The organism is Mycolicibacterium houstonense, from assembly GCF_900078665.2.
GTDB lineage: Bacteria > Actinomycetota > Actinomycetes > Mycobacteriales > Mycobacteriaceae > Mycobacterium > Mycobacterium houstonense.
Genome location: NZ_LT546207.1, coordinates 5,020,520 through 5,076,725 on the forward strand (window position 1 = coordinate 5,020,520; position 56,206 = coordinate 5,076,725).

Here is a 56,206-nt window from a genome sequence, read left to right on the forward strand (position 1 = left end):
CGGTTGTGTCGCCGGACGTGTCTTTGTTCTCGTTCGACGAACAGCCGGACAGGCCTGCGACGACGATCGCGGCGCCGCCGACGGCTACCAGGAACTCACGCTTCACCACTGCTCTCCTCACGGTTGTGCAGCCCACCGAGTGGTGGACTGTCAGCCAGAAGTATGGGGTTCGCGCAGGTCGTGGGTACGGGATTGGGCGAATTGCCGGATGTGATCTGGCGGGCCGCTGCGCGGGACGAAACGGGCGCGCCGGAGTGGTAGCCGTGGCCGACATCCCGGCCGCTCCGAATGAGCTTGGCCGTCAACCCTTTACGGCGTTCAGCGGGCCCGGAAGTAGACGAACGACCGGCATCGGGACGGGTGGATCCGCCTGATGCCGGTCGTTAGCTGTGATTGCCTGGGCAATGACCCCGGGTGGGCTATGGGCAGGTGACGGCGATGTCGAACGGCATGTCCACGGGAGTGCCCGGCTCGTTCGGATCGATGCCCATGCCGGTGCCGGTGATGGTGTAACCCTTGCCGTCGCGTGCGGCGACGACCGGAGCGCCCGACAGGCCGGACAGGTAGGTCAGCGAGGCGCCCTCGCCGTTCACGTCGCCGATGTTCACGGCCTGCACCGCCGGGGCCTCGCCCTCGGTCAGCACGACCGACGTAGGCATGTTGCCTTCGACGTTGATGGTGGTCAGCCCGTCCTTGGTCTCGCAGCTGACGCTGGTGACCGGACCGGCGTCGTTGGGGCCGAAGGTGACCCGGCCCTCGCCGGACTTCCCTGACGAATCCGATTCCTGCGAGGAGCATCCGGCGACTGCGGCCAGAAACACTGCACATCCGGTGGCGACGACGATTCCGCGGCTCATGACCAAATTCACGTCCGCAGTATGGTCGTGTCCGGCCCCATGACGGAAATCGGACGGGCATCCGGTTGAATACCGGGTGTGGACCAGCCGTATTTCACCGTGGAGGCCGAGTTGCCGGGCCGACTCGGCCGGGTCGGCACCATCCACACCCCGCACGGTGACATCCACACGCCCGCGTTCATCGCCGTCGGCACCGCGGCCACCGTGAAATCGGTGTTGCCCGAGACCATGAAACAGCTTGGTGCTCAAGCGATCCTCGCCAACGCCTATCACCTCTACTTGCAGCCCGGGCCCGACATCGTGGCCGAGGCCGGTGCGCTCGGCGCGTTCATGAACTGGCCGGGGCCCACCTTCACCGACAGCGGCGGCTTCCAGGTGATGTCGCTGGGTGTCGGATTCAAGAAGGTCCTGGCGATGGACACCACCCGGCTGCAGGCCGACGACATCATCGCCAAGGGCAAGGAGCGGCTGGCCGTCGTCGACGACGACGGCGTCACGTTCCGCTCGCACCTGGACGGTTCGAAGCACCGGTTCACCCCCGAGGTGTCGATCGGCATCCAGAACAAGCTCGGCGCCGACATCATCTTCGCGTTCGACGAGCTCACCACCCTGGTCAACACCCGCGGCTACCAAGAACAGTCGGTGCAGCGCACCCACGACTGGGCGGTGCGATGCGTTGCCGAGCATCACCGGCTGCAGGGCCTGGCCCCGGAACGGCCGCGGCAGGCACTGTTCGGGGTGGTGCAGGGCGCCCAGTACGAGGATCTGCGCCGTCGGGCCGCACGCGGGCTGGCCACGATCGGTGAGCAGGACGGGCCCGCGGAGGGGCTGAGCTTCGACGGCTACGGCATCGGCGGTGCCTTGGAGAAGCAGAACCTGGCCACCATCGTCGGCTGGGTCAGCAGTGAACTGCCCGCCGACAAGCCCCGGCATCTGCTGGGGATCAGCGAACCCGACGACCTGTTCGACGCGATCGCCGCAGGTGCCGACACCTTCGACTGCGTATCCCCGTCGCGGGTGGCGCGCAACGCGGCGGTGTACACGGCGACCGGGCGGTTCAACATCACCGGCGCCAAGTACAAGCGGGACTTCACCCCGATCGACGCCGAATGCGACTGCTACACGTGCGCCAACTACTCGCGGGCCTACATCCGGCACTTGTTCAAGGCCAAGGAGATGCTGTCGGCGACGCTGTGCACGATCCACAACGAGCGGTTCGTGATCCGGTTGGTCGATCAGATCCGCGCGTCGATCGTCGCCGGTGAGTTCGACGAGCTGCGGGCGCACGTGTTGGGGCGGTACTACGGGGTATCTCTGCGCTGAGCTGCCGCTTCTTTTACGCGTGCACAATAAATAGATGGCGACCGTCACCGACCATCAGGCGCATCAGGAGCTGGTGTTGCAGTTGCTGGATCCGGCCGGCCGGGCCGATCCGTACCCGGCGTACAACCGGATCCGCGAGTTCGGACCGCTGCACCTGCCCGAGAACAACCTCACGGTGTTCTCGTCGTTCGCCGATTGCGATGAGGTGCTACGCCATCCGGCGTCCCGCAGCGACCGGTCCAACTCCACCATCGCCCGGCGCCAGCTCGAGGCCGAGCCGCCCGAGCGTCCCCGCGGGCCGGCCAACTTTCTGTTCCTCGACCCTCCCGATCACACCCGGCTGCGCAAGCTGGTCAGTAAGGCGTTCGTGCCGAAGGTGATCAAGGCGCTGGAGCCGGACATCACCGCGCTCGTCGATGGGCTGCTCGACGACGTCGAACGCCGCGGCAGCCTGGACGTCATCGCCGATCTGGCCTACCCGCTGCCGGTCGCGGTGATCTGCCGGCTGCTCGGGGTGCCCGTCGAGGACGAGCCGAAGTTCAGCGACGCCTCCGCATTGCTGGCCGCGGCGCTCGACCCGTTTCTGACCTTGACCGGGCATGCCTCCGACCGGTTCGACGAGCAGATGGCGGCCGGGATCTGGATCAACGACTATCTGCGAGAACTCATCGACGCCCGCCGCAGCGTCCCAGGCGAGGATCTGATGTCGGGGCTGATCGCGGTCGAGGAGTCCGGGGATCAGCTCACCGAGGACGAGATCGTCGCGACGTGCAACCTGCTGTTGATCGCCGGCCACGAGACGACGGTGAACCTGATCGCCAATGCGACGCTGGCGATGCTGCGCCATCCCGACCAGTGGGCGGCGCTGGCCACCGACGCTTCCCGGGTGTCGTCGGTCATCGAGGAGACCATGCGGTACGACCCGCCGGTGCAGTTGGTCGGGCGAATTGCCGGTGAGGACATGAGGATTGGGGAGTTAACCGTCCCCGAAGGTGACTCCATGCTGCTTTTGCTGGCCGCGGCACACCGTGACCCGGCAGCCAACGAGCAGCCTGAGGAGTTCGACCCGGACCGCGACGCCATCCGCCACATCGGCTTCGGCAAGGGCCCGCACTTCTGCCTCGGCGCACCGCTGGCGCGGTTGGAGGCGTCGGTGGCGTTGTCGGCGCTCACCGCGCGGTTTCCCCATGCCCGGTTGGCCGAGGAGCCGGTGTACAAGCCGAACATGACATTGCGCGGGATGTCGACGCTGTCGGTCGCGATCTGACCGGCGGTGTACAAAAGCGGACGCTCGCGGAAGAGTGACGCCATGCCGCAAGAGCTGACCGCCGAAGAGGCCGCCGCGCGCCTGGACCCCGCCGACACGCTCGGGATCCCGCTGGGCCCGGGCCAGCCGCCCGCGTTCCTGCGGGCGCTCGGCGAGCGCGAGGACTGGACGGAGCTGCGCGTCTACGGCGCCCTGCTCGGTGTCGGCACCGAACTGTTCACCCGCCCGAACGTCCACTATCTGTCCGGTTTCTACGGCCCGTTCGAACGCGGGCTGCGGGAGATGGGCGCAAACGTCGAATTCGCGCCCGCGGACTTCCGCCGCTTCGCCCCGCTGCTCGAGCGTCAGGCACCCCGGGTAATGACGACGGTCGCGACACCGCCCGACGCCGACGGCTGGTGCTCGCTGTCGCTGCACGCGGGCGCCACGGTCGGCGAGTTGCGCCGGGCGGGTGCCGATCCGCAGCGGTTGCTCGTGGTCGAGGTATCGGACGCCTATCCGCGCACGCTCGGGCTCGGCGATTTTCGGCACGCGCTGCACGTCGACGAGATCGATGTCCTCGTGCACTCGAGCGACGCTCCGCTGGCGCTGCCCGGAGCGGCGCCCACCGACGTCGACCGGGAGATCGCGCGCCACGCCGTCGAGTACATCCCGTCGGGTGCCACGCTGCAGACCGGAATCGGCTCGATTCCCAGCCAGATCGCGACACTGCTGGCCGAGGGAGACGGCGGTGACTACGGGCTGCACAGCGAGATGTTCACCGACGGCTGCATGCAGTTGCACCGCGCCGGCAAGGTCACCAATGCTCGCAAAGGCCTGTACGACGGGGTGAGCGTGACCACGTTCGCGTTCGGCTCGACCGAGCTCTACGCATGGCTGGACGGCAACGAGGACGTGTCGTTCCTGCCCGTCGAGATCGTCAACGCGCCCGAGGTGATCGGCGCCAACAACGACATGGTCACCATCAACGGTGCGCTCGGGGTCGATATCCAAGGCCAGGTGGTCGCCGACACGATCGCCGGCGACCAGTTCAGCGGTATCGGCGGCGCCGAGGATTTCGTCGCGGGCGCCGGGCTGGAATTGTCGGACCGCTCGTTGATCTGCCTGCCCTCCACCTTCGACAAGGACGGCGTGCGTCAGTCGCGGATCGTGCCCTGGTTCGGTCCGGGTGCGGTGATCACCACGCCGCGCCATCAGGTCGACGTGATCGTGACCGAGTACGGCGCAGCCGAATTGGAGGGCAAGACCATTCGTGAGCGCGGGGAGGCACTGGCCGCTATCGCTCATCCGCAGTTCCGCGACGAGCTGTTGGCAGCGGCCCAGCGGGCGGCGAAGGGGTGCTCGCCGTTCGCGTGATCACCAGGGCCACCGCGATCACCCCGGCGGTGATCGCCGCCGTCGCGGGCCAGCCGAACCAACCCACCGCGGCCGCGCCGAATGCGGTGCCCAGACTGCCGCCGATGAAGTAGACCACCATGTAGGCGCTGTTGAACTGCGCCGGCGCACCGGGGTTGATCGCCAGCACCGTGCTCTGGTTGGCGACCTGCGCGGCGAACAGCCCGGCGTCGAACAGCCCGAGGCACACCAGCGTGACGGCGGTGCTGGACAGCGACCATCCCAGCGTGGCGGCGGCGGCAGCGGCGACGACAAGACCGATCAGGATGACCCGTCGCGCCCCGACACGGTCGACCCAGCTGCCCGCGATGCGGGTTGCGGCGATGCCGAGCAGGCCCGCGACGGCGTACAAACCGATGCGTTCGGGAGAGTACGAGAACGGCGGTTGAGCCAGCGCGACAGCGATACCCGACCAGATCGCGCAGAAGCCGAAGAACCAGAGGGTGCCGCGACCGGCGGCCACACGTAGGGCCGGGAACCGCACATAGAGCCCGGGCAATCCGCGCAGGGTGGCCAGATAACCCGAGGTGGTGCTGCGGCGCGCGCTGGGGATGACCACGAAGGCGATGGCGGCCATCGCCAGACAGGTTCCGGCGAAGACCAGAAGCGTGCCACGCCAACCGACCACTGAGGTCAGCCAGCCACCGACGATCCGGCCGCCGAGGATGCCTGCGGAGATCCCGGCCGTCACGATGCCCAGCATGGTGGCGCGTTCCCCGGCCGCCGCGAACCGTCCGGCCACCGAACTCAGTTGCGCGCCCACCGTCGATCCGATGCCGATGAGGCCGACGGCGAACCCCAGCATCCACGGCGTGGTCGCGGCCGCGTTCAGGGCGAACGCCGCGGCGAGGGCAGCGAACTGCAGTGCCAGAACAATTTTCGGAGAAAGTAGATCGACCAGCGGCACCAGTAATGCGAGGCCCAGCAGGTAGCCGACGGGCCCGCAGGCCAGGGCCGTGCCGATCGCCGTCACCGATGCCCCGACAGAGCCGGCCACCTCGGCGATCGCCGGTTGCAGGGGATAGATGGCGGCGGTGCCGACCGCGGCGGCGACGGCCATGAACCAGACCACGGACCGTCTGAGCCCGGCCCCGGATTCCGTTGAGAGAACGTCAGTTTCCACGCCGACGACGCTACGGACCACCCCGACCGATGGCTGGCGGGTAAACGACATCGCAGTGATGCCGTGAGATCTAGAGCGGGTTGAGGATCCGCTGCAGGAACTGGCGGGTGCGCTCTTCTTTCGGATCGCCGATCACCGCGGCGGGCGGCCCCTGCTCCAGGATCACCCCGCGATCGGTGAACAGCACCTGATCGGAAACCTGCCGGGCGAACTGGATTTCGTGCGTCACGATCACCAAGGTCCAGCCCTCGACGGCCAGGTCGCGGATCACCGCGAGCACCTCGCCGACCAGCTCGGGATCCAGCGCCGAGGTCGGCTCGTCGAACAGCACCACCTTGGGCCGCAGTGCCAGCGCCCTGGCGATGCCGACGCGCTGCTGCTGGCCGCCGGAAAGCTGATACGGATACTGGTCCTGCTTGTCGGCCAGCCCCACCTGGCCCAACAGCTCGCGCGCCTCGGCCAGCACCTCGTCGCGGGGCCGCTTCTGCACCACAAGGGGGCCCTCGGTGACGTTCTGCAGCACGGTCTTGTGTGGAAACAGGTTGTGGGACTGGAACACAAAGCCGCTCTGGGCGCGGTAGCGGCGCAGCTGGTCGCCCCGCACCGGCTTGGAGAAGTCCAGTTCGACCTCCCCGACCTTGACCACGCCCGCGTCCGGCACATCGAGTGCGTTCAGCGCGCGCAGCAGCGTCGTCTTGCCCGAACCCGACGGGCCGATCACGGTGGTCGCCGAGCCGCGCGGCACGGTGAACGACACGCCTTTCAGCACTTGGAAGTCACCGAAGGCCTTGTGGACGTCGGTGGCGACGATCCGGTCTTCGCGTTCTGTGGTCATCGCGCAACGTGCCTTTCCAGTCGGCGTTCCAGACGGCTCTGGCCGAATGACAGCACCAGGCAGATCACCCAGTAGTAGATCGCGGCCGTGCCGTACAGGGCGAAGAATTCGAACCTCGGCGCGGCGATGATCTGAGCCTGCCGGAGCAGTTCGGTCACCAGGATCGTCGACGCCAAAGATGTGTCCTTCACCAGCGAGATCAGGGTGTTCGACAACGGCGGTACCGCCACCCGCGCGGCCTGCGGCAAGATGATGCGCCGCAACGTGCCCGCGTAGTTCAGCCCGATCGTCTCGGCGGCTTCCCACTGCCCCTTCGGAATGCTCTGGATCGCCGAGCGGATGATCTCGGCCGCATAGCCGCCGACGTTGAGGCTGAACGCGATCACCGCTGCCGGGAACGGGTCGATCTTCACCCCGAACTCGGGCAGCGCGTAGAACACGATGAACAGCTGCACCAGCAGCGGGGTGCCGCGGATGATCGAGATGTAGAACCGCGCAACGGTACTCAGCACCCGATTGGAGGACAGCCGCGCCAGCGCGACGCCCAGCGCGATCACCAGGCCGATGATGAAGCTGATGATGGTCAGCGGGATCGTCATGGTGATCGCCGCCTTGGCCAACGGGCCCAGGCTGCCCAGGACCAGATCCCAGGTCGTCTTGGGGGTTTCGGCCGCAGCCGGTGCACCGGAGGCATCGGCCTTGAGGTAGCGCTGCGAGATGGCGGCCAGCGTGCCGTCGGCTCGCAGTTCGTCGAGAGCCCGGTTGAGATCGGGCAGCAGCCCGCTGTTCTTGCGGGCGGCGAAGCCCTGCTCGCTCTTCTCCCCGATCTTCCCGGCGATCTTGACGGTCTGGTCGCCGGTCTCGGCCAGGTAGGCGTACACGGCGATGCTGTCGTTGACCACCACATCGACCCGGCCCTGGTTGAGCAGCTTGATCGCCTGGGTGAAGCCCTCGACGGCCTCCACGCGCGCCCCGGCCTTGCGGGCGATCTCCGACCAGTTGCTGGTGGCGTTTTCCGCGGCGACCTTGCCCTTCAGATCGTCCAGCGTGGTGATCGAGTTGTCGTCGGCTCGGGTGACGATCACCCCCTCGCCGACCGAATACGGTTCGGACAGGTCGTATTTCGCCTTGCGTTCGTCGTTGATCGTCACCTCGTTGGCGACCACGTCGAAACGGTTGGCCTCCAGGGCGGCGAAGATCGAATCCCACGGGGTCTCAACGAATTCGACCCTGACGCCGAGTTTGTCGGCGACCGCTCTGGCCACGTCGACGTCATAGCCGGTCAACTCACCGGTGGTGGCGTCGTGATAGCTGAACGGGGCGTATACGCCCTCGGTGCCGACCCGCAGCACGCCGGTGGACGCCGCCGGGTTCTCGTCGCCTGATGCGCCGCATCCCGCGGTGAACAGTGCGGCGAGCACCACGATCACCGGCAGGGCTCGTCGTAGGTAAGACCTCACCGGCGCAACCTAACAATGGGACGCGGGTGTGCGAAGGGTTCTGCTCAACCGGGCCGGTATACCCAGGGGCGTCGCGGCAACCCCGCCGGGTCGAATCGCCGCAGCATGCCGTCGGGATCAAGGGCCGGCCACCCGAGCGATCGGCAGATCTGTTCCAGCGCGCGCTCGACACCGATCTCGGCCAGGGTCACGGCCCCGTCGCGTTTGGCCAACCGGGCGCCGTCCTCGTTGAGCACCAGTGGCACATGCGCGTAGATCGGCTCCGGATAGTCCAGCAGCCGGGCCAGATAGGCCTGGCGCGGCGAGGACGGCAGCAGGTCGTCACCGCGCACCACCTGGTCGACCCTGGATTCCGCGTCATCGACGACGACGGCGAGGTTGTAGGCGGGCACGCCGTCGCCGCGGCGCACCACGAAGTCGTCGACGATGCCGGTGTATGTGCCGTGCACGAGGTCGGTGACGGTGCCGACGAACGTGTCGGTGCGCAGCCGCAGCGCGGGCGGGCGGCCGGTCTCGGCCCGGCGGGTCGCTCGTTCGGGCTCGGTGAGGTCACGGCAGGTGCCGGGGTAGGCCCCCTCCGGCGCGTGGGGTGCCTGCGGGGCCTGGGCGATATCTCTTCTGCTGCAATAGCATTCGTAGAGCAGGTGCTCGGCCTGCAATCGTTCGATCACTGCGTCGTAGCGTGCACGGTGGGTGGTCTGCCACTGCGGCGGCTCGTCCCAGGTCAGCCCGATCGCGGCCAGATCCTCGATCTGCCTGGTGCCGATCTCGCTGAAGGTGCGGTCGTCGAGGTCTTCGACCCGCAGCAGGAACCGCCGCCCGGTGGATCGGGCGAACAACCAGGCCAGCACCGCGGTACGCAGATTCCCGATGTGCAGATCGGCAGACGGGCTCGGCGCAAACCGTCCAGCTGGGGCGAGGCTCACGCCCGCAATCTAGCTAATCGCGGTCCCAGGGCGCCCTCTCGCCCATCTTCTCGTAGTACTTCGCCAGGTGGCTCTTCACCCGGCCGATGTCGTCCTTCGGCAGATCGACACCACCCCGCGCACCTTCCATGATCCCGCCGGCGGCCATCACGCCCCGCGGCACGGCTTCCAGCTTGCCGCCGATCACGTCGGCGATCAGCAGCTTGTACGCGCTGAAGTTGTCCTTTTCGTTCTTGTCGTACCAGACGTGTGCGTCGCGGTATTTCTCGTTGGGTTCGTCCTGCGCGTCGGCCCACTTCCGGACGCGTTTCTCGGCGGCGTCGCCGTCCCACTCACGGTCCCGATCAGCCAGCGGCAGGTCCTGAAATGCTGTAACTGACATGTCGTTGGCATGCCCGGTCGCACGCGCGGGTAAACGCCGGATCAGCCGGGTGCCATGCCCGGGTTGACGGGTAGGCCCGGCAGCGGCGCCGATGACTTGCCGGTGGGCGGCGGCGCATCCTTCTCGATGTCGATCGTGCCGGTGTACTCACCGTTCACGTACTGATCGCTGTGCCAGCCGCCGTCGATGTCCTTGTACTCACAGCTGGAATACCGCTGCCCGCCGGACGTCGAGGTGTTGTAGGTACCGCCGGCGTCCTTGCATTCAGCCTTGATCGTGCCCTCCGGGATGGCGCTTGCCGCCGGTGCGGTCAGCAGGATCGCGCCGAATGCCACCGGCACCGCGGCCCATCGGAACCTAGTTTGCTTGATCGGGCAAGAAGTACGCTGTCCGGACATCATGGCCGCCTCTCGGCTTGGTTATTGAACTGCGCAAACAGATCGCCATCCGGCGCTCCGGCGCGGGATAACCAACTATCGCACCGAATTTGCTCCGTGTTACCGGGATAGGCCGGGAAGAATCTCGCCGAGGCTGAACGTGACCGGGCTTTCGAGCTGATCGAAGGTGCACGAGCGGGGATCCCGGTCCGGCCGCCAGCGGTTGAACTGGGCGGTGTGGCGGAAGCGTTGCCCCTCCATGTGGTCGTAGCGGACCTCGACCACGCGCTCGGGGCGCAGGGGCACGAACGACAGGTCCTTCCCCGCGTTCCACCGCGAGCCGCCGTATTTTCGCTGGGCTTGTTGCAGCGCCTCGGGGGTCTCGAACTGCGCGGCCCAGTTCCACGGGTGGCCATCGAACTCGGTGACCAGCGGTTGCAATTCGGCGACCAGTGCCCGCCGGGTCGCCATCGGGAAGGCACCGATCACCCCGACCGACGCGAGGCTGCCGTCGTCGGCGTAGAGGCCGAGCAGCAGGGAGCCGACGGCGTCTTCACCGGACTTGTGCAACCGGTACCCGGCCACCACGCAGTCGGCGGTGCGCTGATGTTTGACCTTGAACATGGCCCGCTTGTCCGGCTGGTAGGTCAGGTCCAGCGGCTTGGCGATGACACCGTCCAGGCCGGCGCCCTCGAAGTCGGTGAACCAGCGTTGGGCCGTGGGCAGATCGGTGGTGGCGGGGGTGAGGTGGAACGACGGTCCCGCCGCGGCCAGCGCGTCTGCGAGGGCGGCTCGCCGCTCGGCGAACGGGCGGCCGGTGTAGTCCACGTCGTCCAGGGCAAGCAGGTCGAAGGCGACGAAGGCGGCCGGGGTCTGTTCGGCCAGCATGCGCACGCGTGAGGTGGCCGGGTGCAGGCGCAGCTGCAGCGCCTCGAAGTCCAGACCGTCACCGAGCGGAAGCACGATCTCGCCGTCGATCACGCACCGTGCCGGCAGCTCCGCCGTCGCCGCCGCCACCAACTCGGGAAAGTACCGCGTCAACGGGCGTTCGTTGCGGCTGCCCAGCTCGACCTCGTCGCCGTCGCGAAAACAGATCGACCGGAAGCCGTCCCATTTCGGTTCGTACGACATGCCGGCGGGGATCTGCGCCACCGGCTTGGACAGCATCGGCGGCACCGGCGGCATCACGGGCAGGCGCATGGGCTCATGGGCCTCAGTAGTCTGCGGGATCCGGGCGTTCGATGCTGCGGGGCGTCAGGCCCAGCCCGCGCACGTGCGCGGCGATGGCGCCCAGACTGGTCACCCAGACATCGTCAAATCCGCACACGTAGTCGATCAGGTCGTCGAGCGCCTTGGCCCGCGACGGGCGGCCGGACACGAACGGATGATTGGTCAGCACCCACGCCGCCCCGGCCTCCCGGATCGCGTCGAACTCCAGGCGCCACACCTCGGTGGCCTTGACCGGGCTGTCGATCACTCCGGTGTCGTAGAAACCGGGAACGAAGCAGTACTGCTGGACATCGTCGAGGCCCCAGCCGATCGGGATCTCGACCAGTGAGCCGCCGCCTTCGACCGCGAGTTCGTACGGATGATCGGTATCCATCAAACTACTGTCGTACAGAAAACCTCTGTCCCGCAGTAGTTTCGGGGACTGCCAATTGAGTTCCCACATCGGGGCGCGATAGCCGACGGGCCGCACGCCGGTGATCTGCTCCAAGGTGTCGGACGCGCGGTCGAGGATCGCGGCCTCTTCGGTTTGGCTGAGGCCGCTCAACGGTTCGTGGAGGTAGCCGTGGTGGGCGATCTCATGGCCGGCGTCGACGATCGCGCGGGCCACGTCCGGGTAGCGGAACGCGGTGTAACCGGGCACGAAGAACGTCGAGGTGATGTTGTGCCGGGCAAGCATTTTCAGCAACCGCGGCATCGCGGTCAGTGGGCCGTAGGCCTGATGGCTGATCGCCGACATGCGATCAGCGTGCGCGTGCGAGATGCCCAGCATCGCGGCCTCGGCGTCGACATCGAATGTGAACGAGGCGGCGCACCGGGCGTCATCGGGCCACGGAACGGGCGCTGCTGGGGTGGTCATGGCGGCACCCTACCGGCGAGGCCGAACACCCGCGTCCTTGGTAGGGTTTCGGCAAAAATCGGACGCGGTGGTACTGATGTGATTACGGGCACAGGCCCACACTTGCGGGGCCGCGTCAGCGAATGTGCGGCCCTCCGGCGGCTCGTTTCGGGTGCCGGCGCGGGCGGCAGTGCGGTATTGGTGATACGTGGCGAAGCCGGCGTCGGCAAGACGGCGCTGCTCGGCTATGCCGTCGGGCAGGCGTCCGGATTCCAGGTGACCCAGGTGGCCGGGGTCGAGTCGGACATGGAACTGGCCTTCGCGGGCCTGCATCAACTGTGCGCACCGCTGCTCGGCCATCTCGACAAGCTGCCCGAGCCGCAGCGTGAGGCGCTGTCGGTGGCGTTCGGCCGTGGGGCGGGCCCCGCGCCGGACCGGTTCCTGGTCGGCTTGGCGGTGCTGAGCCTGCTNTGGTGGCCTGCCCGGATCGCCGCCGGTCCGGCACGCGGCGGCACTGCTGCTGGATGCCGCCAAGCGGCTGGAGAGTCTCGACGACGAGTTGGCCCGGGAGACCTACATCGAGGCGCTGGCTGCGGCGATGTACGCCTCACGAAGCGAACCCGAGGCGATGGTCCGGGCGGCCGAGGCAGCACTCGAAGCGGTCGAGGGAATCGTGGACCCGACGCGGCCCATCGATTTTCTGCTCATCGGGATGGCACGGCTGGTCACCGACGGGCTGCCCGCCGCGATCGATCACCTGCGCACCGCGCTGGAATTGTGGTGCGAGCATGCCCGGCACCACGACGGCAGAGCGCTGCACTGGTTGACGCTGGCGTTCCCGATCATGCAGGAGTCCGTCGCAGGAGAGATGTGGGACGACGGGTTGATCGACCGGGTGGCCACGGACATGATCGGCTACGCCCGTGCCACCGGGGCCCTGGCGATTTTGGCGCCGGCTATCGCCTACAAGGCCGGCGTGCACGTGCAAGAAGGTGAATTCATCACGGCCGCAAGGCTTATGGAAGAGGCGGATGCGATCTCGGCGGCGATCGGCCATCACCCGCTGAAGTACCACAAAGTGGAACTCGCGGCCTGGCGCGGCGACGCGAGTGAGGCGGGCGGTCTGATCGAGGCGGGCATGGCCGAGGGCACGGCCAAGGGTGAGGGGCGCTTGCTCGGGATCAGCGGATATGCCGCCGCGGTGCTCTACAACGGCCTGGGCCGGTACGACGAGGCATTGGCTGCGGCGCAGACGGCCTGTGAATACCACGACATGGGCTTCTACGGCTGGTGCCTGCTCGAGCTCGTCGAGGCCGCCGTGCGTACCGGCCGGCGCGACGCCGCCCAAGACGCCGTGCACCGCCTGGAGGCGGGGGCAGGTGCCAGCGGAACCGATTGGGGGCTGGGCACTTTGGCCAGTGCACGCGCCCTGCTTGCTGTCGATGACGATGCCGACGCGCTGTTCAAGGAGGCCATCGAACGGCTGGGACGGTGCGGTGTGGGGGTGCAATTGGCGCGTACCCATCTGCGCTACGGCGAATGGTTACGCCGACGCAAGCAACGCACCCCCGCGCGTGAACACCTCACTACCGCGTACGAGATGTTCACCACGATGGGGGCCCAGGCTTTCGCCGAACGTGCCCGCCGCGAGCTGACCGCGACCGGTGAGAAGGTGCGCAGGCAACCGTTGGCGTCAGGGGACGAGTTGACCGCGCAGGAGGCGCAGATCGCGCAACTGGCCCGCGACGGGCTGACCAATCAGGAGATCGGCGCGCAGCTGTTCATCAGCACCCACACCGTTGAATGGCACCTGCGCAAGGTATTCGTCAAACTGGGTGTGAAATCGCGCAGGCAACTGCGATCCGTGTCGTGGGGCAGCCGATAGGCCACGACTTTCGACCACGCGGTTTCAAGGGTCCCAAGTATGCCGGCCGCGGACAGTCTGAGTGCCATGGCGACCATCCTGTTGCAGACCACGATCCCGGCGAACCCCGACGACTGGGATGTCGATCGATTCTCGATGCTGGCGGCGGAGCTACGCGCGGCCGGTCACGAGGTGCTGACCCGCAATCGGACCGCACACAGTGAACAGGATCCGGTGCTCAGCCACATCGACGAGCTCGGATTCGACCAGCTGTGGTTGATGGCCGTCGAGGTGGGCAATGGCCTGACGTCCGAGGAGTGCGCGGCGATCAGAAGGTTCCGGGAGCTCGGCGGCGGGGTCCTGACCGCGCGAGACCACCAAGACCTGGGCAGCTGCCTGATGGGGCTGGGCTCGCTGGGCCAGGTCAACGAGTTCCACGACCCCGCACTCGACGCGGCCTCGCGTTGCGACGACCAGGACAACCCGCACATCGCGTGGCCCAACTACCACTCCGGGGCCAATGGCGACTACCAGCCGGTGTTGGCCCCGGAGCCGGTGCACGAACTGTTGCGCACCGCCAGGACCGCCAGTGGCCGCATCGAGTGGTTCCCGGCCCACCCGCACGAGGGCTCCGTCTCGGCCGCGGTTCCGTGCGCCACGGTGGTGGCCCGGGGCCGCAGCGCCGCGACCGGTCGGCGGTTCAACCTCGCGGTGGCACTCGACGGGGAATGCACCCCGGCCGGCAGGCCCATGGGCCGGGCGGTGGCGGAGTCGACGTTTCACCACTTCGCCGATTACAACTGGGAACTGGACTGCGGCGCACCGTCATTCGTCACCGATCGGCCCGGCGGTCAGATGAAAGACGATCCGTCGCACCTGGCGGTGTTCATGGATTACATCCGCAATCTGGCCTCCTGGCTGCAGCCGGAAGACCACCATTAGGCGGGGTGTGAATTCGGATGTTTCTGGCTACTCGATAACCGCCACGAGGTCCGGCCGAGTCGCGAGGCAAGAGCGGGAGCACCGGGTTTCAGGCGGCCCAATGGGTATGCGTCAAGCAGAGCGTGGCTGGTCCCACCCGCCGCCGGACCGATCCAGCCGAACCGCCGGAGAAATCGGCCGCCAGGAGGTGTATGACCGATGCCCAAGCAGGAAGGCCCCGGTGTTCCGCCGCCGTCGAAGGTGCAGGAGTTCACCCTGCCCGACATCGTCTCGCTCGAGGAATGGCAGGTGGCCCGCGCCGAACTGCTGGCCGAAGAGAAGGCGTTGATGAAGGCGCGGGACAGGCTGGCCGCCAAGCGTCGGTCGCTGCCGATGACGCCGGTGCGCACCGACTACCGCTTCGTCGGACCCGACGGCGAAGTCGATCTGATGGGCCTGTTCGGCGGGCGGCGCCAGCTCATTGTGTATCGCTTCTTCTATGCCCCCGACGTCGAGAACTGGCCGGATGGAGCCTGTTCCGGCTGCTCGATGGTGGCCGACACCGTGGTCCATCCGGCGCACCTGGCCGCTCGCGACACCACCCTGGTTTTCGTGTCGGCCGCCCCGCAGGATCGCATCGCACCGCTCAAGAGCCGGATGGGATGGGAGCACATTCCGTTCTTCACCCTGATCGGCGACGACTTCTCCCGCGACTTCGGCGTCGAAGAGTACTTCGGACTCAACGTGTTCGTCAGCGACGGAGAAGGTGTCTATCGCTCCTACTTCGTCAACGGGCGCGGCATCGAGGAGATCGGCCCGGTGTGGTCGTTTCTCGACATCACGCCGCTCGGCCGCCAGGAGTCCTGGCAGGAGGTTCCGCCCGGGCGGCCGCAAGGACCTGCGTATGACTGGTGGCGGCTTCACGATGGCTACGGCGACATCGTCCGATGAATCGGCGGCGGCGCGGCGGTCTAGATCCATGAGAACCGATGAACCAGGATGGTGATTGTGGACCTACCCGTACTGCCGCCGCTGGAACCGATGCTCGCCAAGGCGCAGGTGAAGGTGCCTGACGAAGCGGGCGTCTGGTCCTACGAGCCGAAATGGGACGGCTTCCGGGCGCTCGTGTTCCGCGACGGCGACGAGGTGGTGCTGCAGTCCCGCAGCGGCAAGGAGTTGGGCCGCTACTTTCCCGAGTTGCTCGTCGCATTGCGCGACGAACTCGCCGATCGCTGTGTGCTCGACGGTGAAGTCGTGGTGCCGCGCCCGATCGGCGGCCGGGTCCGCCTGGACTGGGAGTCGTTGTCGCAGCGCATCCATCCGGCCGAATCCCGGATCCGCATGCTGTCCGAGCAGACGCCCGCGCACTTCATCGGATTCGACGCCCTGGCCGCCGGTGACCGCTCGCTGCTCGCCGAGCCCTTCCGGGCGCGGCGCGAGGCACTGATCGAGGCGGTCAAGGCCAAGGAGTGGTGCCATGTCACCCGGACCACCACCGACCCCGAACTCGGCACGCAGTGGCTCAAGACGTTCGAGGGTGCCGGCCTGGACGGGGTGATCGCCAAGAAACTCGACGGCCCCTATCTGCCGGGCAAGCGGGAGATGGTGAAGGTCAAGCACCACCGCGACGCGGACTGTGTGGCCATCGGCTACCGCATCCACAAGAGCGGTGAAGGCATCGGATCGATCCTGCTCGGTCTTTACCGCGACGACGGCGAACTCCAGATGGTCGGCGGCGCAGCATCGTTCACCGCCAAGGACCGGCTCAAGCTGCTGGCGGATCTGGAACCGCTACGCGAGGGCGACGAGGTGCGCGAAGGTGACCCGAGTCGGTGGAACTCGGCGGCCGACAAGCGCTGGATTCCGGTGCGCCCCGAGCGGGTGTGTGAGGTGGCGTATGACCAGATGGAAGGTAATACCGTGCACGGGAGACGTTTCCGTCATGCCGTGAAGTTCCTGCGTTGGCGCCCGGACCGGGAGCCGACCAGCTGCACGTTCGGCCAGCTCGATGTGCCACTGAACTACGACCTGCACGACGTGCTCGCGGGGGAGGACTGAGATGGCTGAAAAAGCTGGAGGAGCAACCGAACTCGACGTCGACGGGATCAAGGTCCGGTTCACCAGCCCGGACAAGGTCTACTACCCGAAGCTGGGCAAGGGCGGCACCAAGGGCAAGCTGATGGAGTATTACCTCAGCGTCGCCGACCGGATGGTGGCCCTGCTGAAGGACCGGCCCACCCATCTGCAGCGGTTCCCCGACGGCATCGAAGGGGAGGAGATCTACCAGAAGCGGGTGCCGCAGAAGCATCCCGACTATCTGGAGACCTGCGTCGTGACGTTCCCGTCGGGGCGTACCGCCGATGCGCTCAAGGTGACCCACCCCGCGTCGATCGCATGGGCCGCGCAGATGGGCACCATCACGTTGCACCCGTGGCAGGTCCGGTGCCCGGACACCGAGCATCCCGACGAGCTGCGGATCGACCTGGATCCGCAGCCGGGCACCGGTTTCAAAGAGGCCAGGACGATCGCCTGCGATGTGCTCAAGCCACTGCTCGACGAGCTCGGCCTGGTCGGCTACCCGAAGACCTCCGGCGGTCGCGGCGTGCACATCTTCCTGCGGATCAAGACCGACTGGGATTTCATCGAGGTCCGCCGGGCCGGGATCGCTCTGGCCCGCGAGATCGAGCGCCGTGCCCCCGACGCGGTGACCACGTCGTGGTGGAAGGAGGAGCGGGGCGAGCGGCTGTTCATCGACTACAACCAGAATGCCCGCGACCGCACGTTCGCCTCGGCCTATTCGGCCCGCAAGACGCCGATCGCCACCGTCTCGACCCCGCTCAGCTGGGATGAGTTGCGTGATGCCGACCCGGACGACTACACGATCGCGACGGTGCCGGATTTCCTTGCCGGACGCGAGGATCCGTGGGCTGATATCGACTCGAAGCAGCAGTCGCTGAAGCCATTGCTCGATATGGTGGCCGCCGACGAAGACCGCGGCCTCGGTGATCTGCCGTACCCGCCGAGCTATCCGAAGATGCCGGGTGAGCCGCCGCGCGTGCAGCCGAGCAAGAAGGTCGCCGAGAACTGGGACGAGGACGGCAACCGCCGCCAGGATTGACCGCCGCTGCTCACCGGAACTGCCCGAGGGTGACCGTTGCCGACCCGAATGCCGGACCCTGCGTCGTTGTCGTCATTCTGCGGCTCCCAACGGGTCGATCTGCTCTGCGGTGGCGTCATCGGCCGCGGTGGAAAGGCTGAGGGCCTCCCATTTCTCGTCCTCGGCGAGCAGATCGCGTCCCGCAGCGGTGGCGTAGCGGTAGGCATCGGGGCCGACGAGCAACCGCTGTGGCGGATCGGACATCTCGGCGATGGTGAGGACGAGTCCGGCCACCTTGGCGGGATCACTGGCTCCGAGGTTCTCCGGAGTGCTCTGGGCGATCGATGTGCCGACGGTGTCGGCGTATTCCTCGCGGACTGTGGCGACGCGCATCGACGATCCGGCCCAATCAGTGCGCATCCCACCGGGTTCCAGGACCGTGACCTTGATGCCGAGAGGAGCGACTTCCTGTGAGAGGACGCCGGAAAATCCGGTGACCGCCCACTTCGCGGACTGGTAGGCGCCCAGTCCGGCCCGTACGAGTCGTCCGCCTACCGAGGAGATCTGGACGATGTGGCCGGCCCGCTGGGCTCGCATCACGGGTAGTGCGGCTTGGGTGAGCCGGACGACGCCGAAGAAGTTGGCGTCGATCTGGGTCCGGAAGTCGTCGAAGTCGAAGTCTTCGATGGCGGCCATGTTCGCGTAGCCGGCGTTGTTCACCAAGACGTCGAGTCGGCCGAATCGTTGGACCGCGGTGGCCACCGCTGCGCGCACCTGGTCGTCGTCGGTCACGTCGAGTTCGACTACGGCGAGGCGATCCGGCTCCCGGCCGGCGAGGTCGGCCAACGCGTCGGGGGAGCGGACGCCGGCGACGACGCGGTGTCCGGCGTGCAGCGCGGCCTCGACGATCGCGCGGCCCAGACCGCGGGATGCGCCAGAGACCAGATAGACGGATGACCGTGCCGATACCTCAGTGCTCATCACTCACTCCTTTGTCTACGTCTGTATACCTACGACAGGTATACAGACGTAGACTTGCGGCGGGATATTCCCTAGCGTGGGCGGCATGGGTTCTTCACGGCCACGCAACGCGGCCGCCACCCGCGAGGCGATCCTGCGATCGGCGATCCGCCACTTTGCGCTGTCCGGATATGACGGCGCAGGCGTTCGGGAGATCGCACAGGACGCCGGGGTCACCGCGATGTTGGTGAACCGCTACTTCGGGTCCAAGGAGCAGCTGTTCGTCGAGGCGGTCGAGACGTCGTTCGCGCCACCGACAATCGTCGCCGAGAAACCGGACGCCCTCGCCCGCGATGCCGCGACTGCACTGGTCGAACGCTCCGACCCGGACGCCGACCCGCTGGAGCCGTTCCTGATCATGCTTCGCTCGGTGTCGAACCCGGCCGCGGTGGACATCGTGCGCGACGCGATCGCCCGCCACGTCGGCCGGCGGTTGGCCCGCCAGCTCCCCGAGTCCGGACGGCAGCTGCGCACCGATGCCATGTTGTCCGTGATGAGCGGTGTCCTGCTGATGCGCCGGGTGATGCGGAGCCCGGGTTTGACCGACTGCGACACCGGCCAGTTGACCGACCTGTTCGAGCGCCTGTTCTCCGCGATCATCGACGCCGACCTCGGCTGAGTCTCGGCCCGCTCAGGAGCCCAGCATCAGGTCGAGGAAGCGTTCGTAGCGGTCCGCGGTGGTGAGCGCCTCGGCCGAGTCCATGAGGTGCAGCGCTCCGATGCCGGTCGCGAAGGTGGCCTGACCGCGCAGGGCGGCATCGTCAGGGCTGAATCCGTAATCGAGGTAGGCCTTGGTGACGGCGACCAGCACGCGGTGATCGGCCGCCCGCACGTTGGCCGCGGCGATGTCGTCGGATCTGGCCCACTCGCGCATCGCCCGTTCCAGCGTCCAGTGCCGGGGGCTGAGCAGTTGTTGCATCATGCCCGAGAGACGTTCGCGCGGTGGCAGACCCTCAAGCTCGGCCAATGACCGGCGGTCCTGTTCCAGGAACGCATTCCACGATGCGACCAGCGCGGCGCGGTAGCCCTTCATATCGGTGAAGTGCCAGTAGAAGCTGCCCCGGGTCGCGCCGATCTGCTGGCAGAGTCGCTCGATCTTGAGGGCCCGCACCCCGTCGGAGGCCAACAGCGCGTAGCCGGCCTGGATCCAGTCGTCGGCGGTCAAGCTGCCGGGCGTGCCCTTACGTTCGCCTGCCATCCGAACAGGGTAAGACGGACGCTCCTTATCCAGCGGCCGGCAGGTGCATGCCGAACGGCACCGCGCTCAGCAGGGTGACCGGCACGGCAGCCCCGCTGGGCACCGGGTAGTGCCGCTGCTCGCCGGGGCGGGCGCCGACGATGGCCTCGCCCAACGGCGACTGCACGGAATACACCTCCAGGTCGCCGTACTCGGCGCCGCGGATGCCGAGCAGGAACGTCTCGATCTCACCGGTCTCGTCGAATCGCACGGTCAGCACCATGCCGGGCTCGGCCACTCCGTCGTCCGGCGGGTCCTCGCCCACCACGGCGTTGAGTAGCAGATCGTGGATCTGCTGGATGCGGGCCTGGCGGGCCCGCTGAACGGCCACCTGGTTCTCGTCGGAATCTTCGGCCGCTTCGGTGGAGATCAGCTCGCGCAGCGTCGACAACTCGGTCTGGAGCCGTTCGTAGGCTTGTGGGGACAACCAAACACGTTGGCTTACAGTCATTTCGATGTCCTTCCGATGATGCGGAAATGCCGTCAGGGGCGGGTCTTGCGCGCCGCCCCTGACGGCTTTGTCGGCCCGTCAGGGCAACGTCATGAATCGTCAGCGCAGCGGGTTGAATTCCCGCAGCACCTCGGGTTGCTTTCCGGTGGTGATGTATTCGGTCAGCAGCCGTCCGGTGACCGGACCATGGGCCAGGCCCCACATGCCGTGACCGCCCGCGACGTAGATGCCTTGGGCCACTTCACCGATCAGCGGCCGGCCGTCCGGGGTGACCGGCCGTGGACCCACCCACACGTCGGTGCGGTCATCCCAGTCCACCCCGTCGAGCAGCGGCGCGGCCGAGGCGACGATCGCGTCGACCCGGGGCGGCTGCAGCGGATCGTCGGGCGAGCGGAACTCCATGGTTCCGGCCACCCGCAACCGACCTTGGTAGGGCGTGCAGGCGACGCGCGCGTCGGGCAGGTAGATCGGGCCGAGGAGCGGGCGTCGCACCGGCACGGTGAACGAGTACCCGCGTCCGGCCCGCACCGGTGTGCGGACCCATGGCTTGGCCAGCCGGGACAGCCACGCGCCGGTGGCGATCACCGCGGCGTCGGCGTTGAGGGAACGGTCGGGCAGGTCGACGGCGACGCCGGCGCCCGCGGGCCGGATTCCGGTGACCTCGCCGGTGATCAGCTGCGCACCCCTGGCGGCGACGGCATCGCCGAGTGCGTGGACGAACCGGCCCGGGTCGACGAAGCGCTGGCCCTCGACGCTGATGCCCGCGGTGATCGCCGGCGATGCCAGCGGGACGTGCTCGCGCAGCATCGCGCCGGACAGGCCGGTCACCGTCACGGTCTGGCCGGCCGCGGCCATCCGGCGCAGCTCGGTCATCAGATGTTCGGCCTGGCGTTCGGTCTCGAACAGCGCTGTGATCGGTCCGTCAGTGGTCGGCACCGCGACCCCGTTCGAGGTCAGCACGTCGTAGGCCTCGAGGCACTCCTCGTTGAGCGGCACGTTGGCCTTGGCGACCCGGGTCCACGACGAGAGCCGGCAGTTCATGGCGAAGCGGGCCAGGAACGCCCACAGCCCGGGGTCCGAGGAGAACGGGATGTGCAGCGGCGCGGCCGGATCGAAGAGTGAGCGCAGGCCGTAGCGCAGCACGCCGGGGTCGTTGAGCGGGATGGTCAGTGTCGGTGAGATCCAGCCGGCGTTACCCCAGGTCGCACCCGCGGCGACGCCGGTGCGGTCTACGACGGTGACCTCGACCCCGCGTTCCTGCAGAAACCATGCGGTGGACAGGCCGACGATGCCTGCACCCACGACGACCGCTGACCGCGGTCCGCCATCAATGCGTTCGACACCCATGGGTCCATGGTGAGCGCGATTCGATCGGCGAGGTTTGTAGCGCACCGACAAACGAGCAGGTGGTGATTGTCGTTCTACGACAGTTCTTCGGTCGCGGCGAGTTCGATCATCATCGCCAGTCGTTTACGCGCATCGTCCAGGCTGAGCTGCGTCAGCTCGGACATCTTGCGCAGCCGGTAGCGCACGGTGTTCTCGTGCACGCCCAGCTCCTGTCCGGCGGCGGTGAGATCTCCTTGCGCTTCCAGCCAGGCGCGCAGCGTGGCCGCGTACTGGGTCCCGTGTGCCTGATCGTGGGCCCGCAGCTCGGCGACCGGTCCGCGCTGTGGGGCGCGGCCGGAGCTGGCCGCGATCCGCAGCCGCTGCAACAAGATGTCGTCCCAGGCCTCGTCGTATNACTCGGCGCCGCGGATGCCGAGCAGGAACGTCTCGATCTCACCGGTCTCGTCGAATCGCACGGTCAGCACCATGCCGGGCTCGGCCACTCCGTCGTCCGGCGGGTCCTCGCCCACCACGGCGTTGAGTAGCAGATCGTGGATCTGCTGGATGCGGGCCTGGCGGGCCCGCTGAACGGCCACCTGGTTCTCGTCGGAATCTTCGGCCGCTTCGGTGGAGATCAGCTCGCGCAGCGTCGACAACTCGGTCTGGAGCCGTTCGTAGGCTTGTGGGGACAACCAAACACGTTGGCTTACAGTCATTTCGATGTCCTTCCGATGATGCGGAAATGCCGTCAGGGGCGGGTCTTGCGCGCCGCCCCTGACGGCTTTGTCGGCCCGTCAGGGCAACGTCATGAATCGTCAGCGCAGCGGGTTGAATTCCCGCAGCACCTCGGGTTGCTTTCCGGTGGTGATGTATTCGGTCAGCAGCCGTCCGGTGACCGGACCATGGGCCAGGCCCCACATGCCGTGACCGCCCGCGACGTAGATGCCTTGGGCCACTTCACCGATCAGCGGCCGGCCGTCCGGGGTGACCGGCCGTGGACCCACCCACACGTCGGTGCGGTCATCCCAGTCCACCCCGTCGAGCAGCGGCGCGGCCGAGGCGACGATCGCGTCGACCCGGGGCGGCTGCAGCGGATCGTCGGGCGAGCGGAACTCCATGGTTCCGGCCACCCGCAACCGACCTTGGTAGGGCGTGCAGGCGACGCGCGCGTCGGGCAGGTAGATCGGGCCGAGGAGCGGGCGTCGCACCGGCACGGNGCGGGCCTCGAACAAGGCCCGTAGTCGCTGCGGTGCTCGCCGGCTCAGGATCGTCTCGGCCCGGGCCGGATCGGCGTGCTGTTGCAGCCGGGAGTAGGCCAGCACCGCACTGCGCCGGTCCTCGATGGTGACCGCGCCGCCGACCGTGTCGGCAAGACTGTCGGCGAGCGCGAACAAATCGGTTGGGCCACGGCCGGATTCGGTCTCCCGGCCCTCCAGCACCACGCCGTAGACCACGGCGGCGAGCTCGCTCCAGGAGACCTCGGGCTCGACCGCCATCACCGCGATGCGGACGCCGGCCATCGACTCGTCGTCGGGCCCCTCGGCGCCGCGAACCAGCACCACCACGGCACGCGCCGCCGTCGCCCACCGCACCGCCTCGGCGACGGATTCGGCGCCGACCGCCAGCAGGACGTCTCCGATGACCCGGCCGGGCTCGTGCATGACCACGCTGCGCAGCTCGGTCGACCGTGGGGCCGGGCAATGGCGCAGCCGCACCCCGTAGCCGCCCAGCACGTTGATCAGGCGGTCGAGCGTGACCACGGACTACGGCCCAGCGGCCAGCGTGGCCTTGCCGTTGTGCTGCTGGCCGGCCCGGTCGATCCAGGTCAGTCCGACGACGTCGCCGGGGTAGTGCCGATCGAGAACCAGTGTCAGGGTGCGCGCCGAGTCGAGCGAGGTGCCGTCGATGGAGGTGAGCAGATCGCCCGGGATCAGGCCGGCCGCCTCGGCCGGGCCGCCGGGCACCACGTCCTGCACGATCACACCGCCGTTCTGCTGCTGCGCGGTACGTACACCGACGCCGAGCATGGTCGGCGGCCCGATATGGACCGAAGGCGACGGGGTGCGCGAGCGGATCTGCCCGGCGATACCCATCGCGTCATTGATCGGGATCGCGAACCCCTTGCCGCCGGGCCCCATCCGAAAGTTCACCGACGCAGCGGTGGTCATGCCGACGACCTGGCCGGCCGAGTTGACCACGGGACCGCCGGAGTCGCCCGCACGGACGGGCGCGGCGAACTCGAACAGGCCGTTGATCTCGTCGGTGGCTCCGGTCAGTTCGTCTTCGGCGTTGACGGTGCGGCCGAATGCGCTGACGGTGCCGACCTCGCGGGTCAGCGGCGAGCCGGTGCCCCCGGCATTGCCGAGCGCGACGACGAGATGGCCCGGCGCGAGTGCGGTCGAATCACCGATCGGCGCCGGCAGCAGGCCGGTCGCGCCGTGCAGCTGCAGCACCGCGATGTCGTGTTGACGGTCGTAGCCGACCAGGTCGGCCGGGAACTTCTGGCCGCCGACCGTGGCGTTGATCGTGTTGGCGCCCTGGACGACGTGGTAGTTGGTCAGGACTTCCCCGCCCGGGGACAGCACGATGCCGGTGCCGATGCCGTACGCCTGCTGATAGTCGACCACGGTGTCGATGCGGGCCACCGACGGTTCAACCTGCGCCGCCACCGCCTCGGGGTCACCGGGCGCGGCGCCGGCGGGTGCTAGTGGGGCGACGATGGCTGCTGCGGCGGTCAGTGCCACCGCGAGGATCGTCCGGAACGAAGGTGAGCCCAGTTTGCTCATATATCCATCTTGGCTGCGCGAGCGTCGGCTGTCGACGCGATAGGTGCGGGTCAGTCCTCGACGGAGACTTCGCCGCGCTTCCGCCACCCGCGCCGCGACGTGCCGCTCTTGCTGGAAGGCCGCCGGTTACGCAGGGCCTTGCTGTCGTCGGAGGGAGCCTCGTCGGTGGTTTCCTCGGCCGTTTCCTCGGCCTCGTCTACCTCTTTGGACTCGTCGACCTCTTCGGTCTCGTCGACCGCTTGCGTCTCGTCGGTCGCGTCGGCCTTTTCTGCCTCGTCAGCCGCTTCGGTCTCTTCCGCCTCGGCGTCGGCCTTCTTGCGGCCGCGTCGCTCGGCCTTCTCGCGGGTCTTGACGGGTTTGGGCGGCGGGGGTGGCAGTTCGGCGACGAACGCCAGGTAGAAGCCGAAGACTCCGAGCAGCGCGATGGCGGCGGCGGCGCCGTAGATGCCGAAGAGCCACGGGCCGAAGCTGTCCAGCGACATCCAGATCTCGGCGATCGCGGTGCCGACGATCAGCACGGCCGCCACCACATGCAGGGCAATCGAGGCGGTCCGCAGCTGCAGGGCCATCTGCGGCGTCGACAGCTCGGGGCGCTTGGTCCGCTGCAAGGTGAACACCACCGGCAGGGCGGCCAGGCCGATCAGCACGCCGGTCACGATGCGCAGGATCAGGCCGAGTGTCGGGGAGGTCTGGCCCGTGAGCTCGGGCCAGCGGGGGAGGACGAAAAAGAAATAGAGGCCGGCGGCCACGATCGAAAACGATGCGTGCCAGATCACCGCGACGGTGCGGCCCATACTCCTCCTCGGGTACGTAATGGGCCGGGGTGCGAGCCGCTGATCAGGGTTGAATCAGCAGGTCGCACCCCGGACCCGAGCGCGGAGGATAGGGGATTTGAACCCCTGAGGGCTGTTAACCCAACCCGCGTTCCAGGCGAGCGCCATAGGCCACTAGGCGAATCCTCCGTCGGCAATCCTAACTGACGCGTGAACCGCTCCCGTAAACGCCGGGGGGAGGGCCGGGTATTACACTCACAGTGGACCCCGCGCGGCGTCCATCCTGTGAACTCCCCCAGGGCCGGAAGGCAGCAAGGGTCAACGGGCTCTGGCGGGTGCGCGGGGTCCCCTTATGTTCAGCATCTGTGAAAGGCGCGCGGTGTCGTTCCAGTCCCTCGGCCGCGACGATCTGCTCGCGCAGCACGAAATCCAGCAGCGCAACTATGCCGAGCTGCAGGCCAAGAAGCTGAATCTCGATCTGACCCGCGGCAAGCCGGCTCCCGAGCAGCTGAATCTGTCCAACGCGCTGCTCTCCCTGCCCGGCGAGGATTATCGGGACCGGGAGGGCACCGACACCCGCAACTACGGCGGTCTGCACGGCCTGCCCGAGCTGCGGGAGATCTTCGGTGAGCTGCTGGGCATCCCGGTGCAGAACCTGATCGCGGGCAACAACGCCAGCCTGGAGATGATGCACGACGTCATCGTGTACTCGCTGCTGTACGGCGGGGTGGATTCGGTGCGTCCCTGGGTGCAGGAACCGGTCGTGAAGTTCCTCTGTCCCTCGCCCGGATATGACCGTCACTTCGCGATCACCGAGTCCTTCGGCATCGAGATGATCCCGGTGCCGATGCGCGAGGACGGGCCGGACGTCGATCTCATCGAGGAACTCGTCGCCGCAGATCCGGCGATCAAGGGCATGTGGTGCGTCCCGGTGTACGGCAACCCGACCGGGGTCACCTACTCGTGGGAGTCCGTCCGTCGCTTGGTCCAGATGCGCACGGCGGCAAATGATTTCCGGTTGATGTGGGACAACGCCTACGCCGTCCACACGCTCACCGACGAGTTCGTCCGCCAGGTCGACGTGCTGGGCCTGGCCGAGGCGGCCGGCAACCCGAACCGGCCGCTGGTGTTCGCCTCCACCTCCAAGATCACCTTCGCCGGCGCCGGCGTGAGCTTCCTGGGCGGCTCGCTGGGCAACATCGCCTGGTATCTGCAGCACGCGGGCAAGAAGTCGATCGGGCCGGACAAGGTCAACCAGTTGCGCCACAGCCGTTTCTTCGGCGACGCCGACGGCGTCCGGCTGCAGATGCAGCGCCACCGTGAGCTGATCGCCCCCAAGTTCGCGTTGGTCGCCGAGATCCTCGAGGACCGGCTGGGCGAGTCGAAGATCGCGTCGTGGACCGACCCCAAGGGCGGGTACTTCGTCAGCCTCGACGTGTGGCCCGGCACCGCCAAGCGCACCGTCGCCCTGGCCAAGGACGCCGGTATCGCGGTGACCGAGGCGGGCTCGGCGTTCCCGTACCGCAAGGACCCCGAGGACAAGAACATCCGCATCGCGCCGACGTTCCCCTCGCTGGCCGACGTCCGTGAGGCGATCGACGGCCTGGCCACCTGCGCGCTCCTGGCTGCGACCGAGTTTCTTTTGCGTTGACTTTGAACTGACGCCGCATTTGTGCGAGTAGCGGTGTGCGTGGGTTCAAAGTCAACAGCCGAGTTCCAGTGGCGGACCGGCCAGCGGCGGCCGGCGCGGCGTGATCCCGAGCTGTGGCCGCCAAAGTCGGTCCCACTCGCGCTGCACCCGGGCGATGATGGCGGGCCGTCGGTGTCCCGCGGCCACTCTCACGTGGGTCCAGCCGACTCGTGCGATGTAGTCGGCACGGGTGATGTCATAGCCGAGCTGATCGGCGTGCTGCGCCCCCTCGTATTCGACCGCCAGCGTCAGTTCCTCCCAGCCCATGTCGAGGAAATACATCGGGTAGCCGTCGGGCCCGAGCACGGGTATCTGTGTCTGCGGCCGTGGAAAACCTGCGTCGACGAGCATCAGCCGCAGCCAGGTTTCTTTCGGGGACTGGCCGCCGGGGTCGTATAGATCCAGCGCCCGTTCGAGTTGCCGCAGGCCACGGGCGTGGCGGTGGTGTGCGGCGAGTGCCAGCACGTCGTCCGCCTTCACTCCGGTGGCGCGAGCAAGTGCGTCGAGCCGTGCGACGGCCGCGCCGATCGACCCGCGGCGCCCAAGGTCAAAAGCAGTGCGCTCGACGCTCGTCACCGACAGGCCGTCGATGCGCGTGACCTCCCCGTCGAGGATCAGGTCCTGTCGCGTGATCACCTTCTCGGGTGGCTTGGTCTTGGTGCTGATCAACTCGATCGGAACGTCGTCGGCCACCCATTTCGCGCCGTGAAGTGCCGATGCGGCCGCTCCTGCGATCACCGCGTTACGGCCCGACCACAACCATGCCGCCGTGCTGCGTTGCCGCAGCGAGACCGCAGTTCGCTTGTCCACGTAGATGTTCGGCAGGATCGCGCGGTGGTAGCGGCTGAGCTGGTAGCGGTTGACGACGCCTGCCGCCACGGCTTCGGTGCCGATGAAGGGCTCACTCATTGGGCGATTCGCCGGTGGCGGGGACACAGCTGGTGGTGCGCCGGCTTCGGCATCGCCACCTGTGGATGAATCGCGCCCTGTGCAGAACCCCCTGTTGACTTGGAACTGACGCCGTATTTGTGCGGGTAGCGGTGTGCGTGCGTTCAAAGTCAACGGGCATGGGCGGGGCGTCAGCCACAGTCGGTAGCCTTCTTCCGTGGCTCTCTACCGCAAATACCGGCCGGCAAGCTTCGCGGAAGTCGTTGGCCAGGAACATGTCACCGAGCCGCTATCGACTGCGCTGACCGCGGGCCGGATCAACCACGCGTACCTGTTCTCCGGGCCGCGCGGCTGCGGTAAGACGTCCTCGGCGCGCATCCTGGCCCGCTCGCTCAACTGCGAGCAGGGGCCCACGCCCACACCGTGCGGGGAGTGCGCTTCGTGCGTCGCGCTGGCCCCCAACGGCCCGGGCAACCTGGACGTCACCGAACTGGACGCGGCCAGCCACGGCGGGGTGGACGACACGCGTGAACTGCGCGATCGTGCGTTCTTCACGCCAGCGCAGTCGCGGTACCGGATCTTCATCATCGACGAGGCGCACATGGTCACCACGGCCGGCTTCAACGCGCTGCTCAAGATCGTCGAGGAGCCGCCCGAGCATCTGATCTTCGTCTTCGCCACCACCGAACCGGAGAAGGTGCTGCCGACCATCCGGTCGCGCACGCACCACTACCCGTTCCGGCTGCTGGCCCCGCGCACCATGCGCCCGCTGCTCGAGCGCATCTGCGCCGAGGAGAACGTCAACGTCGATGACGCGGTGTATCCGCTGGTCATCCGGGCCGGCGGCGGTTCGCCCCGCGACACGCTCTCGGTCCTCGATCAGCTGCTGGCCGGCTCCGAGCAGGGGGCCGGCGGCAACCACATCACCTATCAGCGGGCGCTGGCCCTGCTGGGCGCCACCGACATGGCGCTGATCGACGACGCCGTCGAAGCCCTGGCGGCGGGCGATGCGGCCGCGCTGTTCGGTGCCGTCGAGGCCGTGATCGACGCCGGCCACGATCCGCGGCNGCGAACGCAGCCGCACCACCGAGGTCATGCTGTCCGGGGCGATCGTGCGGGCGGTCGAGAACAAAACCCTTGTGCTGTCGCATGACTCACCGCCACTGGCCAAGCGGCTGACCGAGTCGCGCAATGCCGACGTGATCCGGGACGCGCTGAAGGATGCGCTCGGGGTCGATTGGCAGATCCGCTGTGAGGTCGGCACCGCCGAGGCGGCCCCGCCGCCCCCACCGAAGGCTGCGAAGCCTCCGCCACGGGTGCCCGCCCGTCCGGGCCGGGTCATTCCCGAGCCGGAACCGGAGCCGGAACCCGAGCCGATGTCCCCAGAGGACGAGGAAGAGCAGATGCTCGCCGAAGCCGGGCAGAGCGAGGCCGGACCGCGTCGCGACCCGGAAGAGGTTGCGCTCGAGCTGCTCCAGAACGAACTGGGCGCGCGCAAGATCGAGAGCTGACGCCGGGTCAGCTCTCGTCTAGGGCGTCCACCACGGCCGCAGCGGCAGTCCGCCGTCGCGGCCGTGCTCGTCCAGCTTGACGGCCAGAACCTGGTGCAGCTGAATCACATTCGTCTCGAATCCCAGCCGCGACCCGGCCATGTACAGGCCCCACACCTTGGCGGTGGGCAGCCCGACCTCGGCCACCGCCTCGTCCCAGTGCTCGACCAGGTTGGCGCACCAGTCGCGCAGCGTCATCGCGTAGTGGTTGCGCAGGTTCTCCTCGTGCATGACCTCAAGGCCGATGTCCTGTATCTCGGCGATGATCCGGCCGGAGCCGGTCAGCTCCCCGTCGGGGAACACATAGCGGTCGATGAATCCGCCAGCGGCCGCGCCGGATCGGTTGTCGTGGCGGGTGATGCAGTGGTTGAGCAGCAGTGCGCCGGGACGCATCTTCGACTTGAGGAATCCGAAGTAGGCCGGGTAGTTGTGCACACCGATGTGCTCGGTGAGCCCGATCGAGGACACCGCGTCGAAGCCGGTCTCGGTGATGTCGCGGTAGTCGCCGTGGCGCACCTCGGCCAGGTCGCTGAGCCCCTCGTCGGCGATGGCCTGCCGCGCCCAGCGGGCCTGCTCGCGCGACAGCGTCACCCCGAGTGCGTTGACGCCGTGGCGCGCGGCGTAGCGCACCATGCCGCCCCAGCCGCAACCGACGTCGAGCAGCCGGTCGCCGGGCTGCAGCCGCAGCTTCTCGAACACCAGCCGGTACTTGTTGTCCTGCGCTTCTTCGAGGCTGGCATCGGCGTCCGGGTAGCACGCGCAGGTGTAGGTCATCGACGGCCCGAGCACCCACTCGTAGAAGGTGTTCGAGACGTCGTAGTGGTGGTGGATCGCGTCGGCGTCACGGGACCGGCTGTGCCGTAGGCCCTCCATCATCCGGCGCCACCGCGGCAGTGCCTCCTGGGGAGGCGGAGCGATGGGCTTGAGATGTTCGATGCCGATCGAGCGCACGATGTTGGCCAGCACCCGTGCCGGTGGGCGCTTGAACGCCATCTTCTCGGCCAGCGCGCACAGCAGCGGGTAAGGGTCGCCGGGATGCACCCCGTGCGGTTCCAGGTCCCCGGACACGTAGGCGCGGGCCAGTCCGAGATCGCCAGGGGCGGTGGCCAGGTACGTGGTGCCGCGTGGGGTCTTGAGGTCCAGGCCGAGCGTGGCTCCCTCGGGGCCTGCTGAACTGCCGTCGTAGGCAGTGAATTTCAGCGGCAAGGAGCCGGAGGCGAAGATCTCCAGGATCTCGGCGAGGGTGAGCTTGCGGTCTCCTGCGTGCGTCGAGTGTTCTTTGAAGGTGGTCATCGCTGTTCTCCATTCATCGGCGCAAGACGGCTTTCGAATACAGGTCAAACAGACGTGAATCGGGGTCGTACGACTTCTTGACGGTCTTGTAGGCCTCGCCGCCGTAGAGCTCGTCGAAATCCTCACGCGAGTAGTAGGAATCGGAATACAGGGACTTGTGCCCGTCGAGCTCGCTGACCTTGGTTTCGATCAGTTTGTTGGTGTGGCCCTCCTCGGGGCCGACGGGTACCGAGGACCAGAACCCGACGTTGACGTAGGTGTGTTGGGTACGCAGTGGATAGAGGGGCCAGCCCGCACCGTCGCGGTGGTCTTCACGTAACCGTAAGGGGCAGAGCCAGACCGGTTCGATCGGAATGTTCTCCAGGAACCACTGCAGGAACTGTTCGCACCGTTCGATCGGCACCTCGATGTCCTGTACCACCCGCTCGCGAGGTGGGCGTCCGTGGCGCTTCTCGATCCGGTCGGCGATGTTGAACCGCTGGTCGTAGCCGACCAGTTTCCAGTAGAAGCTGCTGCGGCGCAGTCGGCGTGGCCAGAAGCGCCGGATCGTCGGGTTCTGGGCGCCGAATGCCCGTGAGCACCAGAACCAGTCGGTGTCCCACCGCCACAGGTAGTCATGCACGGTCAGCCGGTCGTGCTTTTCGCCGTGCGCGTGCTGGATCGAGCGGTAGTAGATGTCCTGACCGGTGTAGTCGCTGACCGGGCCCGGCGTCGTCGTCTTGAACCCGACGCACAGGTAGCTCTCGTCGGCGCTGAACACCACTCCGTCGAGGTAATCGACCGGTGTGCCGTCCAGCCCGCCGGTCTCGATGATCCGGTCCATGGCGGCGATCAGCTCGGCCAGTGAGTGAAACCGCAGGTGGCGCAACTCGACAAAGGGTGTGACGGGTTCCAGCTCGATCCGCAGCCGGGTCGAATATCCGAGCGTCCCATAGGAATTGGGGAAGGCATGGAAGAGGTCCGAGCACTGCTCGCGGCTCGCCGTGACGATCTCGCCTGTGCCGGTGAGGATGTCCATCTCCAGTACCGATTCGTGCGGCAGGCCGTTGCGGAACGAGGTCGACTCGATACCCAGCCCGGTGACCGCGCCGCCCAGCGTGATGGTCTTGAGTTGTGGCACCACCAGCGGTGCGAGGCCGTGCGGCAGCGTCGCGGCCACCAGATCCTCGTAGGTGCACATGCCGGCCACGTCGGCGGTGCGGGCGTCGGCGTCGACGCCGATCACGTTGGTCAGGCCCGAGACGTCGAGGCCCTTGACTTTGTTGCGATCTCGCGCACGGAAGAGGTTCGACGTGGGCTTGGCAAGCCGCACCGTCGCGTTGGGAGGTATGGCGCGGTAACTGTCCAGGAGGCGCTGCACGCCCTGGGCATGGACAGCTTGTGCGTCAGTCGAAACAACAGACACACATATACGCTAGTCGGAGGTTGCCATCGATGCGACCGCAGACACGAGTTAAGGAGTTTGACTGATGGGACAGGTCAGCGCGGTCAGCACGGTTCTGATCAACGCAGAACCGGCCGCTGTGTTCGCCGCGATCGCCGATTACCAGACCGTGCGCCCGAAGATCCTTTCCTCGCATTACCGCGATTACCAGGTGCTCGAGGGCGGTCAGGGCGCCGGAACCGTGGCGACCTGGAAGCTGCAGGCCACCGAGTCCCGCGTCCGCGACGTCAAGGCGTCGGTGGATGTGGCCGGGCACACCGTGATCGAGAAGGACGCGAACTCCAGCCTGGTGATCAACTGGACCGTCGCCCCGGCGGGGACCGGTTCGTCGGTGAACCTCAAGACCACCTGGACCGGCGCCGGCGGCGTCAAGGGCTTCTTCGAGAAGACCTTCGCTCCGCTGGGCCTGCGCAAGATCCAGGACGAGGTGCTGGCGAACCTGAAGAAGGAAGTCGAAGGCAGCTAGCGCGCCTGCGTACCGAGGTAGGCCGCGATACCCCGGACGATCGCCTCGGCGTACTTCTGCCGGCCGTCCGGGGATTTCATCAGTGCCGAGTCGACCGGGTTCTTCATGTTGCCGCATTCGACGAGGATCGACGGGAACTGCGCCAGGTTGAGCCCGGCGATGTCCGAGCGCGGGTTCAGGCCACCGGACCCGATGTAGGTGGCCGGCGGGATCCCGGACGCCGACAGCTGATCGCGCATGGTCTGGGCGAACTGCACCGACGGGCCGGCCTGCGCGTTGTTCAGCGGCGGCGACGAGTACAGCACGTGGAATCCGCGGCCGTTGGGCGGCCCGCCGTCGGCGTGGATGGACACGATCGCGTTGGGCCGCAACGCATTGGCCATCGCGGCGCGTTCGTCGACGCACGGCCCCAGCGCATTGTCGTTGCCCCGTGACATTGCGGTGCGCACGCCCATCTGGTTGAGCGCGGCGCGCACCCGCAGCGTGGTGTCCCAGGCGAAGGTGTGCTCGGGGAAGCCGTCGTCGGTGGAGGTGCCGCTGGCCTGGCAGTCCTTGGTGCCGCCGCGGCCGGTGGGCACCTGCCGACTGATCGAGGCGTCGTTGGCGCCGTTGTGGCCGGGATCGAGGAACACGATCATCCCGGCGATGTTGGAGGGAGCGGCGCTGGCGGGGGGCGCGTCGACGATCGCCGGGGCAGCCGCAGCGACGACGACGCTGCTGACTATCGCGGTGCCGACACGCACGCAGGCTGGGACTCGCACGGGCGCCACGCTAGCCCGCACGCCGACTAGGCTGGAAGTCCGAATCGCCGCCGACAGGCGAGAGCAACCAAGTCGAGACCAAGACGCAACCAACACGGCAAGGGGACCCAGTCATGCAACCCGGAGGCACGCCCGATATGTCGGCCCTGCTGGCGCAGGCGCAGCAGGTGCAGCAGCAGCTCATGGAGGCGCAGGAGGCCCTGGCCAACGCCGAGGTGCACGGCCAGGCCGGCGGCGGGCTGGTGCAGGTCACGGTCAAGGGCAGCGGCGAGGTGGTCGCGGTCGCCATCGATCCCAAGGTGATCGATCCGGCCGACCCCGAAACCCTGCAGGATCTGATCGTCGGCGCCCTGGCCGATGCGTCCAACCAGGTGACCAGCCTGGCGCAGAGCCGCCTCGGCCCGCTGGCCAGCGGCATGGGTGGCTTCGGTATCCCGGGGCTCTGAGTTGAACCGCAATGTTTGAGGGTCCGGTCCAGGATCTGATCGACGAGCTGGGCAAGCTGCCCGGTATCGGGCCCAAGAGTGCCCAGCGCATCGCCTTTCACCTGCTGAGTGTCGAGCCGCCGGACATCGACCGGTTGACCGCGGTGCTCGGCCGGATCCGGGACGGCGTCACGTTCTGCGCGGTCTGCGGCAATGTCTCCGACGCGGAGCGCTGCCGCATCTGCAGTGACCCGCGCCGCGACGCCTCACTGGTGTGCGTGGTGGAGGAGCCCAAGGATGTGCAGGCCGTCGAGCGCACCCGCGAATTCCGTGGCCGCTATCACGTGCTGGGCGGTGCACTGGACCCGCTGTCGGGCGTCGGGCCCGATCAGTTGCGCATCCGCGAACTGCTCAACCGCATCGGTGAGCGGGTCGACGGCGTCGATGTCGCCGAGGTGATCATCGCCACCGATCCCAACACCGAAGGCGAGGCCACGGCCACCTATCTGGTCCGCATGCTGCGCGACATCCCCGGCCTGACCGTCACGCGCATCGCCTCGGGCCTGCCGATGGGCGGTGACCTCGAGTTCGCCGACGAGCTCACTCTCGGCCGGGCACTGGCCGGGCGCCGGGCCATGGCCTGATCAACCGCACGTTCGCAAAAATGCGCTGTGAGCGAAGTCAAGACCTGAACCGGCTGGGCCGTCGGTAGCGTCGAAGCATGCCCGACCTACTCGAGATGACGGATTCGCTGTACCGGCTGCGGATTCCCGGCGGCCAGGCTCATCTGCTCAACAGCTATCTGTGGATCGAGCCCGACGGTGTGACCTTGATCGACACCGGCTGGCCGGACAGCGCCGAGCTGATCGCCGACGCGCTCACCGATCTGGGTCTGCGGCGCATTCACGTCAAGCGCATCGTGCTCACCCACTTCCACGAGGACCACAGTGGTGCGGCCGCCGAGATCGCCGATTGGTCCGACGTCGAGGTCATCGCGGGAAAGGGTGACGCCGATTTCGTCCGCGGTGACGAATCGGGACCGCTGCCCGTGTTGACCGACGCGGAGCGGACGCTGCACTCCGACTTCGACGCCGCACCGCACGGGCCGGCATGCCGGGTGGACCGGAGCGTGGGGGACGGTGACGTGCTGGACTTCGCGGGCGGGGCGCGGGTGATCGGCGTGCCCGGCCACACGCCCGGCAGCATCGCGTTGTATCTGCCGGCGGCGGATGCGCTGCTCACCGGTGACGTGGTCGCCGAGTTCAACGGTCAGGTGATCCTCGGGGTGTTCAACACCGACCGGTCCGAGCTCGCCGACTCGGTGTCGAAACTCGCGGCGACGGGTGCTCAGCGCGCCGGATTCGGCCATGGTGAGGCGATTCTCACCGATGCGGCCGCCCGCATCGCGGCGGCCGGCGACCCGTTCGCCGACGACGCCTGAGAGAGGCGTCAGTCCGTGCGCCCGGCGTGCGGGTCCGAGGACCGGAGCACGATGAAAGTCTTGGTGCCCAAGACCTTTCCGGAAGTCCGGATGGCGTTGACCACCCGCTGCAGGTGGTCGACGCTGTCGACGCGGAACCGGATCAGAGCGTCCGGATCACCCGAGATCGTATAAACCTCTTTGATTTCCGGCATGGTCCGAGCAATGGCCTCGATCTCGCTGGTGTCGATACTGCCGATCATCCGCACCTCGCTGAACGCGTCGATCGCGCCGACGGCCGGTTCGTCGACGACGGCCACGTATCCCTTGATCACTCCCGTGCGTTCCAACCGGGCGATCCGCCGCGACACCGGACCGGTGGAAAGTCCGACCCGGTGGGCGATTTGGCTGACCGGGGTGCGGGCATTCTGCCGGAGAATTTCGATGATCTCCCGGTCGACGGGGTCGAGCGACATGATGGTTCCGGTTCCAATCGATGCTCTGAATGAGTGATCGTTGCGCAATCTGGCTCCGGCCGGCGAGCGTTCCGCGCCACTCTGTCTGGGTATTTGCGTTGCCGTTGCCGTTGCCGTCGTTGGCGCAGCAGGCTCTCGTTCATCACCGTTCACGCCTCCCAGGGCACGCAAACAACATCTGACCGAAGGAGATCTATGGCTACCAGTGGTGCGCAATCCGGCACACTTCGGATCGAGCGGCTCGACGTACCCGGGTACGAGGACGTCAGAACCTGTGAGGACGCGGCCACCGGTCTTCGCGCGATCATCGCCGTCCATGACACGCGGTTGGGTCCGGCACTCGGGGGTACCCGTTTCTACCCATATCCCGACGATGCCGCCGCGCTGACCGATGTGCGTCGCTTGAGCGCGGGTATGACCTACAAGGCAGCCGCGGCCGACCTTCCACTCGGCGGCGGCAAGGCCGTGATCATTGGTGATCCGACGGCGATCAAAACACCTGCGCTCCTTCGATCCTATGGAACATTTGTCGATTCCTTCGACGGCCGGTACGTGACCGCCGCCGACGTCGGTACCACCTCGGCCGACCTCGATATCGTCGGTGAGACCACCCGGCACGTGGCAGGTCTGACCGAGGCGGCCGGCGGTTTTGGCGACAGCAGCATGTCGACCGCGCTCGGGGTGCTCGCCGCAATCCGGGCGGCCGCCTTGTCGACCCTCAACCGCACCCTTGCCGGGATCCGGGTGGGTGTCGAAGGCGTCGGGAAGGTCGGGTCCTGCCTCGTCGACCTTCTGCTGGATGCCGGCGCCGGTGTGGTGGTCAGCGAGCGCTACGCCCCCGCCCGGGCAAAACTTCAACAGACGCACCCGGAGCTGTCGGTCGTAGAAGACCTCTTCGATGCGCCCATTGACGTGTACGCACCGTGTGCGCTCGGAGCCACCCTGACTCAGGAATCGGTTGCCGTTCTGCGAGCCTCGATCGTCTGCGGGGCGGCAAACAACCAGCTTTCCAACGATGACGTGGAAGGACAGCTGTTCGCCAGGCAGATCGTCTGGGTGCCCGACTACGTGGCGAACGCGGGCGGGCTCATCCAGGCCGCGGCCGAGCGTGACGGCCGGACTCTGGTCGAGGCCCGCGACCAGATCAGGCAACTGGAGAACGTCGTCCTCGACATCCTGCGGCGCGCCGAGCATCAGCGCGGCACACCGGCCCGCGCCGCGAAGGAGATTGCCGACGAGCGGTTGGGGCTCCGCCGATGAACCTGGGATGTGCGCGAACGTCGGATCGCGGCTAGTACAACGGCTGAGGGTGCCACTACCACGTTCGTCGGTAAGGACGAACGTGGTAGTGGCGCGTGATGCCGCCGCGGCCACCTTCCTAGGATGAACTAACGATCTCATCACAGTTGGACGCCGTTGGGACACCGTTGAACCGATCGGCTACCCAAGCCATGCTGCGTTCGCCGTCAACGAATGGTGTGAGGAGCGCATTCGTATTGAGCTTGTTGAACAGCGGCGGCTGTTCGTTGGTCCATAACGTTACGTCAGCCCCCATCGAGCACCAGTCTTTTGCGGTGGCGACTACGGCCGCATAGGGTCCGAAGGAGTCCCAGCGATTGTGTGAAAGATACACCGGCCCAGTAGGTTTGACGTTACCGATGCGTTGGGACGCGAGGATGCTCTTGAATGGCTCGTTCTGTGACATCGTCTGCAGGTCGTCTTTGAACCACGGCTGAAGATGGCGAAACATATAGTTTATGCCGGTTTGCAGCATGCATTGGCGACTTGTGTTGGCCAGCATCTCCTGACCGCGAGGGGTCATCGAGTCCCAAATTGCTTCACGGGTGGCCGGATATGCCTCCTGGATACCCCTGAGCATCCATCCGATGGCGCCCGCCAGGTAGTTGCCGTCGATACTGGGCATGGTTGCCGCCAGATCGGTCGGCGTGGCGTTGGCGTAGGTGCCGACGACGTGCAGTTCGGGTGCGTATGCTCCGGCGAGCTCAGCGGCAGACAATGCGGCGTGCCCTCCCGAAAGCCAGCCCCAGAACGCGACCGGACCCTGCGGATCAAGGGAAGTGTCAGGAAGTTTCATTGCCGCGCGTGCTGCGTCTAGCAGCGCGGTTCCGGCTGCGACTCGGTTCATGAACTGCGGAGCCATCAGGCCGTGCACGCCCATGCCGACTCCATCCGTGAGGACGATCGCGAAGCCGCGGGCCAAAAGTGTTGCGACGAAGCCTTCCTCGAGGTTGAACATCAGGTCGAACCCGGTGTCGAGTGAAGCATGGATGCCCTGATTGAAGAGTTTCGACGGCGCACACTGCTCACCCATGCCGTAGGCGGACGCGGCGTACGCGAGCAGCGGGCGTGGCCCATTGCCGGGCCAAGGGACGTCCGGCTCGATGTACGTGCCGGTTACCGCAACCGGTATCCCGTTTGCGTCGCTGCTGCGGTACATGATCCGCGTCCCGGTTCCGACAAAAGAGCCGAGCTGACCTGAGGGCTCGAGGACCAGGCGCGACGGCTCCGTACGGATGAGGTCGCCGGGATGTCCAGCGGGCAAGGGATCTGGCGGCGTGTAGAACTCCCAATAGTGGGTATCGTCGGCGTAGGCCATCGAGATCGTCGAGAACGCAGGTATGAGGCCCAAACTGAACGAGGCGGCGCCCAGGACGAGTGTGGTCAAGATCGTTAAAGCCCTTGGGGGAGTGCGATTGCCGAAGGTTGTGAACCGCTGACGGCGCAGCCGGCATGGTCGGCCGTGATCACTCTTCAGGAGGCCGACCAACTTCTGGTACGATCGTGCAGGTACTTGCGGCATCGGGTTTTCCCTTTCGGTGTATCAATTGATGTGTGTTTCTGTGCGAATGTGCGCAACGGTTGAGATTGCGACGAGAATCGAACTCCCGTAACGAGTTCGGAATCCGCAGGTAGCGGCGCACACGGTGGCGATGGTGTGTTGGCTAGCGGTTACCCGCCGCGTACCCCAATGAGCGCACGGCGTAGGCGATTTCATGTGGTGCGGCCGAAATCGACGTGCACAGTCAGCCTGATTCGAGGGTTCTCTCGTGCCGTATTCGCTGCGTCGCCATATTTGCTCCATTCGACTGAAGAGAACTACTGAGAGGTATGCCGGGGCTGAAGGCGCAAGAGCTGCGCCTGATCGGCTACCCCGCCGGGAGTGAGTCCCCGGGAAGTCCCATCAAAGATGGCTGCGGTAGCGCTCGGTGTCTTCGGTACGGTGCCCAATTTCTCGGTCCGTGACCTGTGCGTCGTGGCCGAAGTGAAGTTGTGGCAGTTGTGGATAGGTTGCCTGACATCGAAGAGTCATGTCGGGAGACAAGTCCGGTGTTACCGCCCGCATCAGGGCGACGATCCACGTCGACGGCAGCGCCGTGGTCTCGGCGTACTGGACACCGTCGATAACAACCATTTCACGTTCAAGCGAGAGGAATGCACACGTGGACCCTGTCTCCGAATGTCGGAGTCGGCTCGGAGCGATGCTCGGTAGTACCACGCCGCCTGAGCAGATCGCCAAGTTCGCTGCGACAACTGAAGCTGCTGGATACGGAGAGCTGTGGATACCGGAGGATTACTTCTTCCTGGGCGGAATCGCGGGGGCGGCGGTGGCGCTTGCGGCGACGAACCGGATCTCCGTGGGGATCGGGGTGATGTCCTCCGTCGTCCGGCATCCGGCGATGCTCGCGATGGAGATCGCCACCCTGGCTCGTGCCCATCCTGGCCGGTTGGTTCCCGGCATCGGTCATGGTGTGCCCGCGTGGACCACCCAGATGGGCCTGACCCAGCGATCGCCGATGAGCGCACTGCGCGAGACTCTGGGCGGAGTCAAGGCTCTACTCAGCGGTCAGACCGTCGATGAGACCGGCAAGTTCGCCACATTCCGTGAGGTCGCACTCACCCACCCTGTTCCTGAACCGGTGCCGCTGTTTACCGGGGTGCTGGGGGACAAGGGAATCGAGATGACCGGCCAGCTTGCCGACGGCCTGCTGATCAGTGCGCTGGCACCCGTGGAGTACGTCCGCGCCGCACGCCAGAAGCTGGATTCGGCAGCGGCGGCGGTAGGCCGCGACGATCACGTCACGATCAGCGTGTTGATCGCCGCAAACATCACTCGGGACCGACACAGCGTCGAGGCCACCCGCGACGGACTCAAGACCATGCTGGCCTTCTATTTGGCCGCCACCGGCCCGACACCGCTTTTCGGCGCCATCGGTGCCAACGAACAACTCGCCGACATGCTTTCGCGTGGCGGGGCCGAGACAGTCGCTGCTGAGATGCCCGACGAGTGGGTGGACGTGCTGGCGGTGGCCGGCGATCAAGACACCGCGCGCGACCGCATCACGGAATACCTCGACGCCGGCGCCGACAACGTCGTCGTCGCCACCTTGGTCCCGGACGGGATGGACGAGACATTGGCCGCAGTCGGCGAGCTCACGGGCGAATTCACCTACGAACAGCACAAATACGCAGAACAGTTGACCCAGAGGAGGGCAAAATGACCAGCGACCACGAGCAGATTCTGGCGGTTCACCGCGGGTGGTACGAGTCGAACGTCGGTCTTGACGCCGAGAAGATGCTGCGGTTCTTCCCGTCCGGTGACGGTTACCACCAGTTCAACCTCAACGGCTGGACCTACTCCGGTGTGTTGGACAAGCACGAGTTGTGGATCAACCTCAACAAATTGGGTTTCGACATCACCATGCAGCGTGATGTGGTCGGACCCGACGTGCAGATCTTCGGAGACGTCGCGTTGGTCACCGCGGAAGGGTTGGTCGAGCTCGTCCCTCCAGCCGAGGGCGGCGGACTGGAGCCCCCGACCACCGTACCTTTCCGGATAACGGAGTTCCTGCGCCGGGATGACGGTTTGGGCAATCCAGTGTGGACCATCTGGCATATGCACGTCAGTGGTGCGGAGAAGACAATGCCGAAGCACGGAACCCGATGACAGTCCAGATGGAACGGCAGTTCGTCGATGGGCCTGGCGGCCGGCTGGGAGTGCTTCGCACCGATGAGTCGCGGCGCGAGCCGCTCGTACTCCTCCATCCCATCAACGCCGCGGCAGTGGTGTGGTCTGATGTCGCCGAACGCCTGGATCGTGCGGTGGTCGCGATTGATCTTCGGGGACACGGTAATTCAACGGCGAACGGACCATTCACTGTCGAGCAAGGATACGTCCCGGATGTCGTTGCCGTGCTCGACGCACTTGGCCTCGATCGCGTTCACCTGTGCGGCGGCTCGCTGGGCGGCACGATCTCGGTGGCGCTTGCGGCGCTGTATCCGAAGCGGGTGCTCAGCGTGACGACATTCGGTTCGACTCTCGGTACTGGCGTAGCGTCCGAGGCCATTGACGCCATGGTGCAAGAACTGGTGGAGAAAGGCACCGTTCGCTACTTCGCCGATCTCGTACCGCAGATCGTAGGAGCCGCACATCGGCGGTCGACGCGAATCCAGAAGCTGATGGCTGTTGCCGCAGGCGAACGCAAGGAGGCGGTGGTCGCCGAGATCATGCGCGGGGCATTCGGTGCAGACATTCGGCATCTTGCCGACAATCTCGCCGGATCCGGGATCCCGGTGCACGCGGTCGTCGGCTCGGCGGATCCGACCTGTCCACCAGCGATGTCGCAGGAAATCGCGCGGGTCACGGGCGGTAGCCTCACAATTCTGGACGGAGTGGGCCACCTGCCGATGCTCGAGGTGCCCATGCAGGTGGCCGAGATCCTGAGAACCGTGCCGGGAGAGTCGTCGTGACGTACTCGATCGTGGCGCGGGACCCTGCCACCGGCCATCTCGGGGTCGGCGCGCAAACTCATTTCTTCGGTGTCGGCACACTCCTGCCCTGGGCGGAAGCCGGAGTCGGAGCCGTCGCCACCCAGGCATTCGTCAACGTCGATCACGGGCCGCGCGGATTGGATCTCCTGCGCACCGGAATGTCGGCGACCTCGGCGTTGGAGACGCTGGTTGCCGATGATCCCGACTCGGAATACCGTCAGCTCGGAATCATCGACACGGCGGGCGAATTCGGTACTCACACCGGCACACACTGCGCCCCGGCCGCAGCGAGTGCATCCGGCCACCAGGTGACGGTCCAAGGCAACATGCTCGCCGGCACCCAGGTGGTCGAAGCTGCCCTCGCTGCCTACGAAGCGGCCGAAGGTGAGCTCGCCGACCGGATCCTGGCTGGTTTGCTGGCTGCAGACGCTGCCGGTGGTGACGTGCGTGGGGCGCAATCGGCCGCGCTTCGCGTTGTGTCCGGTCGCCGCACCACCACTCCATGGAACGAGGTGGTGGTGGATCTGCGTGTCGACGACCACCCACAGCCACTCACCGAGCTGTCACGCCTATTGCCCCGGTCCCGCGCGTTTGCGGCAGTGGGCGCCGTCATGTTCCGGCGCGGGCTGACGCTAGGGCCCTTCACCGGTGTCGATCCGGGAGAAATGGCAGCACACCTCGACGCCCTGGTATCTGCCGCCGCCACCATCGGCCCGGACAATCGGGAGGCGGACTTCTGGCGAGCGATCTTGCTCGCGCGTTCCGGCCGCCACGGCGAGGCCGGCGAAGTGTTTGCTGACGTGGCCGGTTTCCGGCCGGCGTTACTGAGGCTTCTCGAAGGACTTGGCCCGCTTGGCTTCCTGGACGATGAGGCTCTCGGAGCGATCACCTCACGGATCGGCGCAGCATCATGACCGGCGCTGCCGCCATGGCCGGGGTGAACACCGACCGAGTGGTCAGGTTGGCCTCCGAGCTGATCGGTTGTGACACCCGAAATCCACCGGGCGGCGAACAATCGGTGGTCGAGCCGTTACAGGACATGCTGGGTGCTCTCGGAGCCCGTGTCGAAATCGTGGAACCCGAGGCCGGCCGACCGTCGGTGCTTGCCACAATCGGGGCCGGCAACGGGCCCACCCTGATGATCAACGGTCACATCGATGTCGTGCCCGTCGTCGAGTCCGAGTGGTCGAGCCCGCCTTTTCGACCGGAGGTGCGCAACGGTCGGCTGTACGGGCGCGGCGCCTGCGATATGAAGGGCGGTATCGCGGCCGCATTGGAAGGGGTGTGGGCGTGCCGGGACGCAGGTGTGGACATCCCGGCCACTCTGGTCTTCCACCTGGTGGCCGACGAAGAGACGGGAGGTCGGTTCGGCACCGAGGCGCTGATGAACGCCGGGCTGGTCCATGCCGATGCGGCAGTGGTCCCCGAACCCAGTGAACTGCAGGTGTGCGTAGCCGAACGGGGTGCGCTGTTGGTCGAGGTGGTTGTCCGCGGCCGCGCAGCCCACGGCAGCGAGCCTGCGGTCGGCCGGTCCGCGGTGGCTGACGCCGCGAAGATCACGTCCGCGCTGCATCTCGCTGATTTCGGGGTGGCTGCCCACCCGCTCTTGGGCTCGCCCACCTGCAACGTCGGGACCATCCACGGTGGTACTTCAGCCAACATCGTCGCCTCGGAATGCCGGCTTCGCGTGGACCGACGTGTGTTGCCCGGTCAGACGCAGAACGACGCATTGCGATCTTTGCGCGAGTTGATAGACGGAGCCGGCGAATTCGATTACACCATCGAGATTCTCGCCTTTGTCGAGGGGTCGGAACTGGATGCCGGCCACCCATTCGTAGCAGACGTCCAGCGCGCCGCGAGTGGAGCAACGATCCGGGGTCTGTCCCTCGCTACTGACGCGCGTTTCCTGCGAAACCAGCTCCGCATCCCGACCGTGGTCTACGGCCCCGGCTCGATGTCAGTCGCGCACGCCGCCGACGAATACGTCGCCATTGGCGAATTGGCGAGTGCCGCAAGGACATTCGCTGCGCTATTTGCCTCGTTTACCGGTTGCTCGCGGTGATTCGGCGCGCGCAACGCGGCGCCCGGATACAGTTCTCAGATGGAGCAGGTGTCGGAGAGTAGCGTCGACGACCTGATGCGTGGCGCTGTTCATTTCGGCAGTGGCGGCGGGGGCGACCCCTATCTTGGGCGCCAAATGTTGATTGCGGCCATTCGAGAATACGGTCCGATACCTTTGGTGAAACCAGGTGAACTAGACGCCCACGGTCTGGTGCTGCCCATCGTCTATGTCGGTGCGCCGTATGCCTTGCTGGAGAAGGCACACGACACCGACCAGGTCAAGACTTTGCGTGCCGCCGTCGAGGCACGAGCCGGCCGCGAGTGTGTCGCTGTCCTGCCGGTGCAACGTGCCGGCTTCAACGTGGCGGTGGCACTCACGGTGGCGGCCCAGCTGGGCCTGCCGTGTCTGGACGCCGATCTGATGACCAGGTGTTTTCCCTCGATTGACATGACGCTGCTGCAACTGGCGGGCCGCCCGGTGCGGCCGATGACGGTGGTCGGGAGCGCCGGAGTGGTGACGGAATTCCACAGTGGCGCCGACGCCGTGCTGGGCGAACTGTTGCGGTCGATCATGCCGGCTCTCGGTCTCGTCGCGCTCATCAGCGCGTTCGAGGTGACCGTGGCTGATTGTGCGCATCTGGGCATCGACGGATCCATCAGCGAGTGTTGGCGCATCGGTGCGGCGTTGAGGTCGGTGGCCCCAGGGGGTACCGCTGCCGAGTACGCGAAATTGTTCACGATCTGTGGCGGCCGGGTGCTGTGTACGGGCACGGTGGTCGAGGTCATGCAGGACTCCACCGATGTCTTTCCGCGCGGCGTGCTGTCTCTTCAAACACGGCAGGATTTCGTTCGCGTCGATTTCCAGAACGAGAATCTTGTTGTCAGCCGTGAGGGTGAAGTCCTGGCTACGGTCCCGGATCTCATCAGTCTGGTCGACGTCGACACCAGCGCGCTGGTGCAGACCGTTGATCTCGTCGTAGGGCAGGAGGTGCATGTCATCGTGAGTCCGGTGGATCACCGTTGGCGAACTCCGGCAGGGCTGGCGATGGTCGGCCCGAGTGCCTTCGGCTACCCAGTCGACCCCGTATTGTGTGGCGACGCGCCGCAAACAACTGGGTGATGCGACGATGACATCGCGACCGGACAAGCTGCGAATCGGGGTGGACTTCGTCGGTTCCAGTGCAGTGGCACTCGACAGTCGCAACCGCATCGTTGCGGTCTGTCGGCGCCCTCAGACCAGCGACTCACCCGTCGAATTTCTTGACGCAGTGCTCCAGACGGTAAGCGGCACTGCCGAAATTGACCGTGTCATCCTGATTCTGCCGAACCTGGGTATCCGGGAATCGTCCTTGCCGGGCCGGGTTGGTGTGTTGCGGATCGGCCCACCGACGACCGCGGTGCCGCCCCTGGCTGGTTGGCCGGTCGAGCCCGCGGCTGCCGCCGGACCAGTGTGGGTGGTGCGAGGCGGTCACGAGTACAACGGAAACGTCTCGGAGCCATTGGACGCGGCGGCCGTGACGCGTTTCGCCAGGGCGTGTGTCGGGCAGGTGGACTCCATCGCGCTGTCGGGGGTCAATGCGTTGGAAAATCCCGCGCATGAGGAGTTCGCCGCAAATATCATCTCCGATGAGCTCGGACCGGATATCGCCGTGATACGCGGTTCCGACACCGAGACGGTCGGATTGTTGGAGCGCGAGAACACCGCGGTGCTCGACGCCGCCCTGGCCGGCGCGGCACGCCGCCGCCTGTACCAGTTCACCGCACTGGTCGAGGCCCACGTCCGCAACGCCGCAGTCTTCGTCCTACGGGGCGACGGCACCGTGATGCCCGCGACATACGCCGGCTACCGCACCACCGCTTCGATGGGTTCTCGGAAGGCTGCGCTGATCAACGGCTCAGCTCATCTGGCGGAGGTCTCTTCCGCAGTGGTTGTTCACGTGACTGCCGAGGGAGCGACAGTCGGAACCACCATCGCCGGACTGATACCGGATTCGGGCCGATTGTGGGAGATCGACGGCATCCGGACCGGTATTCGCGCGCCACGCATCGCCCAAATTTCCAGGAACGGCGGCGGTTTCACCGAGCGGGTGCACGCAGCGATAGCACGTGCTCGATGGGGTCACGAGTCGCTACCAGTCGTGGTCGACGGCGATCGTGCCGTCGACGTGCCAGACGCAGCCTCCGTCACCGTGATCAGGCCTGACAGAACAGAGTTCGCCGCTGCTATCGGTGCCGCCATAGCTGAAGCGGCAGGATCCGTCGATCGGATCTTCTGGCAGGGCGCGGGTGGGCGGCAGGTCTCGGTGGCCCGCGCCCGAGGTCTGGCAATGGATGCCGCGATTCGCGCCGGAGCCGACCCCCGGACACTGCGGGAGACACCGGTGCGGGAGGCGCTGATGACCTACGTTCCGGTGCCTGCCGCTCGGCTCCAGGTGACAGTGATCGGGCCGTTGATGGAATCGGCGGCAACGGCAGCGGTGCAGGCATGCTGACCGCCGCACCGGTCACGATGAAGCAGTTGTTGACCCTGGATCTGATCGGAGACTACGAAGTCCTCGCCGGCGAGGACGGTCTGCATCGGCCGGTGAGGGCATTGGTTGTCGGCTCCACTGTTCACGAGATCTCCGAACTCGTGGCAGGCAGTGTTGTGGTGTTCAGCCGCGAAACCCTTGCCGTGGACAGTCTTGCTTTGGATCTTGCCATCCGCTTGGCAGGCGGTGCGGGCCTGTCGGGCATCGTCGTCGCGCGTACCTCGCGGCAGGTTCCCTTGGTCACGCGCCGCATCGCTGACCGGCTCGCCCTGCCCCTCATCGGTATCGACGACATGCCCCCTGCCGCAGTGGTCACCGCGCTGGACCCCTACGTCCGTGCCCCCGAGATCGCCGGCCTACGGGTTCTGGCCGAAGCTGCTCGGCGTTTTCAGCACCCACCCGGGTCGGCGAACGCACTGACCACAACTCTTGCGGCGATAATCGGGGAACCCGTCAACCTTATCGACTCGGAAAATCGTTTGGCTGCAGGCGATCACGGTCTTCATGAGTTACTCGACAACGCGATTCCGGCGGAGTGTCTCGGCGACCCGCGACCGGCTCCACAGACAGTCAGAGCCGGCGATCACGACGTGCTCCTACAACCCGTGCTCGTCGACCCGGCGGGGCCCGCCGTCTACTGGATCGCGATACGTCTCCCGGACGTCCTGTCCGGGGCACTTCTAGATCCCGTCCGCCGCGCCGTCGGAATCGCGGCGCTTTCGTTCGCCGTCAGGGTGGCAAGCGACTCGGTCCGAGCCGAACGCGAGACCCAACGGCGGTCTCTGCTGCTCAACGAGATCCTCGAGCAGCCGGACGATCCGGGTCGCCGGACTCTGGAGCGGGCAGCGGCACTGGGGTGGCGGCTCGCGGGTCGGCACACCGCGGTCCTGACACTCGTGGTGTCCTCCTCGGCCGCGTTCCGACCCGCAGGGCTCGCCGCAGAACTCGAAGAGCAACTCGCTGATCGGGGCGTGACAGCGACCCTGATCGAACGCGGCGAAGGCTGGCTGTTCTGGACCACCGATACTGACGACACCTCAGATGCCCGGTCGTTGACGACATGCGTGCGTGCCGCGCTCCGCGCCGTCGAAATAGCGCATCCCGGGCTGCGGCTGTGCGCCGGTGTCGGAGACGCGCACAGTGGCGCGAAGGGGCTTCGCCGATCCTCGGAAGAGGCCCGTCGAGCGGCTCTGCTGGCGCAGACCACGCACCGCTCCGCTGCTGTCGAGCATGTCGACGTCACCGGCGCGCGCCGGGTACTCGCACACTGGTACGGATCGGTTCCGATGCGCGAGGCCGCAGCTGAGCTGCTCGCACCCCTTGCCGAAGCAGATCCGTCGGGAGACCTGATCCGCACGCTGCGCGCCTACCTCGACAGTCAGCAGTCAGCCAAGGCCACCGGGGCACGTCTCGGGGTCCATCGCAACACCGTCATGCAACGTATGGATCGGATCGGACAGCTGCTCACCGTCGATCTCGAAGATCCCGACGACCGGTTGGCGGTACACCTGGCCGCCCGTGCGATCGACATCGCCTGGGACCCTCGGGTCTGAGGACACGGTCCTCGGGAGCTGTGCTCGAAGCACTTCCCGGAATCCTCGGTGTGCTCTGCGCCCACAGACGGCAGCAGACGTCGTTCTTAGGCTACGCAGATGTACGAGAAACAGCCTGCGGTGCATTGTTAGGTGGGCGCTGGATGACGATCGCCGATACACACCTGAATGACACGTTCTCGCTCGAAGCGACAACGCCGACAGTCCGGCAGTTGCGCCTGCGCGATCTTCTTGTGGCCCGGCCGGGTTGGCTCACCGTGGTCACTCCGGTGGCGAATATGGACAGGCCGCTGAGCGGTGCGACGCGCTGGGAATCGGCCAGGCCACCGATTCGGGAGCATCTGTTACTCGTCACTGCGCACGGGCTGACCGCCGGTGACATCGCTGACGCTCTCACCCGCGGCAATCAGGCGGGCGTCAGTGCGGTGATCGTACGAACCGGATGCCTGCCGCCCGACATGGAGACAACCGCAGCCGTACCAATCCTGGCATTGGCCCACCACGTCAGCTGGGATGAGCTGATGGGCCTGATAGGCGCGCTGACGGGTGCCCTTCGCCTCGGTGCGGCCCGCGTTACCACCACCGCGGGAGGCCTGTTCGATCTCGCCGACAGTGCGGCGCTGGCTCTCGACGGCACGGTGGTCTTCGTCGACGACGAGTCGCGGGTGCTCGCCTACGCCTGCGCGTCGACGGTCGATGCGGATACCGCCCACACGATCCTCACCCGCAATGCGCTGCCGGCCGTACAGAGCCGACGTGTCCCCGCGTGGCGGCGTCGGGGTGCCACGTGGGTTGACGCGCCGGGAGTCGAGCAACGCCGTCTCATCGCCCCGATCATCGTCGGGGATAGGGTGGCCGGACATGTGATGCTCAGTCCCGGTGCGGAAACGTCAGATTTCGCGGCGAGAATGCTCGACGACGTTGCTGCCGTTGCCGCCGCCTGGTTCATCGACGAGCGGATCCCCGCCGACGACGAAGACGCGCTCAGGACAGAGTTGTTACGGGGCCTGTTGACCGAATCGACTGCGCTGGAGGTGATCACCGGTCGCCTCGGACGACCCACAACCGGTCAATGGCGCATGTTGTGCTTGGCGGTGCACGGGGAATCGGCTGCCGGCGCCTCGCCCCAGACGATGGGCTCAGCTGCGGTGGAACGTGTGCTGGCCCGTTCCATGCGGATGCTCAATCCACACTCGGCCACCACGATGATCGGCGAGGTGATCTGTGCTCTGATCCCGCACACCCCGGGCCAGGGCTTGTGGAAGTTTGCCGAGGGATTCCGTCAGCGAGCTGCGGCGACCGTCGGTGCGAAGTTGGTCGCGTGTCTGTCCCAGCCCCTGTCGACCGGCGACGAGATCCGCAACGAATACCAATCGCTCCGGCAGGCCGTCAGTCTGCTGGCAACCCGCTCGAAGCCCACCACAGCGGATCTGTCGGAGCTTCGGCCGCACGTGCTGATAGCGCAATTGGCAAGTGTTGCCGCGGCGCATCCTGCGCTTCTCAGCGGAGCTCTCGACCTTCTTCGTCGAGACGAATCAAACCGCGGCGCCGAGTATCTCGACACTCTGCTGAGTTGGTTCGATGCCGGGTGTGATGCCAGCCGGGCAGCGGCCGCTCTGCAGGTGCACCGGAACACCTTTCGGTACCGTCTGGACCGCATCGAGAAACTTTGCGCCGTAAGCCTCAATGACCCGGTGCAACGGTTCACCCTGGAAATGCAGGTCCGCATCTTGGCGCTCAACGGCGGTTGGTGAGAAGCGGGCGCCAAGCGACCGTCCGCCACCAACACTTGCTGGATCGGTGTGTCCTTGTGGCATAACCTATTACAGGCAAGGATGCTGATCCCGCTACCCCGCACTCGGCGATGGCGTGGAACGGCCCCAACCCGCGTCACGTGTGATCTGCTCTAAAAGCGGAACGACTCGCATCCGTAGCGGGTTCGTCAATGAGAGTGTTGTGCTGGTGTGGACCACCCCGGGTACCGCGACGATCTGCTCAATCAGACCTTGCAGATCGGCTTTGGTCGCCGTCGCGACCCGAGCGAGCAGATCTTCCCGTCCGGTCGTCGCGTGAATTTCGAGCACGGACGCGATCGCAGCCAGTTGATCGACGACCGTGGTCAATCGGCCCTGCTCGATCTCGATCGCGATGAACGCGTGAACCGCAAACCCTGCCTTTTCGAGGTCGAGTACTGGCTGATAGCCCACCACCAGTTGCGTCTCTTCCAGTCGTCTCAATCTCGCCTGAACAGTGTTGCGTGACACCCCGAGTTCTGACGACAACTCCACCACTCCGGCGCGGGCATCGCGCATCAGGATCCGCAGAAGTTGGCTGTCAAGCTTGTCCATACTGCGCATTCCTCGCACCTCATCCCTACGGCTTCGTGCCCAGCTGACCGATCCGCATAGTTCGTTGGATATTGATTGACCTGAAAGTTGGTGCTTGCCAGTCTATTAGAGACACTCCGATCGCTTCACCCTGTCGGCAAAAGCAGGGTTCTCACTCGTGCAGGTATCCAATGACTCCGTTGACAGGTTCTCCGGCTGCAGCCGAATTCGACCTCTCTGCCCGGTATCGCGCCGCCTCAGGTCCGGTCTTGATGACCGGCGTCCAGGCAATCGCGCGACTTCTGGTCGAACAGCACGAGCGTGACCGTCGCGCAGGAAAGAAGGTGGCGACGTTCGTCTCCGGCTATCAGGGCAGCCCACTGGCTGGTCTGGACAAGCTGTTGGCCAGCATCCCAGAGTTGTCGGCGAAGCACGACGTGCGTCTGGTGCCCGGGATGAACGAAGAACTCGCTGCAACATCGGTTTGGGGGAGCCAACTCGAGATGCCCGCTGGGCGTCGTAGCCACGATGGAGTGGTCGGGGTTTGGTACGGCAAGGGCCCTGGATTGGATCGGGCCAGCGACCCGTTTCGGCATGCCGCGATGTATGGGGCACATCCCACTGGCGGTGCAGTGGCGTTGGTAGGTGATGACCCGGCCGCGAAATCATCATCGGTGCCTGCGGCCAGCGAGCGCTCTCTGGCCGCGTTGTCGATGCCAGTCTTCTTTCCGCGAAATGCGGAAGAGATTGTCGCCTTTGGACTCTATGCGGTGGCACTGTCGCGTGCATCCGGGTGTTGGCCGGCGATGAAGCTTGTCGCTGACGTCGCCGACGGGCTGTGGACGTTCGATCGTGACTTCACAGGATTCGATATCGTCGTACCGGAGCTCGAGTGGCAAGGTCGGCCTTGGACTTACCGCCAACGCGTCCTTGCCGCCCCTCCCGATAGCATCCTGGCCGAATCCGACCTTTACGGACCTAGGTGGTCGATGGTCGAGGCGTTCAACAACGCAAACGAGATCGACAGCATCGAAGTGGACTCCACCCGTCCTTGGCTCGGCATCATCGCTGTCGGCACCGCCTACGACTCCGTGCGCCAAGCTCTCGAGGAACTCGGGTTGTCCGACGCCGCCGCCCTGGGCGAGGCAGGAATCCGCATCATGCGGGTGGGAATGCCGTATCCCCTTGGGGCAGAGAAGGTCCGCCAGCTGGCGGCAGGCGTCGAGAAGATACTCGTGATCGAGGAAAAGACCTCGTTTGTCGAGACGCAAGTCAAGGAAATCCTGTACCGGGAGGTCGATGCCCCCAACGTGCTCGGTAAGCGCGGCGAGAAAGGGGAACCGCTGGTCGCAGCGGGCGGAGAACTCACCGCCGGGCGGTTGCTCGCGCCGCTACGCAAGCTTCTCAATGGCCGCGTGGCACTGGGTGTGTCGCGGCCGCCGCAACTCGAGTTGACGGCACTACCAACACGTCGCACCCCATACTTCTGCTCAGGGTGCCCCCATAATCGCTCTACCGCGGTGCCCGATGGCTCACTTGCCGGTGGTGGCATCGGCTGTCACACATTGGTGACCATGTCATCACGGACCGACTCCCAAGTCACCGGGCTCACTCAGATGGGGGGAGAGGGGGCGCAATGGATCGGTCAAGCGCCTTTCACCGACGTCAACCACATCTTCCAGAATGTCGGAGACGGTACATATTTCCATTCGGGTCAGCTCGCGGTCCAGGCCTGCATTGCCGCCGGTGTGAACATCACCTACAAGATCCTCTACAACTCCGCCGTGGCGATGACTGGCGCCCAAGACGCCGAAGCGGCCCTGACGGTACCCGAACTGACGCACAAGCTCGCCGCCGAGGGCGTTGCAAAAATCATCGTGTGCGCGGAAGAACCGAAGCGGCACAAGCGCTTTTCCTTCGCGAAGGGCGTGCTGGTGTGGGATCGAGACCGACTCGACGAGGCACAGCGATTACTCCGAGAAACCCCGGGCGTTACCGTGCTCATCTACGACCAGCAGTGCGCGGCGGAGGCTCGACGTAAGCGTAAGCGCGGCAGTCTCCCCGTGCGTCGCACCCGCGTGGTGATCAACGAAGCTGTCTGCGAAGGATGTGGTGACTGTGGTGTCAAATCCAACTGTCTCTCGGTCCAGCCGACCGACACTGAGTTCGGCCGCAAGACGCGCATCGATCAGAACAGCTGCAACACCGACTATTCATGCCTCGATGGGGAATGTCCGTCGTTCGTGACAGTCGAACTGCCGGAAGAAACTCCGTCCGTTCGAAGGGCCATACCCACGCCGCCAACGTTGGCTGAGCCGCCGCTCGCATCGCTCGCGGAGCCGCACAGTGTCTTTCTCGCCGGCATTGGTGGAACCGGAATCGTCACCGTCAATCAGGTGCTCGGTATGGCTGCGCTTCGGGCAGGGCTACACGTCAAAGGGCTTGACCAAACCGGCCTCAGCCAAAAGGCCGGGCCCGTCACTTCCCATCTACGTCTCAGCTCCAACTCGTCGATTCAATCGAACCGTGTGAGTCCTACCGGTGCGAACTGCGTCTTGGCGTTCGATTTGCTCACCGCGACCGACCCGAGGAATGTCGGATACGGAGACGCAGCCCGAACACTCACGATTGCGTCAACCAGCCAAACTCCCACCGGAGAAATGGTTTACGATGGCTCGGTCGATTATCCGGCTACGTCGCAGCTGCTCCAAGAACTCGAATCCCGCTCGCGGCTATTGGTGTCCTTCGACGCCCTCGCCGCGGCCGAAGTAATCTTCGCCAGTTCGACCGCGGCGAACTTCTTGCTCGTCGGCGCCGCTTACCAGGCCGGGGGGCTTCCGATTCCCGCAGCGGCCATCGAAGAAGCCATCGCCATCAATGGAGTCGCAGTTGCGGCGAATCAGGCCGCCTTCCGGTGGGGACGCGTCGCGGTGGCCGATCCCGTTGCCTTCCAGAAGGCCACCAGGACCTCACAAATCGGCCATCGCAGCGATCTTGAGGTTCCCCAGCATCTCCTCGCGGATGTGTCGGTCGCAGGCCACACGCGGGAGCTGTTGGAGCGCCGTGCTGCGCAGCTGGTTTGTTACCAGGACGATGCGCTCGCTGCGCATTACATCAACTTCGTCCAATGGGTGTGGTCGCGTGAAAGGGCGTTGTCGGACCGCACAGAACTATCCGAGGCGGTAGCGCAGAACTTGCACAAGTTGCTGGCCTATAAGGATGAATACGAGGTAGCTCGGCTCCTGACCGATTCGGTGTTCGTGCAAGCGGTGGAGTCCGAAGTTCCTGGCGGACTCAACCTTACGTACAAGCTGCATCCCCCCACGCTCAAGGCGCTCGGCCGCAAGGGCAAGATTGGGTTCGGTCCGCGTACTCACGTCGCACTCAGGCTGGTTGCCAAGGGAAAGCGATTGCGAGGAACCATGTTTGATCCATTCGGATACGCACGCATTCGTAGGCTCGAGCGGCAGCTGGTCGCCGACTACGAAGCCATGTTGCGCGAGTTGGTGGGCGGTCTGACCATCGATTCGTACGATACGACTCTGGCGGCGGCGTCAGCGCCCGATATCGTCCGCGGGTACGAAGATGTGAAGCTGCGCAATGTAGAGCGCTATCGTGCGCGACTCAGGGAACTTGGCGTTGCCGGGGCTTCGTCGGTGCAATCCGGGAAACGACGATCCTAGTTCAGACCGTCCTGCATCGATGTGCCGACAGTGAATCAATCAACCGACGAGAAGGTACTGACGCGTGGCTGAACTCAAACTTGGTTATAAGGCGTCGGCGGAGCAGTTCGCGCCGCGGGAACTGGTCGAGCTGGCGGTGCTGGCGGAGGCGGCCGGGATGGACAGTGCGACGGTCAGTGATCATTTCCAGCCGTGGCGCCATGAGGGTGGGCATGCGCCGTTTTCGTTGGCGTGGATGACCGCGGTGGGTGAGCGCACCGAGCGTCTGGTGTTGGGCACGTCGGTGTTGACGCCGACGTTCCGGTACAACCCTGCGGTGATCGCGCAGGCGTTTGCCACCATGGGGTGTCTGTATCCGGGGCGGATCTTTTTGGGGGTGGGCACCGGTGAGGCGCTCAACGAGATCGCCACCGGTTACATCGGGGCGTGGCCGGAGTTCAAGGAGCGTTTCGCTCGGCTGCGGGAGTCGGTCAAGTTGATGCGTGAGTTGTGGCTGGGGGATCGGGTCGATTTCGAGGGCGAGTACTACCACACCAAGGGTGCCTCGATCTATGACGTGCCCGAGGGTGGGATCCCGGTGTACATCGCCGCCGGTGGGCCGGTGGTGGCCAAGTATGCCGGCCGCGCCGGTGACGGGTTCATCTGCACCTCGGGCAAGGGTGAGGAGCTGTACCAGGACAAGCTGATCCCGGCGGTGAAGGAGGGTGCCGAGGCCGCCGGCCGCAACGCCGACGATCTCGATCGGATGATCGAGATCAAGATTTCCTATGATCCGGATCCGAAGCTGGCGTTGGAGAACACCCGGTTTTGGGCGCCGTTGTCGTTGACGGCCGAGCAGAAGCACTCGATCGATGATCCGATCGAGATGGAGAAGGCTGCTGACGCGTTGCCGATCGAGCAGGTGGCCAAGCGCTGGATCGTGGCCTCGGATCCCGACGAGGCGGTGGCCAAGGTCAAGGATTATGTCGACTGGGGTCTGAACCATTTGGTGTTCCACGCGCCGGGGCACGATCAGCGTCGCTTCCTCGATTTGTTCAAGACGGATCTGGAGCCCCGGCTGCGCAAGCTCGGCTGAGCCCACGCGAGTGGACTACCACGGATTCTGTCGCGGTCAATCGTCTAGAGGGTTGGGAATCGATGATGACTGGATCCGTCGAGCATCCTGGAGATGATGGAGATCTGGCGGGACGCTTCGCGATCGAAGTACGGCCGTTGTTGGCTCCGCTTTTGCGACAATCTCGACGATTGACCAAGAGTCACGCCGATGCTGAAGATCTGCTGCAAGACGCTCTGCTGCATGCTTACAAAGGCTTTCATACGTTCACCGAGGGCACGAACCTCAGTGCATGGTTATTCCGCATCCTCCACAACCGATGGGCTAGTGCCTACCGCAGAAGCCTGAGTCGGCCAACGGAATTGATGGATGAGTTGATGACCGGCTGGGGTGCCGACCGCTCAGGCGCAGCCGCATCCGCCGAGTCGGAAGCGCTGGGCAAGTTGACCGATGGCGTGCTGAAAGAGGCATTCGGTTCGTTGCCCCAGGGCGTCCAGGAAGTTCTCTACTATGCCGACGTCTACGGATATACCTACGCAGAGACGGCCGCGATCATGAATATCCCCCATGGCACGGTCATGTCCAGGGCGGCGCGGGGCCGTGAGAAGCTGCGCGAGCTGATGAAATCCAGCGACGCCTTCGCCTGACCTAGACCCGGCGCGGCGCGGCCAACCGTTCGCGGCGCAGCAATTCCACCTCGGGCAGCTGCAGCGGCGGCAGGTCACCGACCACCTGCGAGAGCAGATGATCGGCGAGCTCCGGGTTGCGGGCCAGGCACGGCCCGTGCAGATACGTCGCCACCACGCTGCCCTGCACCGCGCCGTCATAGCCGTCACCCAAACGGTTGCCCGCGCCCTTGGTGACGGCGGCCAGCGGTCGAGCATCCGGTCCGAGAACCGTTCCGCCACGGTGGTTTTCGAATCCGGTCAGCGGCTGGGTGAGTCCGTCGATCAGGGGCTTGGACGCCACTTCGCCGATGGTGCGGGCCTCCTGCGGCGAGGTCGTGACGTCGAGCATGCCCACCCCGTCGACCCGCTCACCTGCGGATGTCTCATACCAGTGCCCGAGCACCTGGATGGCCGCGCAGATCGCCAGCACGGGGGCGCCGCGTTCGGCGGCGCGCTGCAGCCCGGGGTATTGGATCAGGTGCTTGGTCGCCAGCCGCTGCGCATAGTCCTCGGCACCGCCGAGCGTGTACAGGTCCAGTGAGTCGGGTACCGGATCGGCCAGCGTGATCTCCACGATCTCGGCGTCGATTCCGCGCAGCCGCAACCGTTGTCGCAGCACCACCGCGTTGCCGCTGTCGCCA

The 56,206-nt window shown here is 66.3% G+C and carries 51 protein-coding genes, 1 tRNA gene, 1 other RNA gene and 4 pseudogenes (1 of these 57 only partly in view); 29 read left to right on the forward strand and 28 right to left on the reverse strand.

What is annotated here, in order from left to right:
• Positions 1-419: 419 nt before the first annotated feature.
• On the reverse strand, positions 420-869 hold the full coding sequence (locus BN4332_RS25245) for a lipoprotein LpqH (RefSeq protein WP_066902201.1): 450 nt from the start codon (positions 867-869) through the stop codon (positions 420-422).
• Positions 870-935: 66 nt separating this feature from the next.
• Here BN4332_RS25245 and tgt point away from each other — a divergent pair, with 66 nt between their 5' ends.
• The 3 genes from tgt to BN4332_RS25260 are packed head-to-tail and all read left to right on the forward strand — an operon-like array spanning position 936 to position 4,803.
• Positions 936-2,180, forward strand: a complete 1,245-nt coding sequence (gene tgt / locus BN4332_RS25250; protein ID WP_066902202.1) for a tRNA guanosine(34) transglycosylase Tgt — start codon at positions 936-938, stop codon at positions 2,178-2,180.
• A 34-nt stretch (positions 2,181-2,214) separates the two neighbouring features.
• Positions 2,215-3,447, forward strand: a complete 1,233-nt coding sequence (locus tag BN4332_RS25255; protein WP_066902203.1) for a cytochrome P450 — start codon at positions 2,215-2,217, stop codon at positions 3,445-3,447.
• 42 nt (positions 3,448-3,489) lie between these two features.
• The gene (locus BN4332_RS25260; RefSeq protein WP_066902277.1) at positions 3,490-4,803 is read left to right on the forward strand and encodes an acetyl-CoA hydrolase/transferase family protein; all 1,314 of its coding nucleotides are present in this window, start codon (positions 3,490-3,492) and stop codon (positions 4,801-4,803) included.
• Here BN4332_RS25260 and BN4332_RS25265 read toward each other — a convergent pair.
• From BN4332_RS25265 to BN4332_RS25300, 8 genes are all read right to left on the reverse strand, one after another.
• Positions 4,724-5,965, reverse strand: coding sequence for an MFS transporter (locus tag BN4332_RS25265; protein WP_235654198.1), 1,242 nt, complete (start codon positions 5,963-5,965; stop codon positions 4,724-4,726). The two genes, BN4332_RS25260 and BN4332_RS25265, sit on opposite strands and share 80 nt — an antisense overlap.
• A 70-nt stretch (positions 5,966-6,035) precedes the next feature.
• Positions 6,036-6,800: an amino acid ABC transporter ATP-binding protein gene (locus BN4332_RS25270; RefSeq protein WP_066902205.1), complete on the reverse strand. Its 765-nt coding sequence runs from the start codon at positions 6,798-6,800 to the stop codon at positions 6,036-6,038.
• Positions 6,797-8,260, reverse strand: a complete 1,464-nt coding sequence (locus tag BN4332_RS25275) for an ABC transporter permease subunit (protein ID WP_074133188.1) — start codon at positions 8,258-8,260, stop codon at positions 6,797-6,799. The genes BN4332_RS25270 and BN4332_RS25275 overlap by 4 nt, the downstream gene beginning before the upstream one ends.
• Positions 8,261-8,304: 44 nt before the next feature.
• Entirely contained in the window at positions 8,305-9,186 is an 882-nt protein-coding gene (gluQRS, locus tag BN4332_RS25280) for a tRNA glutamyl-Q(34) synthetase GluQRS (RefSeq protein ID WP_066902206.1), read from the reverse strand.
• A 13-nt stretch (positions 9,187-9,199) separates the two neighbouring features.
• Complete coding sequence (locus tag BN4332_RS25285) at positions 9,200-9,568, reverse strand: hypothetical protein (RefSeq protein WP_066902207.1); 369 nt, start codon at positions 9,566-9,568, stop codon at positions 9,200-9,202.
• 41 nt (positions 9,569-9,609) lie between these two features.
• Positions 9,610-9,909, reverse strand: a complete 300-nt coding sequence (locus tag BN4332_RS33805) for a hypothetical protein (RefSeq protein ID WP_066902208.1) — start codon at positions 9,907-9,909, stop codon at positions 9,610-9,612.
• 156 nt (positions 9,910-10,065) lie between these two features.
• On the reverse strand, positions 10,066-11,145 hold the full coding sequence (locus BN4332_RS25295; RefSeq protein ID WP_066902209.1) for an ATP-dependent DNA ligase: 1,080 nt from the start codon (positions 11,143-11,145) through the stop codon (positions 10,066-10,068).
• Between the two features lie 13 nt (positions 11,146-11,158).
• Entirely contained in the window at positions 11,159-12,031 is an 873-nt protein-coding gene (locus tag BN4332_RS25300) for a polysaccharide deacetylase family protein (protein ID WP_066902210.1), read from the reverse strand.
• 78 nt (positions 12,032-12,109) lie between these two features.
• Between BN4332_RS25300 and BN4332_RS25305 the strand changes: the two are divergent.
• From BN4332_RS25305 to ligD, 5 genes and pseudogenes are all read left to right on the forward strand, one after another.
• Positions 12,110-13,895: pseudogene (locus BN4332_RS25305) on the forward strand (LuxR C-terminal-related transcriptional regulator).
• Positions 13,896-13,961: 66 nt separating this feature from the next.
• Positions 13,962-14,816: a hypothetical protein gene (locus BN4332_RS25310; protein WP_066902279.1), complete on the forward strand. Its 855-nt coding sequence runs from the start codon at positions 13,962-13,964 to the stop codon at positions 14,814-14,816.
• A gap of 198 nt (positions 14,817-15,014) precedes the next feature.
• Positions 15,015-15,746 (forward strand): DUF899 domain-containing protein, encoded by a 732-nt coding sequence (locus tag BN4332_RS25315; RefSeq protein WP_066902213.1) that lies wholly within the window; start codon positions 15,015-15,017, stop codon positions 15,744-15,746.
• 48 nt (positions 15,747-15,794) lie between these two features.
• Positions 15,795-16,853 carry an ATP-dependent DNA ligase gene (locus BN4332_RS25320; RefSeq protein WP_066902214.1) on the forward strand — a complete coding sequence of 353 codons (1,059 nt, stop codon included), beginning with the start codon at positions 15,795-15,797 and terminating at the stop codon, positions 16,851-16,853.
• Between the two features lies 1 nt (position 16,854).
• Entirely contained in the window at positions 16,855-17,913 is a 1,059-nt protein-coding gene (gene ligD, locus BN4332_RS25325) for a non-homologous end-joining DNA ligase (RefSeq protein WP_066902215.1), read from the forward strand.
• A 72-nt stretch (positions 17,914-17,985) separates the two neighbouring features.
• Here the strand turns inward: ligD and BN4332_RS25330 are convergent, their stop codons facing one another.
• Positions 17,986-18,873: an SDR family NAD(P)-dependent oxidoreductase gene (locus tag BN4332_RS25330; RefSeq protein ID WP_066902216.1), complete on the reverse strand. Its 888-nt coding sequence runs from the start codon at positions 18,871-18,873 to the stop codon at positions 17,986-17,988.
• A gap of 85 nt (positions 18,874-18,958) precedes the next feature.
• On the opposite strand from BN4332_RS25330, the gene BN4332_RS25335 reads away from it, so the two are divergent.
• Positions 18,959-19,531 carry a TetR/AcrR family transcriptional regulator gene (locus BN4332_RS25335; protein WP_066902217.1) on the forward strand — a complete coding sequence of 191 codons (573 nt, stop codon included), beginning with the start codon at positions 18,959-18,961 and terminating at the stop codon, positions 19,529-19,531.
• 12 nt (positions 19,532-19,543) lie between these two features.
• Here the strand turns inward: BN4332_RS25335 and BN4332_RS25340 are convergent, their stop codons facing one another.
• The 9 genes and pseudogenes from BN4332_RS25340 to BN4332_RS25385 form a co-directional block, all read right to left on the reverse strand.
• On the reverse strand, positions 19,544-20,110 hold the full coding sequence (locus tag BN4332_RS25340) for a TetR/AcrR family transcriptional regulator (protein WP_066902218.1): 567 nt from the start codon (positions 20,108-20,110) through the stop codon (positions 19,544-19,546).
• 25 nt (positions 20,111-20,135) lie between these two features.
• Positions 20,136-20,600 carry a GreA/GreB family elongation factor gene (locus BN4332_RS25345; RefSeq protein WP_066902219.1) on the reverse strand — a complete coding sequence of 155 codons (465 nt, stop codon included), beginning with the start codon at positions 20,598-20,600 and terminating at the stop codon, positions 20,136-20,138.
• 99 nt (positions 20,601-20,699) lie between these two features.
• Positions 20,700-21,947 carry an NAD(P)/FAD-dependent oxidoreductase gene (locus BN4332_RS25350; protein WP_066902220.1) on the reverse strand — a complete coding sequence of 416 codons (1,248 nt, stop codon included), beginning with the start codon at positions 21,945-21,947 and terminating at the stop codon, positions 20,700-20,702.
• Positions 21,948-22,021: 74 nt separating this feature from the next.
• Positions 22,022-22,339: pseudogene (locus BN4332_RS25355) on the reverse strand (helix-turn-helix domain-containing protein); the annotation flags it as partial.
• Positions 22,334-22,642, reverse strand: a pseudogene (locus BN4332_RS25360) (GreA/GreB family elongation factor); the annotation flags it as partial. The pseudogenes BN4332_RS25360 and BN4332_RS25355, both read right to left, overlap by 6 nt.
• Before the next feature lie 99 nt (positions 22,643-22,741).
• Positions 22,742-23,686, reverse strand: a complete 945-nt coding sequence (locus BN4332_RS34950) for an NAD(P)/FAD-dependent oxidoreductase (protein ID WP_066902221.1) — start codon at positions 23,684-23,686, stop codon at positions 22,742-22,744.
• 3 nt (positions 23,687-23,689) lie between these two features.
• Entirely contained in the window at positions 23,690-24,712 is a 1,023-nt protein-coding gene (locus BN4332_RS25375; RefSeq protein ID WP_066902222.1) for a S1C family serine protease, read from the reverse strand.
• A 50-nt stretch (positions 24,713-24,762) separates the two neighbouring features.
• Entirely contained in the window at positions 24,763-25,506 is a 744-nt protein-coding gene (gene lucA, locus BN4332_RS25380; RefSeq protein WP_066902223.1) for a lipid uptake coordinator LucA, read from the reverse strand.
• Between the two features lie 82 nt (positions 25,507-25,588).
• Positions 25,589-25,674 (reverse strand) — tRNA-Ser (locus tag BN4332_RS25385).
• A 70-nt stretch (positions 25,675-25,744) separates the two neighbouring features.
• Here BN4332_RS25385 and ffs point away from each other — a divergent pair.
• Positions 25,745-25,839, forward strand: an RNA gene (ffs, locus tag BN4332_RS25390) — signal recognition particle sRNA small type.
• A 25-nt stretch (positions 25,840-25,864) separates the two neighbouring features.
• Complete coding sequence (locus BN4332_RS25395; protein WP_066902280.1) at positions 25,865-27,136, forward strand: aspartate aminotransferase type Ic; 1,272 nt, start codon at positions 25,865-25,867, stop codon at positions 27,134-27,136.
• 51 nt (positions 27,137-27,187) lie between these two features.
• Here the strand turns inward: BN4332_RS25395 and BN4332_RS25400 are convergent, their stop codons facing one another.
• Positions 27,188-28,084, reverse strand: coding sequence for a DUF559 domain-containing protein (locus BN4332_RS25400; protein WP_066902224.1), 897 nt, complete (start codon positions 28,082-28,084; stop codon positions 27,188-27,190).
• Positions 28,085-28,280: 196 nt separating this feature from the next.
• Here BN4332_RS25400 and dnaX point away from each other — a divergent pair.
• Positions 28,281-29,574: pseudogene (dnaX, locus tag BN4332_RS25405) on the forward strand (DNA polymerase III subunit gamma/tau).
• Positions 29,575-29,592: 18 nt separating this feature from the next.
• Here dnaX and BN4332_RS25410 read toward each other — a convergent pair.
• Positions 29,593-30,906 carry a class I SAM-dependent methyltransferase gene (locus BN4332_RS25410; RefSeq protein ID WP_066902225.1) on the reverse strand — a complete coding sequence of 438 codons (1,314 nt, stop codon included), beginning with the start codon at positions 30,904-30,906 and terminating at the stop codon, positions 29,593-29,595.
• Positions 30,907-30,919: 13 nt separating this feature from the next.
• On the reverse strand, positions 30,920-32,311 hold the full coding sequence (locus BN4332_RS25415; protein ID WP_066902226.1) for an FAD-binding oxidoreductase: 1,392 nt from the start codon (positions 32,309-32,311) through the stop codon (positions 30,920-30,922).
• Between the two features lie 64 nt (positions 32,312-32,375).
• Between BN4332_RS25415 and BN4332_RS25420 the strand changes: the two genes are divergently transcribed.
• Complete coding sequence (locus tag BN4332_RS25420) at positions 32,376-32,816, forward strand: SRPBCC family protein (RefSeq protein WP_066902227.1); 441 nt, start codon at positions 32,376-32,378, stop codon at positions 32,814-32,816.
• On the opposite strand, the gene BN4332_RS25425 is transcribed toward BN4332_RS25420, so the two are convergent.
• Positions 32,813-33,586, reverse strand: a complete 774-nt coding sequence (locus BN4332_RS25425; protein WP_066902228.1) for an Rv3717 family N-acetylmuramoyl-L-alanine amidase — start codon at positions 33,584-33,586, stop codon at positions 32,813-32,815. The genes BN4332_RS25420 and BN4332_RS25425 overlap by 4 nt on opposite strands.
• Before the next feature lie 104 nt (positions 33,587-33,690).
• Here BN4332_RS25425 and BN4332_RS25430 point away from each other — a divergent pair, with 104 nt between their 5' ends.
• From BN4332_RS25430 to BN4332_RS25440, 3 genes are all read left to right on the forward strand, one after another.
• Positions 33,691-34,023: a YbaB/EbfC family nucleoid-associated protein gene (locus BN4332_RS25430; RefSeq protein ID WP_066902229.1), complete on the forward strand. Its 333-nt coding sequence runs from the start codon at positions 33,691-33,693 to the stop codon at positions 34,021-34,023.
• A gap of 11 nt (positions 34,024-34,034) precedes the next feature.
• On the forward strand, positions 34,035-34,646 hold the full coding sequence (gene recR / locus BN4332_RS25435; RefSeq protein ID WP_066902230.1) for a recombination mediator RecR: 612 nt from the start codon (positions 34,035-34,037) through the stop codon (positions 34,644-34,646).
• Positions 34,647-34,723: 77 nt separating this feature from the next.
• On the forward strand, positions 34,724-35,443 hold the full coding sequence (locus BN4332_RS25440; RefSeq protein WP_066902231.1) for an MBL fold metallo-hydrolase: 720 nt from the start codon (positions 34,724-34,726) through the stop codon (positions 35,441-35,443).
• An 8-nt stretch (positions 35,444-35,451) separates the two neighbouring features.
• Here the strand turns inward: BN4332_RS25440 and BN4332_RS25445 are convergent, their stop codons facing one another.
• Positions 35,452-35,898 (reverse strand): Lrp/AsnC family transcriptional regulator, encoded by a 447-nt coding sequence (locus tag BN4332_RS25445; protein ID WP_066902232.1) that lies wholly within the window; start codon positions 35,896-35,898, stop codon positions 35,452-35,454.
• Positions 35,899-36,093: 195 nt separating this feature from the next.
• On the opposite strand from BN4332_RS25445, the gene BN4332_RS25450 reads away from it, so the two are divergent.
• The gene (locus tag BN4332_RS25450) at positions 36,094-37,158 is read left to right on the forward strand and encodes a Glu/Leu/Phe/Val dehydrogenase dimerization domain-containing protein (protein ID WP_066902233.1); all 1,065 of its coding nucleotides are present in this window, start codon (positions 36,094-36,096) and stop codon (positions 37,156-37,158) included.
• Positions 37,159-37,276: 118 nt separating this feature from the next.
• Here the strand turns inward: BN4332_RS25450 and BN4332_RS25455 are convergent, their stop codons facing one another.
• Together BN4332_RS25455 and BN4332_RS25460 are read right to left on the reverse strand one after the other, a co-directional pair.
• Entirely contained in the window at positions 37,277-38,515 is a 1,239-nt protein-coding gene (locus BN4332_RS25455; protein WP_096867139.1) for a lipase family protein, read from the reverse strand.
• 585 nt (positions 38,516-39,100) lie between these two features.
• Complete coding sequence (locus BN4332_RS25460) at positions 39,101-39,331, reverse strand: hypothetical protein (RefSeq protein ID WP_066902234.1); 231 nt, start codon at positions 39,329-39,331, stop codon at positions 39,101-39,103.
• Here BN4332_RS25460 and BN4332_RS25465 point away from each other — a divergent pair.
• The 9 genes from BN4332_RS25465 (at position 39,228) to BN4332_RS25505 (ending at position 49,587) form a co-directional block, all read left to right on the forward strand.
• Positions 39,228-40,418: an LLM class flavin-dependent oxidoreductase gene (locus tag BN4332_RS25465; RefSeq protein ID WP_264076933.1), complete on the forward strand. Its 1,191-nt coding sequence runs from the start codon at positions 39,228-39,230 to the stop codon at positions 40,416-40,418. The genes BN4332_RS25460 and BN4332_RS25465 overlap by 104 nt on opposite strands.
• Entirely contained in the window at positions 40,415-40,864 is a 450-nt protein-coding gene (locus tag BN4332_RS25470; RefSeq protein ID WP_066902236.1) for a nuclear transport factor 2 family protein, read from the forward strand. The genes BN4332_RS25465 and BN4332_RS25470 overlap by 4 nt, the downstream gene beginning before the upstream one ends.
• Positions 40,865-40,872: 8 nt before the next feature.
• A complete protein-coding gene (locus tag BN4332_RS25475) occupies positions 40,873-41,667 on the forward strand; it encodes an alpha/beta fold hydrolase (protein ID WP_066902237.1) in 795 nt (264 codons plus the stop codon).
• Positions 41,664-42,602: a DUF1028 domain-containing protein gene (locus BN4332_RS25480; RefSeq protein WP_066902238.1), complete on the forward strand. Its 939-nt coding sequence runs from the start codon at positions 41,664-41,666 to the stop codon at positions 42,600-42,602. Before BN4332_RS25475 ends, BN4332_RS25480 begins: the two co-directional genes overlap by 4 nt.
• 14 nt (positions 42,603-42,616) lie before the next feature.
• Positions 42,617-43,750 (forward strand): M20 family metallopeptidase, encoded by a 1,134-nt coding sequence (locus BN4332_RS25485; RefSeq protein ID WP_235654307.1) that lies wholly within the window; start codon positions 42,617-42,619, stop codon positions 43,748-43,750.
• 39 nt (positions 43,751-43,789) lie between these two features.
• Positions 43,790-44,869, forward strand: coding sequence for an S-methyl thiohydantoin desulfurase family protein (locus tag BN4332_RS25490; RefSeq protein WP_066902240.1), 1,080 nt, complete (start codon positions 43,790-43,792; stop codon positions 44,867-44,869).
• A gap of 7 nt (positions 44,870-44,876) precedes the next feature.
• Positions 44,877-46,241, forward strand: coding sequence for a hydantoinase/oxoprolinase N-terminal domain-containing protein (locus BN4332_RS25495; RefSeq protein ID WP_066902282.1), 1,365 nt, complete (start codon positions 44,877-44,879; stop codon positions 46,239-46,241).
• Entirely contained in the window at positions 46,235-47,833 is a 1,599-nt protein-coding gene (locus tag BN4332_RS25500; RefSeq protein WP_066902241.1) for a helix-turn-helix domain-containing protein, read from the forward strand. The genes BN4332_RS25495 and BN4332_RS25500 overlap by 7 nt, the downstream gene beginning before the upstream one ends.
• A 143-nt stretch (positions 47,834-47,976) precedes the next feature.
• Complete coding sequence (locus BN4332_RS25505; RefSeq protein WP_066902242.1) at positions 47,977-49,587, forward strand: PucR family transcriptional regulator; 1,611 nt, start codon at positions 47,977-47,979, stop codon at positions 49,585-49,587.
• Positions 49,588-49,680: 93 nt separating this feature from the next.
• On the opposite strand, the gene BN4332_RS25510 is transcribed toward BN4332_RS25505, so the two are convergent.
• Positions 49,681-50,190, reverse strand: coding sequence for an Lrp/AsnC family transcriptional regulator (locus BN4332_RS25510; RefSeq protein ID WP_066902243.1), 510 nt, complete (start codon positions 50,188-50,190; stop codon positions 49,681-49,683).
• Positions 50,191-50,351: 161 nt separating this feature from the next.
• Between BN4332_RS25510 and BN4332_RS25515 the strand changes: the two genes are divergently transcribed.
• The 3 genes from BN4332_RS25515 (at position 50,352) to BN4332_RS25525 (ending at position 55,544) form a co-directional block, all read left to right on the forward strand.
• Positions 50,352-53,843, forward strand: a complete 3,492-nt coding sequence (locus BN4332_RS25515; protein ID WP_066902244.1) for an indolepyruvate ferredoxin oxidoreductase family protein — start codon at positions 50,352-50,354, stop codon at positions 53,841-53,843.
• A 64-nt stretch (positions 53,844-53,907) separates the two neighbouring features.
• The gene (gene fgd / locus BN4332_RS25520; protein ID WP_066902245.1) at positions 53,908-54,918 is read left to right on the forward strand and encodes a glucose-6-phosphate dehydrogenase (coenzyme-F420); all 1,011 of its coding nucleotides are present in this window, start codon (positions 53,908-53,910) and stop codon (positions 54,916-54,918) included.
• Between the two features lie 65 nt (positions 54,919-54,983).
• Positions 54,984-55,544: a sigma-70 family RNA polymerase sigma factor gene (locus BN4332_RS25525; RefSeq protein ID WP_235654200.1), complete on the forward strand. Its 561-nt coding sequence runs from the start codon at positions 54,984-54,986 to the stop codon at positions 55,542-55,544.
• Between the two features lies 1 nt (position 55,545).
• On the opposite strand, the gene BN4332_RS25530 is transcribed toward BN4332_RS25525, so the two are convergent.
• Positions 55,546-56,206, reverse strand: the 3' portion of a protein-coding gene (locus BN4332_RS25530; protein ID WP_066902247.1) for a type 1 glutamine amidotransferase. The gene runs 47 nt beyond the window's last position; 661 of the gene's 708 nt are visible here — the last part of the coding sequence; its start codon lies off the right edge, out of view — the gene reads right to left on this strand; its stop codon occupies positions 55,546-55,548.

Excerpts from the sequence above, each read along its gene's own strand:
- BN4332_RS25255 (WP_066902203.1), top strand. The coding sequence starts at position 2,215 with ATGGCGACCGTCACCGACCATCAGGCGCATCAGGAGCTGGTGTTGCAG.
- BN4332_RS25260 (WP_066902277.1), top strand. The coding sequence starts at position 3,490 with ATGCCGCAAGAGCTGACCGCCGAAGAGGCCGCCGCGCGCCTGGACCCC.
- BN4332_RS25270 (WP_066902205.1), bottom strand. The coding sequence starts at position 6,800 with ATGACCACAGAACGCGAAGACCGGATCGTCGCCACCGACGTCCACAAG.
- BN4332_RS25285 (WP_066902207.1), bottom strand. The coding sequence starts at position 9,568 with ATGTCAGTTACAGCATTTCAGGACCTGCCGCTGGCTGATCGGGACCGT.
- BN4332_RS25295 (WP_066902209.1), bottom strand. The coding sequence starts at position 11,145 with ATGCGCCTGCCCGTGATGCCGCCGGTGCCGCCGATGCTGTCCAAGCCG.
- BN4332_RS25300 (WP_066902210.1), bottom strand. The coding sequence starts at position 12,031 with ATGACCACCCCAGCAGCGCCCGTTCCGTGGCCCGATGACGCCCGGTGC.
- BN4332_RS25310 (WP_066902279.1), top strand. The coding sequence starts at position 13,962 with ATGGCGACCATCCTGTTGCAGACCACGATCCCGGCGAACCCCGACGAC.
- BN4332_RS25315 (WP_066902213.1), top strand. The coding sequence starts at position 15,015 with ATGCCCAAGCAGGAAGGCCCCGGTGTTCCGCCGCCGTCGAAGGTGCAG.
- BN4332_RS25320 (WP_066902214.1), top strand. The coding sequence starts at position 15,795 with ATGGTGATTGTGGACCTACCCGTACTGCCGCCGCTGGAACCGATGCTC.
- ligD (WP_066902215.1), top strand. The coding sequence starts at position 16,855 with ATGGCTGAAAAAGCTGGAGGAGCAACCGAACTCGACGTCGACGGGATC.
- BN4332_RS25330 (WP_066902216.1), bottom strand. The coding sequence starts at position 18,873 with ATGAGCACTGAGGTATCGGCACGGTCATCCGTCTATCTGGTCTCTGGC.
- BN4332_RS25335 (WP_066902217.1), top strand. The coding sequence starts at position 18,959 with ATGGGTTCTTCACGGCCACGCAACGCGGCCGCCACCCGCGAGGCGATC.
- BN4332_RS25340 (WP_066902218.1), bottom strand. The coding sequence starts at position 20,110 with ATGGCAGGCGAACGTAAGGGCACGCCCGGCAGCTTGACCGCCGACGAC.
- BN4332_RS25345 (WP_066902219.1), bottom strand. The coding sequence starts at position 20,600 with ATGACTGTAAGCCAACGTGTTTGGTTGTCCCCACAAGCCTACGAACGG.
- BN4332_RS25350 (WP_066902220.1), bottom strand. The coding sequence starts at position 21,947 with ATGGGTGTCGAACGCATTGATGGCGGACCGCGGTCAGCGGTCGTCGTG.
- BN4332_RS25375 (WP_066902222.1), bottom strand. The coding sequence starts at position 24,712 with ATGAGCAAACTGGGCTCACCTTCGTTCCGGACGATCCTCGCGGTGGCA.
- lucA (WP_066902223.1), bottom strand. The coding sequence starts at position 25,506 with ATGGGCCGCACCGTCGCGGTGATCTGGCACGCATCGTTTTCGATCGTG.
- BN4332_RS25400 (WP_066902224.1), bottom strand. The coding sequence starts at position 28,084 with ATGAGTGAGCCCTTCATCGGCACCGAAGCCGTGGCGGCAGGCGTCGTC.
- BN4332_RS25410 (WP_066902225.1), bottom strand. The coding sequence starts at position 30,906 with ATGACCACCTTCAAAGAACACTCGACGCACGCAGGAGACCGCAAGCTC.
- BN4332_RS25420 (WP_066902227.1), top strand. The coding sequence starts at position 32,376 with ATGGGACAGGTCAGCGCGGTCAGCACGGTTCTGATCAACGCAGAACCG.
- BN4332_RS25430 (WP_066902229.1), top strand. The coding sequence starts at position 33,691 with ATGCAACCCGGAGGCACGCCCGATATGTCGGCCCTGCTGGCGCAGGCG.
- recR (WP_066902230.1), top strand. The coding sequence starts at position 34,035 with ATGTTTGAGGGTCCGGTCCAGGATCTGATCGACGAGCTGGGCAAGCTG.
- BN4332_RS25440 (WP_066902231.1), top strand. The coding sequence starts at position 34,724 with ATGCCCGACCTACTCGAGATGACGGATTCGCTGTACCGGCTGCGGATT.
- BN4332_RS25445 (WP_066902232.1), bottom strand. The coding sequence starts at position 35,898 with ATGTCGCTCGACCCCGTCGACCGGGAGATCATCGAAATTCTCCGGCAG.
- BN4332_RS25450 (WP_066902233.1), top strand. The coding sequence starts at position 36,094 with ATGGCTACCAGTGGTGCGCAATCCGGCACACTTCGGATCGAGCGGCTC.
- BN4332_RS25455 (WP_096867139.1), bottom strand. The coding sequence starts at position 38,515 with ATGGCCTACGCCGACGATACCCACTATTGGGAGTTCTACACGCCGCCA.
- BN4332_RS25465 (WP_264076933.1), top strand. The coding sequence starts at position 39,228 with ATGTCGGGAGACAAGTCCGGTGTTACCGCCCGCATCAGGGCGACGATC.
- BN4332_RS25460 (WP_066902234.1), bottom strand. The coding sequence starts at position 39,331 with ATGGTTGTTATCGACGGTGTCCAGTACGCCGAGACCACGGCGCTGCCG.
- BN4332_RS25470 (WP_066902236.1), top strand. The coding sequence starts at position 40,415 with ATGACCAGCGACCACGAGCAGATTCTGGCGGTTCACCGCGGGTGGTAC.
- BN4332_RS25475 (WP_066902237.1), top strand. The coding sequence starts at position 40,873 with ATGGAACGGCAGTTCGTCGATGGGCCTGGCGGCCGGCTGGGAGTGCTT.
- BN4332_RS25485 (WP_235654307.1), top strand. The coding sequence starts at position 42,617 with ATGGCCGGGGTGAACACCGACCGAGTGGTCAGGTTGGCCTCCGAGCTG.
- BN4332_RS25490 (WP_066902240.1), top strand. The coding sequence starts at position 43,790 with ATGGAGCAGGTGTCGGAGAGTAGCGTCGACGACCTGATGCGTGGCGCT.
- BN4332_RS25495 (WP_066902282.1), top strand. The coding sequence starts at position 44,877 with ATGACATCGCGACCGGACAAGCTGCGAATCGGGGTGGACTTCGTCGGT.
- BN4332_RS25500 (WP_066902241.1), top strand. The coding sequence starts at position 46,235 with ATGCTGACCGCCGCACCGGTCACGATGAAGCAGTTGTTGACCCTGGAT.
- BN4332_RS25505 (WP_066902242.1), top strand. The coding sequence starts at position 47,977 with ATGACGATCGCCGATACACACCTGAATGACACGTTCTCGCTCGAAGCG.
- BN4332_RS25510 (WP_066902243.1), bottom strand. The coding sequence starts at position 50,190 with ATGCGCAGTATGGACAAGCTTGACAGCCAACTTCTGCGGATCCTGATG.
- BN4332_RS25515 (WP_066902244.1), top strand. The coding sequence starts at position 50,352 with ATGACTCCGTTGACAGGTTCTCCGGCTGCAGCCGAATTCGACCTCTCT.
- BN4332_RS25525 (WP_235654200.1), top strand. The coding sequence starts at position 54,984 with ATGACTGGATCCGTCGAGCATCCTGGAGATGATGGAGATCTGGCGGGA.